The 48111-nt window shown below is 65.1% G+C and carries 57 protein-coding genes, 2 tRNA genes, 3 pseudogenes and 1 riboswitch (1 of these 63 cut by a window edge); of the genes and pseudogenes, 36 read left to right on the forward strand and 26 right to left on the reverse strand.

Translation table 11 applies throughout. The annotated features are described in order from the left end of the window. Positions 1-237 carry the 3' portion of a DNA polymerase IV gene (dinB, locus tag E3T47_RS15415; RefSeq protein ID WP_134556920.1) on the forward strand. Its footprint begins 972 nt before the window's first position, so 237 of the gene's 1209 nt are visible here — the last part of the coding sequence; its start codon lies off the left edge, out of view; the stop codon is at positions 235-237. Between the two features lie 18 nt (positions 238-255). After that, positions 256-582 carry a hypothetical protein gene (locus E3T47_RS15420; RefSeq protein WP_134556921.1) on the forward strand — a complete coding sequence of 109 codons (327 nt, stop codon included), beginning with the start codon at positions 256-258 and terminating at the stop codon, positions 580-582. 64 nt (positions 583-646) lie between these two features. Here the strand turns inward: E3T47_RS15420 and E3T47_RS15425 are convergent, their stop codons facing one another. Continuing rightward, positions 647-922, reverse strand: a complete 276-nt coding sequence (locus E3T47_RS15425; RefSeq protein ID WP_134556922.1) for a hypothetical protein — start codon at positions 920-922, stop codon at positions 647-649. A 7-nt stretch (positions 923-929) separates the two neighbouring features. Then, a riboswitch (TPP riboswitch) is annotated at positions 930-1039 on the forward strand. Positions 1040-1071: 32 nt separating this feature from the next. Between E3T47_RS15425 and E3T47_RS15430 the strand changes: the two genes are divergently transcribed. Genes E3T47_RS15430 through E3T47_RS15450 form a run of 5 tightly spaced genes read left to right on the forward strand, consistent with a single transcriptional unit; the run spans position 1072 to position 4897 of the window. Beyond that, positions 1072-1716, forward strand: coding sequence for an ECF transporter S component (locus E3T47_RS15430; RefSeq protein WP_134556923.1), 645 nt, complete (start codon positions 1072-1074; stop codon positions 1714-1716). A gap of 3 nt (positions 1717-1719) precedes the next feature. Then, positions 1720-3240 carry an ABC transporter ATP-binding protein gene (locus tag E3T47_RS15435; protein ID WP_422386507.1) on the forward strand — a complete coding sequence of 507 codons (1521 nt, stop codon included), beginning with the start codon at positions 1720-1722 and terminating at the stop codon, positions 3238-3240. Continuing rightward, complete coding sequence (locus E3T47_RS15440; protein ID WP_134556924.1) at positions 3237-4031, forward strand: energy-coupling factor transporter transmembrane component T family protein; 795 nt, start codon at positions 3237-3239, stop codon at positions 4029-4031. Before E3T47_RS15435 ends, E3T47_RS15440 begins: the two co-directional genes overlap by 4 nt. Then, positions 4024-4605 (forward strand): AAA family ATPase, encoded by a 582-nt coding sequence (locus tag E3T47_RS15445; protein ID WP_241982308.1) that lies wholly within the window; start codon positions 4024-4026, stop codon positions 4603-4605. The genes E3T47_RS15440 and E3T47_RS15445 overlap by 8 nt, the downstream gene beginning before the upstream one ends. A gap of 28 nt (positions 4606-4633) precedes the next feature. After that, the gene (locus E3T47_RS15450; protein ID WP_134556926.1) at positions 4634-4897 is read left to right on the forward strand and encodes a hypothetical protein; all 264 of its coding nucleotides are present in this window, start codon (positions 4634-4636) and stop codon (positions 4895-4897) included. A gap of 6 nt (positions 4898-4903) precedes the next feature. Here the strand turns inward: E3T47_RS15450 and E3T47_RS15455 are convergent, their stop codons facing one another. The 4 genes from E3T47_RS15455 to orn all read right to left on the reverse strand — a co-directional run bounded on the left by E3T47_RS15455 (position 4904) and on the right by orn (position 7420). Next, positions 4904-6193: a D-alanyl-D-alanine carboxypeptidase family protein gene (locus tag E3T47_RS15455; protein WP_134556927.1), complete on the reverse strand. Its 1290-nt coding sequence runs from the start codon at positions 6191-6193 to the stop codon at positions 4904-4906. A 24-nt stretch (positions 6194-6217) separates the two neighbouring features. After that, positions 6218-6568 carry a metallopeptidase family protein gene (locus E3T47_RS15460; RefSeq protein WP_134556928.1) on the reverse strand — a complete coding sequence of 117 codons (351 nt, stop codon included), beginning with the start codon at positions 6566-6568 and terminating at the stop codon, positions 6218-6220. 57 nt (positions 6569-6625) lie between these two features. Beyond that, a tRNA-His gene (locus E3T47_RS15465) sits at positions 6626-6701 on the reverse strand. A gap of 44 nt (positions 6702-6745) precedes the next feature. Next, a complete protein-coding gene (gene orn, locus E3T47_RS15470) occupies positions 6746-7420 on the reverse strand; it encodes an oligoribonuclease (protein WP_134556929.1) in 675 nt (224 codons plus the stop codon). Positions 7421-7502: 82 nt separating this feature from the next. Here orn and E3T47_RS15475 point away from each other — a divergent pair, with 82 nt between their 5' ends. Next, positions 7503-7763 carry a thioredoxin family protein gene (locus tag E3T47_RS15475; RefSeq protein WP_134556930.1) on the forward strand — a complete coding sequence of 87 codons (261 nt, stop codon included), beginning with the start codon at positions 7503-7505 and terminating at the stop codon, positions 7761-7763. A 7-nt stretch (positions 7764-7770) separates the two neighbouring features. On the opposite strand, the gene E3T47_RS15480 is transcribed toward E3T47_RS15475, so the two are convergent. Continuing rightward, on the reverse strand, positions 7771-8535 hold the full coding sequence (locus E3T47_RS15480) for a FadR/GntR family transcriptional regulator (RefSeq protein WP_134556931.1): 765 nt from the start codon (positions 8533-8535) through the stop codon (positions 7771-7773). Positions 8536-8764: 229 nt separating this feature from the next. Between E3T47_RS15480 and E3T47_RS15485 the strand changes: the two genes are divergently transcribed. The 5 genes from E3T47_RS15485 (at position 8765) to E3T47_RS15505 (ending at position 15442) form a co-directional block, all read left to right on the forward strand. Next, positions 8765-10252, forward strand: coding sequence for an ABC transporter substrate-binding protein (locus E3T47_RS15485; protein WP_241982309.1), 1488 nt, complete (start codon positions 8765-8767; stop codon positions 10250-10252). 112 nt (positions 10253-10364) lie between these two features. Further along, positions 10365-11312 (forward strand): ABC transporter permease, encoded by a 948-nt coding sequence (locus E3T47_RS15490; protein WP_134556932.1) that lies wholly within the window; start codon positions 10365-10367, stop codon positions 11310-11312. Continuing rightward, positions 11309-12199 (forward strand): ABC transporter permease, encoded by an 891-nt coding sequence (locus tag E3T47_RS15495; RefSeq protein ID WP_134556933.1) that lies wholly within the window; start codon positions 11309-11311, stop codon positions 12197-12199. The genes E3T47_RS15490 and E3T47_RS15495 overlap by 4 nt, the downstream gene beginning before the upstream one ends. Beyond that, complete coding sequence (locus E3T47_RS15500; protein ID WP_134556934.1) at positions 12196-13971, forward strand: dipeptide ABC transporter ATP-binding protein; 1776 nt, start codon at positions 12196-12198, stop codon at positions 13969-13971. The genes E3T47_RS15495 and E3T47_RS15500 overlap by 4 nt, the downstream gene beginning before the upstream one ends. Positions 13972-14008: 37 nt before the next feature. Then, entirely contained in the window at positions 14009-15442 is a 1434-nt protein-coding gene (locus tag E3T47_RS15505; protein ID WP_134556935.1) for an amidase, read from the forward strand. Between the two features lie 10 nt (positions 15443-15452). Here E3T47_RS15505 and E3T47_RS15510 read toward each other — a convergent pair whose 3' ends face one another. Together E3T47_RS15510 and E3T47_RS15515 are read right to left on the reverse strand one after the other, a co-directional pair. Then, positions 15453-16226: an SDR family NAD(P)-dependent oxidoreductase gene (locus E3T47_RS15510; protein ID WP_134556936.1), complete on the reverse strand. Its 774-nt coding sequence runs from the start codon at positions 16224-16226 to the stop codon at positions 15453-15455. 34 nt (positions 16227-16260) lie between these two features. Next, on the reverse strand, positions 16261-17709 hold the full coding sequence (locus tag E3T47_RS15515) for an aldehyde dehydrogenase family protein (RefSeq protein WP_241982310.1): 1449 nt from the start codon (positions 17707-17709) through the stop codon (positions 16261-16263). Between the two features lie 130 nt (positions 17710-17839). Between E3T47_RS15515 and E3T47_RS15520 the strand changes: the two genes are divergently transcribed. Further along, complete coding sequence (locus tag E3T47_RS15520; protein WP_134556937.1) at positions 17840-18970, forward strand: 3-isopropylmalate dehydrogenase; 1131 nt, start codon at positions 17840-17842, stop codon at positions 18968-18970. Positions 18971-19001: 31 nt separating this feature from the next. Here the strand turns inward: E3T47_RS15520 and E3T47_RS15525 are convergent, their stop codons facing one another. Continuing rightward, positions 19002-19376 carry a hypothetical protein gene (locus E3T47_RS15525; protein WP_134556938.1) on the reverse strand — a complete coding sequence of 125 codons (375 nt, stop codon included), beginning with the start codon at positions 19374-19376 and terminating at the stop codon, positions 19002-19004. Between the two features lie 69 nt (positions 19377-19445). Here E3T47_RS15525 and E3T47_RS15530 point away from each other — a divergent pair. The 3 genes from E3T47_RS15530 (at position 19446) to E3T47_RS16855 (ending at position 20800) form a co-directional block, all read left to right on the forward strand. Further along, positions 19446-19518 (forward strand) — tRNA-Arg (locus tag E3T47_RS15530). A gap of 172 nt (positions 19519-19690) precedes the next feature. Further along, positions 19691-19927, forward strand: coding sequence for a helix-turn-helix domain-containing protein (locus E3T47_RS15535; RefSeq protein WP_134556939.1), 237 nt, complete (start codon positions 19691-19693; stop codon positions 19925-19927). 654 nt (positions 19928-20581) lie between these two features. Next, complete coding sequence (locus E3T47_RS16855; RefSeq protein WP_422386508.1) at positions 20582-20800, forward strand: tyrosine-type recombinase/integrase; 219 nt, start codon at positions 20582-20584, stop codon at positions 20798-20800. Positions 20801-21035: 235 nt separating this feature from the next. Here the strand turns inward: E3T47_RS16855 and E3T47_RS15545 are convergent, their stop codons facing one another. Continuing rightward, a complete protein-coding gene (locus E3T47_RS15545; RefSeq protein ID WP_134556940.1) occupies positions 21036-21203 on the reverse strand; it encodes a GNAT family N-acetyltransferase in 168 nt (55 codons plus the stop codon). Between the two features lie 449 nt (positions 21204-21652). On the opposite strand from E3T47_RS15545, the gene E3T47_RS15550 reads away from it, so the two are divergent. Together E3T47_RS15550 and E3T47_RS16625 are read left to right on the forward strand one after the other, a co-directional pair. Next, positions 21653-22750, forward strand: a complete 1098-nt coding sequence (locus tag E3T47_RS15550; RefSeq protein WP_134556941.1) for a DUF2252 family protein — start codon at positions 21653-21655, stop codon at positions 22748-22750. Continuing rightward, positions 22669-22989 (forward strand): DUF2252 family protein, encoded by a 321-nt coding sequence (locus E3T47_RS16625; protein ID WP_277871859.1) that lies wholly within the window; start codon positions 22669-22671, stop codon positions 22987-22989. Before E3T47_RS15550 ends, E3T47_RS16625 begins: the two co-directional genes overlap by 82 nt. A 9-nt stretch (positions 22990-22998) precedes the next feature. Here the strand turns inward: E3T47_RS16625 and E3T47_RS16015 are convergent, their stop codons facing one another. From E3T47_RS16015 to E3T47_RS15585, 9 genes and pseudogenes are all read right to left on the reverse strand, one after another. After that, a complete protein-coding gene (locus tag E3T47_RS16015; RefSeq protein WP_166805736.1) occupies positions 22999-23157 on the reverse strand; it encodes a hypothetical protein in 159 nt (52 codons plus the stop codon). 788 nt (positions 23158-23945) lie between these two features. After that, positions 23946-24341: an RNA polymerase sigma factor gene (locus E3T47_RS16490; RefSeq protein ID WP_241982312.1), complete on the reverse strand. Its 396-nt coding sequence runs from the start codon at positions 24339-24341 to the stop codon at positions 23946-23948. Between the two features lie 18 nt (positions 24342-24359). Next, positions 24360-24443: pseudogene (locus tag E3T47_RS16860) on the reverse strand (DUF6596 domain-containing protein); the annotation flags it as partial. Between the two features lie 41 nt (positions 24444-24484). Beyond that, positions 24485-24628: pseudogene (locus tag E3T47_RS16865) on the reverse strand (sigma factor); the annotation flags it as partial. Between the two features lie 58 nt (positions 24629-24686). Then, positions 24687-25019 carry a YciI family protein gene (locus tag E3T47_RS15565; RefSeq protein WP_134556943.1) on the reverse strand — a complete coding sequence of 111 codons (333 nt, stop codon included), beginning with the start codon at positions 25017-25019 and terminating at the stop codon, positions 24687-24689. A 230-nt stretch (positions 25020-25249) separates the two neighbouring features. Beyond that, positions 25250-25513 carry a DUF4913 domain-containing protein gene (locus E3T47_RS16630; protein WP_277871857.1) on the reverse strand — a complete coding sequence of 88 codons (264 nt, stop codon included), beginning with the start codon at positions 25511-25513 and terminating at the stop codon, positions 25250-25252. A 508-nt stretch (positions 25514-26021) separates the two neighbouring features. Further along, positions 26022-26351, reverse strand: a complete 330-nt coding sequence (locus E3T47_RS15575) for an SRPBCC domain-containing protein (RefSeq protein WP_241982323.1) — start codon at positions 26349-26351, stop codon at positions 26022-26024. Positions 26352-26493: 142 nt separating this feature from the next. Then, complete coding sequence (locus E3T47_RS15580) at positions 26494-27141, reverse strand: dihydrofolate reductase family protein (protein ID WP_134556945.1); 648 nt, start codon at positions 27139-27141, stop codon at positions 26494-26496. Position 27142: 1 nt separating this feature from the next. Then, entirely contained in the window at positions 27143-27481 is a 339-nt protein-coding gene (locus E3T47_RS15585) for an ArsR/SmtB family transcription factor (protein WP_134556946.1), read from the reverse strand. Positions 27482-27777: 296 nt separating this feature from the next. Here E3T47_RS15585 and E3T47_RS15590 point away from each other — a divergent pair, with 296 nt between their 5' ends. The 3 genes from E3T47_RS15590 (at position 27778) to E3T47_RS15600 (ending at position 29918) form a co-directional block, all read left to right on the forward strand. Then, on the forward strand, positions 27778-28365 hold the full coding sequence (locus tag E3T47_RS15590; RefSeq protein ID WP_134556947.1) for a type IV toxin-antitoxin system AbiEi family antitoxin domain-containing protein: 588 nt from the start codon (positions 27778-27780) through the stop codon (positions 28363-28365). 59 nt (positions 28366-28424) lie between these two features. Then, positions 28425-29243 (forward strand): nucleotidyl transferase AbiEii/AbiGii toxin family protein, encoded by an 819-nt coding sequence (locus tag E3T47_RS15595; protein ID WP_134556948.1) that lies wholly within the window; start codon positions 28425-28427, stop codon positions 29241-29243. Between the two features lie 243 nt (positions 29244-29486). After that, positions 29487-29918 carry a hypothetical protein gene (locus E3T47_RS15600; RefSeq protein ID WP_134556949.1) on the forward strand — a complete coding sequence of 144 codons (432 nt, stop codon included), beginning with the start codon at positions 29487-29489 and terminating at the stop codon, positions 29916-29918. A 373-nt stretch (positions 29919-30291) separates the two neighbouring features. On the opposite strand, the gene E3T47_RS15605 is transcribed toward E3T47_RS15600, so the two are convergent. Then, positions 30292-30858 carry a hypothetical protein gene (locus E3T47_RS15605; RefSeq protein WP_134556950.1) on the reverse strand — a complete coding sequence of 189 codons (567 nt, stop codon included), beginning with the start codon at positions 30856-30858 and terminating at the stop codon, positions 30292-30294. 116 nt (positions 30859-30974) lie between these two features. Next, positions 30975-31480: pseudogene (locus E3T47_RS15610) on the reverse strand (TraG/TraD/VirD4 family protein); the annotation flags it as partial. 310 nt (positions 31481-31790) lie between these two features. Here E3T47_RS15610 and nadE point away from each other — a divergent pair. Continuing rightward, positions 31791-32612 carry an ammonia-dependent NAD(+) synthetase gene (nadE, locus tag E3T47_RS15615; RefSeq protein WP_134556951.1) on the forward strand — a complete coding sequence of 274 codons (822 nt, stop codon included), beginning with the start codon at positions 31791-31793 and terminating at the stop codon, positions 32610-32612. A gap of 78 nt (positions 32613-32690) precedes the next feature. On the opposite strand, the gene E3T47_RS15620 is transcribed toward nadE, so the two are convergent. Both E3T47_RS15620 and E3T47_RS15625 read right to left on the reverse strand, forming a co-directional pair. Further along, positions 32691-33470, reverse strand: coding sequence for a hypothetical protein (locus tag E3T47_RS15620; protein WP_134556952.1), 780 nt, complete (start codon positions 33468-33470; stop codon positions 32691-32693). A gap of 84 nt (positions 33471-33554) precedes the next feature. Then, a complete protein-coding gene (locus tag E3T47_RS15625; RefSeq protein ID WP_241982314.1) occupies positions 33555-33860 on the reverse strand; it encodes a hypothetical protein in 306 nt (101 codons plus the stop codon). 153 nt (positions 33861-34013) lie between these two features. On the opposite strand from E3T47_RS15625, the gene msrA reads away from it, so the two are divergent. The 5 genes from msrA (at position 34014) to E3T47_RS15650 (ending at position 38069) form a co-directional block, all read left to right on the forward strand. Then, positions 34014-34538: a peptide-methionine (S)-S-oxide reductase MsrA gene (gene msrA / locus E3T47_RS15630; RefSeq protein WP_134556953.1), complete on the forward strand. Its 525-nt coding sequence runs from the start codon at positions 34014-34016 to the stop codon at positions 34536-34538. 138 nt (positions 34539-34676) lie between these two features. After that, entirely contained in the window at positions 34677-35306 is a 630-nt protein-coding gene (locus tag E3T47_RS15635; protein ID WP_134556954.1) for a single-stranded DNA-binding protein, read from the forward strand. A gap of 41 nt (positions 35307-35347) precedes the next feature. After that, positions 35348-35890, forward strand: a complete 543-nt coding sequence (locus E3T47_RS15640; protein WP_241982315.1) for a DUF6993 domain-containing protein — start codon at positions 35348-35350, stop codon at positions 35888-35890. A 5-nt stretch (positions 35891-35895) separates the two neighbouring features. Then, entirely contained in the window at positions 35896-37578 is a 1683-nt protein-coding gene (gene ettA / locus E3T47_RS15645; protein WP_134556955.1) for an energy-dependent translational throttle protein EttA, read from the forward strand. Between the two features lie 20 nt (positions 37579-37598). Further along, positions 37599-38069 carry an acyl-CoA thioesterase gene (locus tag E3T47_RS15650; RefSeq protein ID WP_134556956.1) on the forward strand — a complete coding sequence of 157 codons (471 nt, stop codon included), beginning with the start codon at positions 37599-37601 and terminating at the stop codon, positions 38067-38069. A 12-nt stretch (positions 38070-38081) separates the two neighbouring features. Here the strand turns inward: E3T47_RS15650 and E3T47_RS15655 are convergent, their stop codons facing one another. Further along, positions 38082-38540, reverse strand: coding sequence for a QcrA and Rieske domain-containing protein (locus E3T47_RS15655; RefSeq protein ID WP_134556957.1), 459 nt, complete (start codon positions 38538-38540; stop codon positions 38082-38084). A gap of 141 nt (positions 38541-38681) precedes the next feature. Between E3T47_RS15655 and E3T47_RS15660 the strand changes: the two genes are divergently transcribed. After that, positions 38682-39191 carry a sigma-70 family RNA polymerase sigma factor gene (locus E3T47_RS15660; RefSeq protein ID WP_134556958.1) on the forward strand — a complete coding sequence of 170 codons (510 nt, stop codon included), beginning with the start codon at positions 38682-38684 and terminating at the stop codon, positions 39189-39191. Next, on the forward strand, positions 39188-39892 hold the full coding sequence (locus tag E3T47_RS15665) for an anti-sigma factor family protein (RefSeq protein WP_134556959.1): 705 nt from the start codon (positions 39188-39190) through the stop codon (positions 39890-39892). The genes E3T47_RS15660 and E3T47_RS15665 overlap by 4 nt, the downstream gene beginning before the upstream one ends. Positions 39893-39904: 12 nt before the next feature. Here E3T47_RS15665 and E3T47_RS15670 read toward each other — a convergent pair whose 3' ends face one another. After that, positions 39905-40780 carry an acyl-CoA thioesterase gene (locus E3T47_RS15670; protein ID WP_241982316.1) on the reverse strand — a complete coding sequence of 292 codons (876 nt, stop codon included), beginning with the start codon at positions 40778-40780 and terminating at the stop codon, positions 39905-39907. 68 nt (positions 40781-40848) lie between these two features. Between E3T47_RS15670 and E3T47_RS15675 the strand changes: the two genes are divergently transcribed. Next, positions 40849-41526 (forward strand): DUF8185 domain-containing protein, encoded by a 678-nt coding sequence (locus E3T47_RS15675; RefSeq protein WP_134556960.1) that lies wholly within the window; start codon positions 40849-40851, stop codon positions 41524-41526. On the opposite strand, the gene E3T47_RS15680 is transcribed toward E3T47_RS15675, so the two are convergent. Beyond that, positions 41516-43132, reverse strand: a complete 1617-nt coding sequence (locus tag E3T47_RS15680) for a PucR family transcriptional regulator (RefSeq protein ID WP_134556961.1) — start codon at positions 43130-43132, stop codon at positions 41516-41518. The two genes, E3T47_RS15675 and E3T47_RS15680, sit on opposite strands and share 11 nt — an antisense overlap. Positions 43133-43284: 152 nt before the next feature. Between E3T47_RS15680 and gabT the strand changes: the two genes are divergently transcribed. The 5 genes from gabT (at position 43285) to E3T47_RS15705 (ending at position 48035) form a co-directional block, all read left to right on the forward strand. Then, the gene (gene gabT / locus E3T47_RS15685; RefSeq protein WP_134556962.1) at positions 43285-44664 is read left to right on the forward strand and encodes a 4-aminobutyrate--2-oxoglutarate transaminase; all 1380 of its coding nucleotides are present in this window, start codon (positions 43285-43287) and stop codon (positions 44662-44664) included. A 125-nt stretch (positions 44665-44789) separates the two neighbouring features. Further along, on the forward strand, positions 44790-46217 hold the full coding sequence (locus tag E3T47_RS15690) for an NAD-dependent succinate-semialdehyde dehydrogenase (protein WP_422386509.1): 1428 nt from the start codon (positions 44790-44792) through the stop codon (positions 46215-46217). A 25-nt stretch (positions 46218-46242) separates the two neighbouring features. Beyond that, a complete protein-coding gene (locus E3T47_RS15695) occupies positions 46243-47610 on the forward strand; it encodes a flavin monoamine oxidase family protein (protein WP_134556963.1) in 1368 nt (455 codons plus the stop codon). Further along, complete coding sequence (locus E3T47_RS15700; RefSeq protein WP_134556964.1) at positions 47607-47795, forward strand: hypothetical protein; 189 nt, start codon at positions 47607-47609, stop codon at positions 47793-47795. Before E3T47_RS15695 ends, E3T47_RS15700 begins: the two co-directional genes overlap by 4 nt. Positions 47796-47816: 21 nt before the next feature. Further along, complete coding sequence (locus tag E3T47_RS15705) at positions 47817-48035, forward strand: universal stress protein (RefSeq protein ID WP_166805737.1); 219 nt, start codon at positions 47817-47819, stop codon at positions 48033-48035. Positions 48036-48111: the final 76 nt, after the last annotated feature.

Genomic DNA, 48111 nt, shown 5'->3' on the forward strand with positions numbered 1-48111 from the left:
AGCAATGTCGGCCGGCGCATCTACGAAGAGGCGGTGGCCGCGTTCGACCTGCTGGCCGCGTCGGGCATTCGCGTGCGCCTGATCGGGGTGCGCGCCGAGCAACTCGGCACGGCGTCGGGGGCGGTGGGACTGTGGGACCCGGACGAAGATTGGCGGGGCGCGGAGCTCGCCGTCGATTCCGTGACCGAACGTTTCGGGGCGGGAACCGTACGTCCAGCCTCGTTCTTCAAGCACTAGTCGCGCTACCCTGTTGGAATGACCAGCCTCCCGGAAAAACTCGCAGATACCTTCCGTTCCGCCGGCGTGAAGTCGGCCTACGGTGATCCCGTGCAAATCGACGGCGTCACCCTCGTGCCGGTGGCCCTGAGCTACTACGGCTTCGGTGGCGGCGACGCCGGCGAAGGTGGTGCCGGATCCGGCGGTGGCGGTGGCGGTGTATCGCTGCCGATCGGCGCGTACGTGAAGTCGGGTGGCACCGCCCGGTTCGAGCCCAACGTCATTGCGCTGCTCGCCGTCGGTGTGCCGTTCCTTATCGTCGCCGGGCGAGCCCTGGCCCGGGTGATCCGCGCCCTGAAGAAGTAGCCTGCTCGCTGCACGGGACCCGGGCCCCGTGCGCGGACCCAGTCTGAAAACTGGGCCCGCGCCCCTACGGTGGACCCGGACGCGTGCGACGCGGCCAGCGCGCAGAGCGGATGCGACGCGGCCAGCGCGGACGGCGCGCGAAGCGTCGCCGCACCCAGCGCGGCACCCGCGCACGGAGCCAGGCCGGAAAATGCCACGGGGCGCTCACCGGCAGTCCCTGCGCAATGCGGCGCCGCCGCAGAATGAAGCGGCGCAGCAGCACGAGGTACAGCGCCGCCAGCACGAGCAGGATGCCGATGCTCATGTCATTGTCCCCATGCCGCAAGTCTAGGCGGGGCACTACAATTGAGAGTGATCACGGGAGTCCGGTATGCCGGGCTGAGAGGAAGCTGACCAAGCTTCGACCGTCGAACCTGATCTGGATCATGCCAGCGCAGGGAGGCTTCTCAATCCCGTGCCCTGTATTCACCTACGGAAAGGGCACGAACAGTGCACGCTACACTCACATCCACGCGACCGGTCGCGGCGAAGAAACCACGCAACTTTCGCTGGCGCGTCGTCGACATCGTCGTCGCGAGCGTCATCGGCGTTGCGAGCGGGGTCATCTTCTGGGCCTGGGGCCTGGCCTGGTCCCCGCTCAGCGCGATACTCGCGTTCACGCCCGGCCTCGAAGGCCTCCTCGCCGGCGGCTGGTTGTTCGCCGGAGTGCTCGGCGGGCTCATCATTCGCAAGCCCGGCGCGGCCGTGTACACCGAGGTTGTCGCCGCCGTCGTGTCGATGCTGATCGGCACCCAGTGGGGATTCTCCACCCTCATCTGGGGCGTCGTCGAAGGTTTGGGTGCCGAGATCATCCTCGCACTCTTCCTGTATTCCAACTGGCGGCTTGGCGTAGCCCTGCTCGCGGGCGCGGGCGCCGGTGTGGCGGTGGGTCTTCTCGACACGTCCTTCACGAGCTATGCAGCACTGGATTTCGGCTACAAGGCCGTTTATTTTGTCTCCGCTGTCGTGTCGGGCACCGTGCTCGCCGGTTTGCTGTCCTGGCTCGCCGTGCGCGGCCTTGCCCGCACCGGTGCGCTGAGCCGTTTCGCTGCCGGTCGGGAAGGGTCGCGAGCGCCCGCCGTCGCGCCCAACTAGCGGATGCCGAAAACCATGCCCGCGCGCGGCCCGCAGATTCGAGCCGTGCAGATTCGAGCCCGCGACTGGGGCTGGCGCCACGCCGGGCGCCACAGTCAGGCGGTCTCCGGGCTGGACCTGCAGATCGAGCCCGGCGAGCGGGTATTGCTGCTTGGCGCCAGCGGTGCCGGCAAGAGCACCCTGGTGCACGCGCTGGCCGGGGTGCTCGGCGACGCTGAAGACGGAGACGAGACCGGCAGTCTGCTCATCGACGGCTGCCGCGCGGCCGAGGCTCGGGGACGGGTCGGACTCGTGCTGCAGGATCCGGACTCGCAGGTCGTGCTCGCTCGGGTCGGTGACGACGTCGCGTTCGGCTGCGAGAACCTCGCCGTTCCGCGCGCCGAGATCTGGCTGCGGGTGCGGCGTGCCCTGGCCGAGGTCCGCCTGGACCTGCCCCTCGACCACCCCACCTCGAGCCTGAGCGGCGGCCAGAAACAGCGACTCGCACTGGCCGGCGTGCTTGCCATGCAGCCCGGGCTGCTGCTGCTCGACGAACCGACCGCGAACCTTGACCCGAATGGCGTCATCGACGTTCGCGACGCCGTCGTGCGGTCCCTCGACCACTCGGGGGCTACGTTTGTCGTCATCGAACACCGGGTCGAGGTCTGGCAGGACGTCGTCGACCGCCTCATCGTGCTCGACCCGGCCGGCGGTGTGCTGGCCGACGGTCCCCCCCGCGAAATCCTGGCGAGCCAGGGCGAACAATTGGCGCAGGCTGGCGTCTGGGTTCCCGCCCTGCCACCCCGATTTCCGAAGCGCCATCCGATCGCTGCGGCGCAGACCCTGCTGCGGGCCGAGGGACTTGCGGTCGGTCGCGTTCCGTTTGGTCGGCGCGCAGCATCCGTTGTCGCCGATGGCATCACCCTCAACCTCTGCTCCGGCACCGCCACGGTTGTGACCGGCCCCAACGGCGCCGGAAAATCCACCCTCGCCCTCACACTGGCCGGATTACTGAAGCCGGCCGGGGGAACACTGCACGCGAGTGGCACTTTTGCGGCCGGTATCATTTCCGAGCCGCACCGCTGGCGTTCCCAGCAGTTGCTGTCCCGCATCGGAACCGTCTTTCAAGACCCGGAACACCAATTTCTGGCCGCGACGGTGTTGGGTGACCTATCGATCGGGCCACGCGCCCTCGGGCTCAGCCAGACGGAACTGACCAGCCGCGTCGATGAACTGATGCACCGGCTGCGACTCGACCACCTCGCCGACGCCAACCCATTCACCCTGTCGGGCGGCGAAAAGAGACGGATGTCCGTCGCCACCGTTCTCGCGACCCGCCCCCGCCTGCTCGTGCTCGATGAGCCGACCTTCGGGCAGGATTCCCGCACCTGGCAGGAACTTGTGACCCTGTTGGCCGAGCTGCTCGACGAGGGAACCGCCCTCGTGGCCGTCACGCATGACGCCCAGTTCGTCAGCGCCCTCGCTGACGAGGAATACCGCCTGGGCACCCCCGAACCGATCCGGCTCGGGTCGGGTGCGCTGTGAGCCTGTTGACCCCGACGATCCGTCCGAGTGTGGTCGCTCGCCTCAACCCCGTGGCCAAGCTCGCCGTGGCCCTCATTGTGAGCTGCGCCCTGCTGCTGTCGATCGACTGGGTTTCGGCGGGCGTGGCCCTGCTGCTTGAGTGCCTGCTCTTACTCTGGTGCGGATTGAGCGCCAGGCAATTCTGGCTGCGCACCGCGCCGGTGTGGATCGCGGCGCCCATGGCCTCGATCACGACGATCCTCTATGGCGAAGACTCCGGCGCGCTACTCTGGCAGTTCGGGTTCATCTCGGTGACCGAGGGTTCGGCCCAGCTCGGGCTGGCCATCGGGTTGCGTGTGCTCGCCATTGGCTTGCCCGGCATTGTGCTGCTCGCCACGACCGATCCGACCGACCTTGCCGACGGCCTCGCGCAGGTGTTGCGCTTGCCGGCTCGGTTCGTCCTTGGCGGGCTGGCCGGGCTGCGGCTCGTGGGCATGTTCATCGAAGACTGGCACTCGCTCACCCTCGCTAGGCGGGCCAGGGGGGTCGGGGATGGCGGCGGCGTACGAGGCGCCGCCCGCCGGTTCTTCGGTCCGGCGTTCTCCCTGCTGGTGATCTCGGTTCGTCGCGGGAGCAAACTGGCCACGGCCATGGAAGCGCGCGGTTTCGGCAGCGATGCGCCCCGCACCTGGGCCCGGCCGTCCAGGGTTCGTGCGCCCGATGCGATTCTCGTCGGCATCGGGCTGGGGATCGCCGGCATCGCCATCGGGGTCGCGGTTTGGGCCGAAACGTGGAGTTTCATTCTTGCCTGACGCCGTTTTCGAGCCGGCCGCCCGGGACTTCACCCCGTTGTTGGGCCCCCTGCAACAGGCCGTCGCCGCTGCCGGATCGAACCCGGTGATTCTCATCGACGGGCCGAGCGGTGCGGGCAAGAGCACCCTTGCCGATGCCCTCGTGGAACACTGGCCGGGCACGGTCCGCCCCCAGCTCGTGCGGATGGACGACATCTATCCCGGCTGGGACGGACTCGACGCGGCCGTCCGGCACCTGCAGCGCCACGTTCTGCAACCGCGACACGACGGGTTGCCCGCGGCCTGGCAGCGCTATGACTGGAGCGATAATGAGGCGGCGGAGTGGCATCCGCTTGACGCGGCCCGCCCGCTGATCGTGGAGGGCTGCGGAACCCTCGCGGCCGCCCACGAACCGCTCGGCCAGGTGCGGGTCTGGCTGGCAGCCGATGACGCGCTGCGCAAACGACGTGCGCTCGACCGCGACGGAGAAGCGTTTCGCGCCCATTGGGACCAGTGGCAGCAGGAATGGGCAAGCTATCTCGAGCGGGAAAGTCCTGAGGGTCGCGCAACCGTGCGGTTGCGGGCTGGCACCTAACTCGCAGCACAGGACTAGATTGTGTGCCATGAGTAATCCTGACAGCGAAACCCCGACCCTGTATATCGCCGAGTTCATCGACGGCCCGCTCGAGGGCCAGATTGATTCCCGGGCGCTCGTGCGGGGAAAACACGCGTCCCGCATCAGCATGGTCGCCGCCGTCGCCGGCCTCGAGTCGGTGTTCTGGTACGACGAGGTCGACGAACGAGACCTGAACGGGCAACGCCGCGTGCGCTACGCCTTCGACCAGAGCGAGAGCGACCCGGTCGACACCGAGGTAGAACCGCTCTAACCTGGCCTATTGGTCGAGCAGGGCCGTAATCATCACGATCGGGTGTAGCAGCCGCCAGCCAGGGCCCGGGTCGGCGATGCCCTCATCGAGTTTGAGGGCGGCCGAGAGTTTTTCTCCGGCCACGGTGAGCCGCACCTGACCGACGTTCGAACCGGTGCGGGCGGTGGCGAAGTCCTCGAGCGTGACCTTCGCAGCCTCCGGGGTGGCGGCCTGCCAGGCATAGCGGGTTCGCGAGACGCCGACCACGGCCGAGGCTTCATCACCCCACGCTGACCGAAACGTCGCGTAGGCGTCGCCGGCGGCCAGCACCGGAAGCGGGCCCACTCCGGCCCGCGCGCTCGCCATGAGGGCGGTCAGATCCGCCGTGAGCGCATCGTAGGTCGGTTCACCGATATAGGCACCCGAGAACGTGAAGCTCGACGCGCCGTCACTCACCCGGGCGGTGAACAGAAAACAGACCCCGGCGGCGTCGGTATAACTGCGCGATATGCCCGTGATGCCTTCCTCGGCCAGGTACGAGGTGGTGTTCTCCACACCGCGACGGTTCGCCAGAGCGGATGCGGGACTCGCCAGCATCGCAGACACCACCGGGTCGGTCGCGGCGAGTCCTGCCAGGTGGGCCAGGTCGGTGGCGGTACCGACGCTCGCATCGTGAAGCCCGGTGGCGTCGATAACGACGGAGCCGGTCATCCCGTTGTCGTCGAGCCAGGCGTTGGCAGCGACGACGTAGGCGTCGACCGAGCCGAACGCCCACCGGGCGACACTGTCGGCATGGTTGTTGCTCGACCCGAGCAGCAGCGCCTGCAATAGCTCGAGCTGGGTCCACTGCTCGTCGGCGAAGACCGCGACCGAGCGTGCGCCGGCCTTGTTGTAGTCGAGGTAGCTCTGAAAGTCGGCTGCGGTGAGCGTCACGATGGGGCCGGACTCTCCCGCCGCAATGGGTTTGGCGTCGAGAACGACGAGGGCGGTCACGACCTTGGCAATGGACGCCATCGGGAGTGCCTGGTCGAGGCCGGCCGTCGCGATCGGTTCTGACACCGTGGTGCCGTCTGCGCCGGTGGATGTCGTGCCGGAGGAATCGCTCGTCGTGGCGGCCAGCACGGCGATGGCGCTCGCGCCATTGGGGGAGAGCACGGGGGGAGTGGGCGTCGTGCTGGTGGCGGCGGGGGTGACCCTGATGGCCGTGACGGCCGGCAGGGGCCCGAGCAGCGTCGCTGGACCGTAAACGCCGAGGCCGAGAATCACGACGGTTCCGACCAGGATGCCAAGCAGACGGCCGGGACGGAAGGAACTCATGTCTTTAGGCTAGACCGCCGGAGCCTAGCCCCAGCCGAGTTCGTGCAGCCTGTCGTCGTCAATGCCGTAGAAATGGGCGATTTCATGAACCAGGGTGATGTGAATTTCATCGTGCAGATCGTCAAGGGTGTCGCAGATCGCCAGCAGCGGCTCCCGGTACAGCACGATTCGATCGGGCATCTCACCAAAGCCGTACTGGCCACGCTCGGTCAGTGCGACCCCGTCGTACAGCCCGAGGGTGTCCAGCGTGCCGTCTTCGGGTCGGTCTTCGACTACGAAGATCACGTTGTCGAGGCCGTCGACCATGTCGTCGGGCAGAAGGTCGAGCTCGTCAACGACCAGGCTCTCAAACTCGGACGCGTCAAGATTGAACATCGACAGCTGCTCTCAACAGCAAGAGGCCCCATGAGGGAGGAACGTGCTGAAATTCATTGGGGTGAGTAACGGGGATTGAACCCGCGACCTCCTGGACCACAACCAGGCGCTCTGCCAACTGAGCTATACCCACCATGCGTCCCCGTGTCTACGACTCAGGGCAACTCCGTTATCCTATTACACCTCGGAGGCGAATAAGTGCACAACCTCGGCCGCGTGCGACTTGGCTTCGTCGCTCGTCGGTCCGGGGTCGGCCACGAACACCGTCTGGCGGTAGTACGCGAGCTCGCGGATCGATTCGAGAATGTCGGCCAGAGCGCGGTGTCCGCCGTCCTTGGCTGGGGCGTTGAAATACACCCGCGGGTACCAGCGTCGGGCGAGTTCCTTGATCGACGACACGTCGACGTTGCGGTAGTGCAGCTGATTGTCGAGACGCGGCATGTACCGAGTGAGGAAGGCACGGTCGGTGCCGATGGAGTTACCGGCGAGCGGGGCCTTCTGCTCGGCCGGGATGAACTTCAACACGTATTCCAGAACCAGAAACTCGGCCTCGGCGGCGCTGACTCCGTTCGGGATCTCGGCAATGAGACCAGAGGACGTGTGCATGTTGCGCACGAAGTCACCCATGTTCTCGAGGGCCGAGTCGTTGGGCTTGATGATGATGTCGAGCCCGGGGTCCATCACATTGAGGTCGTAGTCGGTGATGACGACGGCAATCTCGACGAGCTCGTCGCGGTCCAGGTCGAGCCCGGTCATCTCGCAGTCGATCCAGACCAGGCGATCGGGACTCTTCGACGTCGGGGAGGTAGCGGGGGCAGTCGTCGGTGCTTCACCAGTCGTGCTGTTCGTCATCCCCCGAGTCTACCGGTGGCCTGCGACTTGGCCTGTAAACTGGAACGCTACCGACGTTCAACGCACGACCTGCGAGGCCCTGATGGAATTCACACTGTATTCGTCGTCATTCTGCGAACCGTGCATGCAGACGCGGGCGGTGCTCGCCGAAGCGAAGCGGCTGGTGCCCGGTGCGACGGTGCGCGAAATCGATGTTGCCGGCGCCCCCGAGCAAGCCGAGGCGCTGCGCATTCGCAACACACCCACGGTCATCATCAGCAACGGCGACGGCACCGAGGTCTTTCGCGCGGCCGGGGTTCCCACCCTCGCGCAGGTTCTCGTCGCGGCCGCGAAGGCGCTCTGAGCTGGTTTTAGGCGGGGACTTCATCAACGTTGCCGAGTGCCGCTCGGTTCTCCGGCGAGATGATGTCGCCGTAGTACTCGATGACGAAGGAACGGGCCAGTCGTCCGGCGGTCGATCCGTCGCCCGCCGAGATCGCGGCCAGAATTTCGCGATCGTGGGCCAGGGACAGTTCCATTCTGGCCTGGGAATCGGGTGCACGATCGAGTTCGCCGATGACCATGTCGATGAGGGCGCCGCGGGTCGCTTCCCCGCAGATCTGCATGAGTTGGTTGTGACTGGCCGCCCAGACGCTCTCGTGAAAGGCGACATCCGCTCGGCTGAATGCGACCGGTCCGTGTGCCACCTCCGCCTGCATCGCATCGACCGCCGTACGCATGGCCTGCAATTGCGGCTCGGTGCGGTGCTGGGCGGCCAGAGTGCAGGCCGCACCCTCGAGCATGATGCGAAACTCCACGAGTTCCGACAGGGCGATGGTTTCCAGCCGCACCAGGCGGTTGACGGTTTTCGTGAGGATGGCTGGCGACGCCTGGAGCACTTCGGGCCCGCGCGGGTCACCCGGGCGCGAGCGCACAAGTCCGGTACTCTCGAGTACGCGTAGGGCTTCACGAATCGTCGACCGGCTCACCTCGAAGGTCAGCATCAGTTCGCGCTCACTCGGCAGGCGATCGCCCGGGCGCAGCTCCCGCTTGCTGATAGCTGTTTCGATCTGCTCGACGACGCGCTCGTAGGCCTTGACGGTTTTGACGGCTGTGAATGCGACTTTGTGGGTCATCTGCACTTTCTCGAGGTTGCGACCCGGGGTCAATATCGGGGTCGATCTTGACGATCTGGGATCTACATGTAAAGCTGACTTTGGTACAGAGTGTACTGGTCTGACCATAGTTTTCACCGGTGTACACGGCATATTTCCACCGTATTTCCTGCAGCAATTCTGGCCGATCTTCGTCGGGCCAGCCGAACCAGAGGAGCACGTTCGAATGAGGGCACACACCCAGCGAAGCATGTTCGCCAGTATGGCCGCGGTCATGGTCGCGTTCGTGGCCCTGGTTGGTTGTTCCGACGGCTCGAGCACGAACGAGGCGGACGCTGACACATCGTTGACTGTGGGTCTGCTGGCCACTCCGGGCAACCTCGATTACACCACGACCGCCGGTGCGGCAATTCCGCAGGCGCTGCTCTACAACGTTTACGAGGGGCTGGTGAAACTGGACAACGATGGGGCCATCATCCCCCTGCTCGCCGAATCGTGGACGGTCAGCGACGACGGGCTGGTCTACGACTTCCTGCTGCACGAGGGTGTGACCTTCTCCGACGGGTCGCCCTTTACGGCGGAAAGTGTCAAGTTCAGTCTCGAGCGCGTCAAGGACAACTGGACTGCCAACGGACCCGCCTACCTCGACCCGATCGCCAGCATTGAGGCGGTCAGCGACACGGAAGCGCGCATCACACTGTCGAAGCCCAGCAACAGCTGGCTGTTCAACATGAGCGGTCCGGTCGGTACCATGTTCACCGAATCCGGTCTTGCCGACCTCGCTACGGCCCCGGTCGGTACCGGCCCGTACACGGTCAGTTCGTTTAAAACCGGCGACAGCCTCGTGCTCGCCGCCAACGCCGACTATTGGGGCGAGGCTCCGTACATGACCGACGTGACCCTGCGCTACTTCACCGACGCGACCGCGCAGACCAACGCGCTGCTGAGCGGCGATATCAACCTCGTGGCGGGGATCTCGCAGTTTCAACTGGTCGACCAGTTCAAGTCCAACACCGACTTCCAGGTGCTCGAAGGCGCCAGTACGGGTGAGGTGACGCTGTCGATGAACAACGTGAGCGACGCCTTCAGCGACGTTCGGGTTCGGCAGGCCGTCATGTATGCCATCGACCGCCAGGCCGTCATGGACACGGCGAACAGCGGCTACGGCCTGCTGATCGGCTCCATGGTTCCGCCGACCGACCCCTGGTACGACGAGAGCCTCGCCGATCTCTACCCGTACGATCCCGACCAGGCCACCGAGCTCCTGGCCGAGGCCGGCGTCAGCGACCTGACCGTCGCCTTCAAGATCCCCAACCTGCCCTACGCCGTGGCCGCCGCCCAGGTGGTCAAGGACCAGCTCGCCAAGGTCGGCATCACGGCCGACGTGACGGCCCTCGAATTTCCCGCTGTATGGCTCGACGAGGTGTTCTCCAACCACGACTACGACATGTCGCTCATCATGCACAGCGAGCCGCGCGATGTGACCGTCTTCGCCGCGCCCACCTACTATGCGGGCTACGACTCGCCCTCGGTGATGGCCAAATTCGCCGAAGCTGATGCCGCCGACCCGACCTCCTACATCGACATGATGAAGGAGGTCACGACGACCATGGCCGAGGAAGCCGCCGCCAACTGGCTCTACCTGCAGCCGGCCATCTCCCTCGCCGACGCCGACCTGATCGGTGTGCCGAAGAACACGCCGAGCCTCGCACTGGACCTGTCGACCATCGCACGGTAGGCACGCGTGGGCCAACGTCTGGGCCGGTACGCGTACGGTTATTGTTCCAGCGGTTGGCGCGGAGTTTTCTGAGCACGTGCCAACCGTGAATGAGTCAGAGGAGAGTCCCGTTATGGTTCTCGTGGTCCTGCGTCGCCTCGGTGTGTTCGCCACCACGGTCATCGTGGCCTCGGTCGTGACGTTCCTGATGCTGTCGATTTTGCCCGGCGACGCCGCCCGCATCGCCCTGGGCGTGCAGGCGACCGAAGCGGATGTCGCCGCACAGGCCACGGCCATGGGACTGGATCGCCCCGCGATCGTGCGCTACCTGGACTGGTTCGGGCACGTGCTCATCGGTGAATTCGGTACCTCCACCGTGAGCCGCCAGGCGATCGGCCCCGAGATAACGGATGCCCTCGGCATCACGGTGATCCTCGTGCTGACCAGCGTCGTGCTGGCCCTGCTCTTCGCGATCCCCTTCGGAATCCTGACCGCGGTGCGGCAGCGAAAGCCCGACGGTGCCATCCTGTCGGGCATCAGTCAGATCGGTGTCGCCGTACCGGGGTTCCTAGCCGGGATGCTGCTCGTCACGGTTTTCGCCGTGACGCTCCGCTGGCTGCCGGCGGGCGGCTGGGTCGACCCGGGCAACGATTTCGGGGGCTTCCTCGAGCACCTCATCCTGCCCGCGATCGCCCTCGGCAGCGTGCAGGGCGCCGTGCTGAGCCGCTACGTGCGCTCCTCGGTATTGGAAGTGATGCGGGAAGACTTCATTCGCACCGCCCGGGCCAAGGGCCTCGGCGCGGGGCGGGCTCTGTTTCGGCACGGGCTGCGCAACGCTGCCGTTCCGGTGATGACCGTGCTCGGCCTGCAGATCGCTACCCTCCTCGTCGGTGCCGTGGTGATCGAGCGGGTGTTCAGCATTCCCGGCCTCGGCAGCCTGCTGCTCGACAAGGTCGCCCTGCGCGACCTCCCCGCTGTGCAGGGCATCGTGCTCGTGCTCGTCGTTTTCGTGCTGCTGCTGAACTTTCTCGTTGACCTGGCCTTCACGCTGATCGACCCTCGGCTTCGGAGCGTCTCATGACCGCCAGCGAACCCCAAGCTGGCTCCGCAACCAAGCCGCGCCCCGCGCCGCGCCGCACACCGCCAGAACGAGCCGGAGGCGGGGCCACGCTCTGGGCCGGACTCGCTCTCATCGGCCTCGTGGTACTCGCCGCCGTCGTGTCAGCGTTCTGGACACCGTTCGACCCGGAGGGGGTCTTCCCGGATTCCATCCTGCTTTCGCCCGGCGCGGAACACCTGTTCGGCACCGACAGTTTCGGGCGCGATGTTTTCAGCTCCATCCTGCGCGGCGCACAAATCTCACTGCTCGTCGGCACGGTAGCGGTCGGCCTGGCCGCTGTGCTCGGCGTTCCCTTCGGCATCGTGGCCGGCATGAATCCGGGCCGACTCGACCAGTTCATGATGCGCGGCAACGACATTTCCCTCGCCTTCCCCGCCCTGCTGCTCGCGATCATCTTCGGTGCAATCTTCGGCGCCGGCACGGTCACCGCCATGGTCGCGCTCGGCATCGGCACGGCACCCGCCTTCGCCCTCATCGCCCGCAGTGGCACCATGCAGATCATGAGCCGTGAATACGTGCAGGCCGCCCGTGCCTCCGGCAAGAGCGGCCTGTTCATCGGGATGCGGCACGTGCTGCCCAACATCAGCGGCATGCTCATCGTGCAGGCATCCGTTTCATTCGGCATCGCTGTGCTCGCCGAGGCCGCCCTCTCCTACCTGGGGCTCGGCACGCCTCCACCCACGCCGTCCTGGGGGCGCATGCTGCAGGACGCGCAGGGCTACCTGTTCATCGAGCCGCTGCTCATCGTCTGGCCGGGAATCGCCATCGCCATCGCGGTGCTCGGCTTCAACCTACTCGGTGACGGCCTCCGCGATCGCTTCGACCCCAAGATGCAGGTGAAACGATGACCCCGAGCACACCCACCCTCAGCGTGAAGGACCTGCGGGTCGGTTCGCCCTTCAACGAACTGCTGCACGGCATCAGCTTCGAGATCGCAGCCGGCGAACGCGTCGGCCTGATCGGGGAGTCCGGTTCGGGAAAGTCGCTCACCGCGACATCCGTTATGGGGTTGCTGCCGGAAACCCTGATGGCTACCGGCACGATAAACCTGAACGGCATCGATGCCGACCTGCTCACCGCAAGCGAGCGTCGGCTCAACCGGTTGCGCGGCAACACCATGGCGATGGTGTTCCAGGAGCCGATGACCGCCCTGAACCCGCTCATGCGGGTCGGAGCCCAGGTGGCCGAGATCATGATGGTGCACCGCACCGAGCGCGGTCGGCGGCAGGCTCGTCAACGCGCGGTCGAACTGCTGGCCCGGGTCAAACTGCCGAACCCCGCTGAGGCGGCCCTCGCGTTTCCGCACCAGCTGTCTGGCGGGCAACGCCAGCGCGTCATGCTCGCGATGGCCCTGGCCAATGATCCGCAGCTCCTTTTGTGCGACGAACCGACCACGGCGCTCGACGTCACCGTGCAGGCCGAGGTGCTGAAACTCATCGGCGACCTCGTCACCGACCGGGGTACCGCGCTGCTGCTGATCACCCATGACATCGCGGTGGTCGCTGAGGTCTGCCAGCGGGTGCTCGTCATGTACCAGGGCGACATCGTCGAGGACGGACCGGTCGGGCGCGTGTTGACCGCGCCGCAGCATCCGTATACCCGAAAACTCATCGCGGCCTCCGATCTCTCCTCGGTCGACGACCGCGGCCGACTGCATACGATGTCCATGCCCGTCATCGCCACCCCGCCTGCGGCAGCATCCTCGCCTCGCCCGAGTCAAGCGGATGCCGCGGCAGCGCCGATCCTGCTACCGCACCGCGCCGCACACCAGCGCCTGGAACAGGGCGGTCCGCCGGTGATCTTCAACGAGGTCGCCGGTGCCGGAGCCATTCGGGTGCGCGGCCTCAGCCGGCAGTACCGGCGACGCGGCGGCGGCCTGTTCGCCCCGGCACCGATCGTGCACGGCCTGCGCGAGGTATCGTTCGACGTGGCGGAGGGCCAGCGGTTCGGCATCGTCGGTGAATCCGGTTCCGGAAAATCCACGCTCATGCGTATCCTCTGCGCCCTCGATCAGCCCACGTCCGGGGCAGTCGACGTGCTCGGGCAGTCGATCGGGGGAGCGTCGGAACGGCAACTGCGTGACTTTCGCAGCCAGGTACAGATCGTGTTTCAGGACCCGATGGGGTCGCTGGATCCGCGCATGAAGGTGCGCGACATCGTCGCCGAACCGTTGCACCACGTCGGCAGGGCCGAGGCTCAGGCCCGGGTGGAAGCCCAACTGGCCGCTGTCGGCCTCGACGCCGACGTGATGCACCGGCATCCGCACCAGTTCTCCGGGGGCCAACGGCAGCGTATCTCCATCGCGCGGGCGCTCATCACCCGGCCGCGCGTGCTGGTCGCAGACGAAGCGGTCAGCGCCCTCGACGTGTCGGTGCGGGCCCAGGTTCTCAACCTGCTTGCCGACCTGGTCGACGAATACCAGCTCACGCTCGTGTTCGTCTCCCACGACCTCGGTGTCATCCGACACCTCTGCGACACCGTGGCCGTCATCTCCGACGGCCGCATCGTCGAGTGCGGGCCCACCGCGAGCGTCTACGACCGCCCCCTGCACCCGTACACCCGGCAGCTGGTCAGCGCGACGCCGTCCATGGACGAACTGGCCAGACGCGTTATCGCCTGATTTTCACCCGCTCCACTGACCCATTGGAAGAGTCACCATGACCGAGACCGCGCCCATCGAATGCCTGCCGGCGACCGAACTCGTAGCGCGCTACCAGAGCGGCGACCTGTCCCCGGTCGAGGTGACAGCCGCGGTGCTCGACAAGGCCGAGCGGCTGCAGCCCGAGCTGAACTGTTTCTGGGGCCTCGACCGAGCCGGAGCGCTCGCCGCCGCTGCCGCCAGTGCACGACGCTGGGCCACCGGAACTCCGCTCGGAACGATCGACGGCGTGCCTGTCAGCATCAAGGAGAACGTCGCGGTACGCGGCTTCAGCCAGCCGTCCGGCACCGCCGCCAAGTTCGACGCACCGGTCGAGACCGTCGACGGGCCGAGCGCCGCGCGCATTCGGGAGGCCGGAGGTGTCATCTTCGGCGTCACGGTCATGCCCGACTACGGCATGCTGTCCTCCGGCGTGTCGAGCCTGCACGGAATCACCCACAGTCCGTGGAATCCGGCCTGGACGGTGGGCGGGTCGAGCGGCGGCGCCGGCGCTGCCGCTGCAGCCGGAATCGGCCCACTGCATGTCGGCTCCGACATTGGCGGGTCCCTGCGGCTGCCGGCCACCTGGCTCGGGCTTGTCACCCTCAAACCGAGTTTCGGCCGCGTCGCCATCGAGCCGCCCTACATGGGCCGGGTGGCTGGACCGCTCACTAGAACAGTGGATGACGCGGCCCTGTTCCTGGGAGTGCTCGCCCGCCCGGACCTGCGCGACTACACCGGTCTCGGCGAGCAGAAGCTGGACTGGACCGACGTGCACAGCCCCGAAACGGGCGTCGCCGGATTGACGGTGGCCTATCACCTCGCGGGCGGGGCGGGCCTCGCGACCGACCCCGAGGTAGCGGCATCCGTTCTGCAGGCGGTGGAACTCTTTGCGGCGGCCGGCGCGATCGTCGAGGAGATTGCGCCGCCGATGACCGAAAAATACCTTGCCGACCTGGATCTGTTCCTGCGGGTACGGTCCCTGGCCGATTATGAGGTGCTCGAACCGGCGCGGCAGGCGATGGTGCTGGACTTCATCCGCGACTGGGTGCTGGCCGGGTCGGGGGTGTCGGGCACCGAGGTTCTCCGGTGCTACCAGAGCATCCAGGATCTGCGCGCGGCGACCGTCGCGGTCACGGCTCCTTACGACGTGGTGCTGTCACCGGTATCGCCGGTCGCCGCTTTTGCCGCGGAGTGGCCCATGCCGACCAATGACGCGGCCACCTCGCTCGATCACATCGCGTTCACCGCGCCGTACAACTTCTCGGAGCAGCCGGCCAGCTCGGTGAACTGCGGGTTCACGACCGACGGACGCCCGATCGGGCTGCACATTGCCGGGCGTCGCTTCGAGGATCTCGCAGTGCTGCGGGCCACGCACTGGTACGAGCAGGCACGGCCATCGGCTGCCGAGCCCGTGTGGCCGTTTCACTCGGTGGGCCAGCTGGCGCGCTGACCGACCGGTGCTAGCCGTTCGGTGGGTCGAACCGGCCGTCGACGGCCGTCCAACCGCCGTCGACGGTGAGCACCGAACCGGTGACGAACCGCGACGCGTCCGAGGCGAGGTAGACCACGGCACCGGCCAGTTCGCCCGGTGTCGACCAGCGCCCGAGCGCGCTCTTGGCGGCGTAGGCGTTGTACCACTCGGGATCGTTCTTGATCTGGGCCGTCAGCGGTGTTTCCACGACGCCGGGGGAGATCGCGTTCACCCGAACCCCGGCCGGCCCATATTCGGCGGCGGCGGTGCGCAACAGCTGCACCAGACCGGCCTTGGTCGCGGCGTAGACCCCCTGGCCGGGCTCGACCGTGACGGCGCGAATCGACGAGAAGCCGATGATGCTGCCGCCGCCGTTGGTGGCCATGATCGGCGCGAAGGCCTGGATCAGCACGAAAGCGGCGCGCAGGTTGAGATTCACGACGCGATCGAACTCGTCGAGCGTGTAGTCGGCGATGCGCTTTCGCACGTTGGTGGCGGCGGTGAATACGAGGGCGGCGAGGTCGGTCAGCTCGTGGGCGACAGCCTGCACGGCGTCCTGGTCGAGCACGTCGAGTTGCAGCGAGCTGGCTCCGGCGCCGAGCTTCGCCGCGGTGGCTGCCACGCTTTGGGCATCACGGTCGGCGCAGATGACCGTGGCGCCGTGGGCGTGCAGGGCGAGGGCGCTCTCGCGGCCGATGCCGCTGCCGGCGCCGATCACGAGTACGCGGCGACCGGAAAATTGGAACAGTTGGGTGTAGTTCACTGGGTTCTTTCTCTGCTGCTGACCGGCGGCTGAATTACGGGCGGATCATGGCCATGCGGGTGACGGTGAACTCCTCGATGGCGAACCGTGGCCCTTCCCGGCCTGTGCCGGAATCCTTGACACCGCCGTAGGGCATTATGTCGGAGCGAAAGCCGGGAATCTCGTTGACCACGACGCCGCCGACTTCCAGCTCGTTGATGGTCCGAAAGGCGCGCTGCAGCGATCTGGTGAAGATGGCCGCTTGCAGGCCGTAGCGCGAGCGGTTGACCAGCTCGATGGCCGACCCCAGGTCGGAGATGCGCTGCAGCACCACGACCGGCCCGAAGATTTCCTCGCACCAGGCCAGGGCGTCGTGCGGAACATCCGTCAACACGGTCGGAGCGATGCTGCGCTCCACCGCGTGGCCGCCGGCCAGAACGCGGGCCCCGCTCGCCCGGGCAGCGCTGATCCAGGCCAGGATCCGCTCGGTTGAAGCCTCGTTGATGACCGGTGCCACCCGGGTGCTGTCGTCGCGGGGATCACCGACGCGCACCTCGGGGAGGCGAGCGAGGAGCATCCGCTCGAATTCGTCGGCGATCGTATCGTGCACCAGAATGCGCTGCACCGAGATGCAGGCCTGACCGTTGGCATAGAAGCCGCCGCGAATCACCGCGTCGACCGCTCGCTCCACATCGGCGTCGCTCGCCACGATGAGGGCGGTGTTGGCGCCGAGCTCGAGCACGACCTGGCGTGGCGCGGCGTCGCGGGCAATCTGGTGCCCGACGGCGGCCGAGCCGGTGAAGGAGATCACGGCCACACGCGGATCACGTACTAGGGCCTCGCCGACCGCGATACCACCCGTAACGAGCTGAACGGCCGCGGTCGAGACCCCCTGGTCGCGCAGTACCCCGCGAATGAGGTCGACCGCCCACAGCGTGGTCAGCGGAGTGTTCGGGGCCGGTTTGATGATGATCGGGCAGCCCGCCGCCAGTGCGGGAGCCAGCTTGTGGCTGGCCAGCAGAAGAGGGTAGTTGAAGCCGGTGATGCCAACGACGATTCCGGCCGGACGACGCGTCCAGTAGCCGATCATGCCCACACCGCTCGGCTGCAGGTCGAGCGGAACGGTCTCGCCGTGCAGGTGGGCGATCTCTTCGGCGCAAGCCGACCAGGTGGTGAGGGCACGGGCAACCTCGGTGCGGCAGTCCGCGAGCGGTTTGCCGGTCTCGAGTACGAGCAGCTGCTCGAATTCATCGGTTCGCTCGATGAGGGCGTCGTGAATGCCGATGAGCAGGGTACGACGGATGCCCGTGCTCAGCCCGGCCAGTTCCGCGCGTACCGAGGCGGCCGCATCCACTGCGAGCACGGCATGCTGAACGGAGCCGACCGGTGCCAGCGCGACGGAGGAGCCGTCGTAGGGAAACACGATCTCCTGCTGCTCGGAACAGTCCAGCCAGCTCTCGCCGATGGGAAGCCCGGCCGGGTAGGGAATCGGGAACGATGCCACGAAAGACCACTTTCTGTCAGAAGGTGCTGGTAAATCTACTGGTCTGACCAGTAACCTAACTAGAGTATCGAGTGGCGATCACCAGGTCAATGACCTGCCGCGTCACTCATTCATCCAGAAGGAGAACGCCATGGCCAGCACCGCGAAAGTCCACCGGCTCGCCGTGATCCGCGGGGACGGAATCGGTCCCGAGGTGATCGATGCCTCACTCGAGGTGCTTGCCGCCGCGCAGTCGGAGTTCGGATTTCGGGCCGAACTCACCGAGATTTCGGCCGGTGCCCGGCACTACCTGGCCACCGGCGAACTCTGGACTCCCGCCCTGCAGGACCAGCTGCGCGGTCAGGACGCCATTCTGTTCGGCGCCATGGGTGACCCGGCCGTCGCGCCGGGCATTCTGGAACGCGGCTTCATCCTCGAGATGCGACGCAGCTTTCAGCAGGCGGTGAACCTGAGACCGGTCAAGCTGTATCCGGGCGTCACCACGCCCATCGCCGGCCTCACCCCGGAACGCTGCGACCTCGTGATCGTGCGGGAGAACACTGAGGGTTCCTACGTTGGGCGTGGATCGACGGTGCATGCCGGCACCCCGCACGCCGTCGCCGTGCAGGAATCGGTCAACACCCGCATGGGCGTCGAGCGTGTGGTCGAGTTCGCGTTTCGCTTGGCAGAACGGCGGGGTGGCACGCTGACCCTGTGCCACAAGAAGAACATCCTGGTCGAGGCCGGCATCCTCTGGCAGTCGACGGTCGACGACGTCAGTGTGCGCTTTCCGACCGTTCCGGTGGACTATGTGCACGTCGACGCCCTGTGCTTCTACCTGCCGACGACTCCGGAACGCTTCAACGTTGTCGTGACCGACAACCTCTTCGGCGACATCATCACCGATCTCGGCGCGGCCGTCCAGGGCGGCCTCGGCGTCGCCGCGAGCGCAAATCTCAACCTCGATGGGTCCGGCCCGAGCATGTTCGAGGCCATTCACGGTTCAGCTCCCGACATTGCCGGGCGGGGCTGGGCCAACCCGATCGGGGCGGTGCTCTCGACCGCCATGTGCCTCGCTCACCTCGGCGAAGGCGCCGCGGCCCGAGCGGTCGAGGCGGCTGCCGTGCACATCCTGGCCCAGTTGCCGGCGACCGCCGGACCTGGCATGGGGTTGTCGACCGCGCAGCTGGGCCGGGAGATAGCGTCACTCGTGCAGAGCAACGCGCTCGTTCCCGCTGTTCCCGGCTATTCCGTCATGGACGACCTCGCAGCCCTACGCTGATGGGTCGGGTGCTCGGTGGTTGAGAGGTTCTTCAGCCGATCGACACGAATGCGACCGCGCCGCCGAGAACCGTCATAAGCACGGCCACGACCATGCCGATGATCGGAACCCAGAAAGCACGGCGCCGCTGAACCAGGCGAACGATCGAGATCACAATGCTGATGAGAACCACTGCCGCCGGACCGAATGTGGCGATGCCCGAGCCGATCGTCAACCCGCTACAGTCGGCCGCCGAGCAGTTCGTCACGGCCAGTAAGATTCCCATGATGCCGAGCACCCAGGCGAGTGCGACACTGAGCAGCAGGAGCGCACTGGTGACGAGAACCGACCCGAGCGTGCTCGATCCCGCTGTTTGTGTCTTCGCCGCTTTTTCGTCAATGGAATTGTGGCGAGCCTGATCGGTCATGGTGCTCCTCGTGCGGGTGCGGCGGCTGGTGTGGGATCAGCTTAGGGGTTGGTAACCTTGAGTGAACTCGCCCCCGTAGCTCAGTGGATAGAGCACCGGCCTTCTAATCCGATTGTCGTAGGTTCGATTCCTACCGGGGGCACCGAGAAAAAATCGTCTGACCAGGGTTTCTTGTCCTCGCCGAAGGGGCAAGACTTGATTCACTCAACGTTTATTCAACGTTTATTCCGCGGCGCCCCCCCTTGTGGGCGCTCGGAGAGAAGGTACGCGACCCAGTTCGATTCACCTGGTGTGACCTTGGGCACCTACGGGTTATGGATGCTACAAGTCTCTCGGGGCTCGGTTTGGAGCCCGTACTTACGACGAGCGAGCTCGCCAAGTATCTCGGTGTGCACGTGCAGGCGATCTACGACCTGCGTACCGATGGCCGCGGCCCATCCGGCATTCGAGTCGGACAGGAGATTCGCTACCGCGTCTCCGATGTTCTTCGGTGGCTGGACGGTCTTCACGAGCCCGTCCCGTTCATGGGCGGCCGCGGGGGCGAGCGCTGATGGCCGGCCGACCACGACTGCCGATTAGTACGTTCGGCGCGATAAAGACGACCGAGGTCGGTGCAGGGCGTTTCCGGGCGACGGCTCGTTTCCGCGACTGGGACGGTCAGTCGAGGCAAGTCACCGCGACCGGCTCGAGTCGCAACGCGGCGGAGACCGCGCTCAAGGTCGAGCTGGCCGCGCGTATGCGCGTCGGTAACGTCGGCGATTCAGCGAACGCGGGCTCGCCGTTCAGAATGCTGGCCGAGGCCTGGCTGGAGGACCTGATGCTCGACGTCGACCGCGCGAACGGTACAAAAACCGTCTACGAGAACGAGCTGCGCGGGCTCGTGCTTCCCTTTTTCGAGCACTTCACGGTTCGCGAGGTGACCGTCGGCCGCATTGAGCTTTTCCTGAAGGTGCAGCGCGCGATCTCGTACACGCGAGCCAAGCACTCCCGCACGATCCTCAGCATGGTGCTGGGGTTTGCGGTGCGGCGGGGAATCATCGCGCGCAATCCCGTGAAGGAAACATCGCGGATGAAGAAGCCCCAGCACACCCCGAAGGCGCTCACGCCGGATCAGGTAGCCGCAATCCGCCTCGCGGCCCGCGACTGGCGCACAGCGGAACGGCAAGCCACTCCCGCCGCACAACGTCCGGCGCACATTCCGCGAGATTCTCCGGAACGCTGGCCTCGAAACCATGGGGATCACCCCCCACGCCTTTCGCCGAACGGGGGCGACGCTGCTCGCCAGCGAACTGGGTATGCAGGTTGCGGCCGATGTACTCGGACACACGTCGATGTCGACGACAAAGGCGCACTACGCGGAGCCTGACCGCGCCGTAAAATCCGAGCCGGCGACGGTGCTGCAGCGACTGGCTTCGCCTTCGTAAAGAATACCTTGATCCTCTAAACGCCAACGTCGAACGTTTTGTCCTCCGGGAGATCGAAGCGACTCTCCTGTGGTGGGAGCCTGGCTGCGTTCACACGAAATCGGCGTGAATTTTTGGGCGGTCACAAGGGAACGTTGTGCGGGCGCGACGACAACCACCACGCCGGGTCCTGGGTGTGGCAAACAAGCCGCCCTCTCAGGCTCACCGCGCTGTCGAGGATCGTCCTTTTCATCTTTTAATTGGTCAGCGGCACGCCGCCCTTCACCGGGTGTTGTTCAGCTTCGACGGTGAATCCGTAGCGTTCGAAGAAGGGTCGGGCAGTGATGCTGACGTCGGTTGTCAGTTCTGACAGCTGCGCCTGACGCGCGTGGCTCTCCACGCGGCCGATCAATTGTCCTGCCACCCCTCACACTCGGCCAGCATTTGAAACCGCCCGCACGGGGCACCTCTACTGGGCGGCGACCCTCGACTTAGGCGCAAGTTCCTCGGTGGCGCCGCGTTCACGGACGGGCCACGTGACAAGTAGATAGGCTGCGATTGGCCCTAGTGTTCTGGACAGTGTTCACGCCATTGAAATCCTCACAAAGCAGGAGTCAATCAAACCGACAGCAGTCCTTTTGAACCTACGATGCCTTGAGCCCCGGTCAAGTGCGGTAGGAAGCTGCGCCACAGCCCGTGGGACAACTTGTATTTATCAGCCCGAAAACCGCGCCGCGGTGGAACACCAATCACCACGCTCGTACGACGCGACATCCAGCCGACGCTCGCGGCCCTAGAGTGATTTCAAACGAAAGGCACGCATGACAATCGCCGGCTGGAATCTCGAACAACGTGAGGGCCGCGCGTCCCAGAGTGACCTGCTGGCTGCTGGCTGCGGGCAAGGCCCTGCGAACGCGGGTGCCGCGCCAGTTGCACGCGAGCTACGTGCCGTCTGCGCAGAGAGACCCGCTGGGCATCCTGAACGAACAGAACGCCACCCGAGTGCAGGAACTGGTGCCCCTTCGAATGCAGCGGATGCTCGTCAGCCCTTTCACCTTCTACCGCGGTGCCGCCGCCATAATGGCCGCCGACCTCGCAGGCGGCCCCATCACGGGCGTTCGAGTGGTGGGCTGCGGCGACGCCCACATCAGCAACTTCGGTCTGTTCGCAAGCCCCCAGCGCACGATGGTGTTCGACCTGAACGACTTCGACGAGGCGGCCGAGGGTCCCTGGGAGTGGGACGTGAAGCGCCTCGTGGCCAGCGTGGTCATCGGCGCTCGCGAGTCGAACTTTTCGGCCGCAGAGATTCGCCGGGCGGCCACAGCGGCAGCAGCAGGCTGCCGCGAGGGCCTTCGCGACATGATGAAGCTCTCTGTGCTCGAGCGATTCTACTTTAGAGTCGACATCGAGGGTGAGAACAAGAACTTCGATTCCGCCTCCCGCAAGGTGCTGAAGAAGGCGACCAGCCAGGCGCGCCTGCGAACCTCTGAGGCGTTCATCGAGAAGATCTCCGAGCGCGGGCCCAACGGCCGGCTGCTGCTCAAAGAGAACCCTCCCGTGCTCGCTCACGTTCCGTACGCCGACGAAGAATCGATCATCAAGCTCTTCGAGAAGTATCGCCGAACGGTGCCGGCAGACATCGCCCAGTTACTTTCTCAGTTCACCATCACCGACATCGCACGCCGGGTCGTCGGCGTGGGCAGCGTCGGCACGCGGTGCTACATCATGATCCTCACCGGACCCCAGGGCGAGTCGCTGGTGCTGCAGATTAAAGAGGCCCAGGTCTCGGTGCTGCAGTCGTACGGCGGCGAGGCGGTCAACCCGCGCTTTCTGGGGCTCGAGACGGCGGATGCCCCGCAAGCCCTTCGCGTCGTGTCGAACAGCGCATCCTGCAGGCTGTCTCCGACCTCTTTCTCGGGTATGTTCGCTTCGACGAGAAGGACTTCTATGTTCGCCAGTTTCGCGACATGAAGGGATCGATCGACGTTTCAAAGCTCACGATTGAACCGTTCGTGACCTACGCGGTCGCGTGCGGCACACTGCTGGCGCGAGCGCACTCGCAGAGCGAGAATGCGGCGATGATCGCAGGGTATCTCGGTAGCTCGGGTGCGTTTGATCACGCCGTCGTCGGCTGGTCGCTGGCCTACGCCGACCAGTCGCAGGCCGACTTCGTGCTGCTGACGGCGGCGTACTCAGAGCTCTCCGCCTGAAAGCATCCGTCAGGCGGTCAGCGAAGCAGTTCCGGCGAAGACCTCGGTGATCGTCGGCGCGTCGGCCGGAACCTCGATGACCTCGATCGTGTTTCCGACAACGATCTCACCGGCCTTCACTGCGCGCAGGTGCGGTCCGGTGCGCCTGGCCGCAGCGAAGCGCTTCATCCAACCCCGTTCGTCCGGGCCGCCGGGGCAGCCGCAAACCTGCACTAAGGGAAGCGAGCGCTAGCGCTTGCACTCCTCACACACACGCATGTTCACCTTGACCGGCGAGCCCTCGAAGCCCCCGATCCTCGTAGTTGCCATCGCTGATAAAACATTTGGACCGGAGACCGGGCAAGGTCGAGAGACATGGCCACCGACTTGGCGGTGAAGCCCTGCTCGAATATCTCGACGGCCGACGCTGCCTCGGAGTTACTCGACGTGCTTTTCGAATACATCTAACTACTCCCTGGAGGTGGATCCCTAACTTAGGTGTCCAACTTTCGGGGACCACTCCAATCGCCAGGCGGCTCTGCTACTCAGACTTGCACTTGGCCTGGAACCATTGGTCGGTGGAGGCAGCAGTCGATCGTCCCTCGTGAAACGCCGAGGAACTGTGCGATTCGGGCTGTGGTCTCGCTGCGCTGCTGTCTGCGCAGGCGAGGGCGTGTGGCCCGCCCCCGCAAGCGCCCATGACGGCGATCTGGTCGATGCCCATCGCATTGATGAGCTGCTCGACGTCGGCTGCGGCGTTTGTGACGGTGCGACCGGGTTGAGCTGACGAGTCTCCGTAGCTTGGTCGTGCGTATGAGATCCAGCGGATGCCGAGCAGCGCCGCGGCTCGCAGGCGCGGTTCGAGGGCTGCTCCGGTTTGTCGCGAGCCGTGGTGCCAGACAACGGTTAGGGGGCGTGAACACCGTTGGTGCTGTCGTGAACGTGCAGTGTTCGCCCGTCGGTCAGGGTGATCTGCATCAGCGTCTCGTTTCTGCCAGGCGTTTGCCCAGGTAGCGTTTCTCGGCCTCTGATGGGGCTAGTTGAAGTGCTTTCTCGTATTCGGTTGCGGCTTCGGTCCCTCGACCCATCCTGCGCAGCAGGTCGGCGCGTGTCGCCGGGAGTAGGTAGTAGTCCTCCATACCCCGAGAGGTTACGAGCGCGTCGATAAGGCGTAGGCCGGCTTCTGGTCCTTGGGACATGGCCACTGCGACCGCGCGATTGCGTTCCACGACCGGTGTGGGATCGATGAAGGCGAGAGCGTCGTACAGTTCAGCGATGCGCGCGAAGTTAGTGCTTGCAGCATCGGAAGCCTCGAGGTGGCAGGCGGCAATGCGGGCCTGCAGTTCATACCTACCTGCTCGCGGTACCAGCAACCGAAAGATGGTGAGGGCCTCGATGATGGCATCCCGGTCCCACAGCGATCTGTCCTGCTCTTCGAGGGTGACGACATCTCCGACAGCGTCGGTGCGAGCTGCGCAACCCGCCGAAGCGCGCGGTCTTCGGCGCCAGCATGCCGAAGCAGGTCGATCGCCCGCCTCTTGGCCACCGTGGTCAGCCGGGCGCCAGGATTGTCCGGAATGCCAACTTTGCGCCAGTCAGAAAGCGCCCTCACAAACGCATCCTGTGCACAATCATCGGCAAGAGCGAAGCCGCCGGTCATCGGAATCACAGTGGAGATGATGCGTGCAGTTTCCTCGAGGAATGAACGATAGCATCCGCTATTCGATCGGCCACATCGGCCTAATCTCGATCTGACCGAACTGGGCCATTGGGTGCTTCGCCGCGATCTCAATAGCCGCGTCGAGGTCGCCGCACTCGATCACGTCGTATCCAGCGATCCACTCCGTCGTTTTAGCGAACGGCCCAGCAGTGACGCTGAGCCGTCCGCCACGCAGTTTTACCGTGGTCGCATCGTTCGCCGGGCGCAGACGGTCGCCGTGGCGTCTGGTGCCCCCATTAGTGGTTTCGACTACCCATTCTTCGATGGTGTGGACAGGCGGTTCGGTCGTCGGCGCCGTCGAGTCTGTGCAGATGAACAGCATGTATTCCATAAGTTGGTCCTTTGCTTGTCGTTGTGTGAATTCGACGTACGGGATGAGCACTTCAGGACAGCGCGTCAACACGCGGCGCCCTCATAGTCTTTCGCTATACGTCGCAGTAAGAAATACATCACTGAAGGAGTTCCTCTTGAAGTACATGATTTTGATCCACACGAGTGCAGCCAGCGACCTTGCGATCCGAAGCGAAGCCCTCGCTGAGTTCGAAGCCGCCCACGGTGCCGTTATCGGCGAGCTCTCCACCGCCGGCGGAGGTGATGGGCGGGCGGGAGCGGGTCACCGGCGCTCTTCCGGTTCCGGTAGGTCTCGAACGGTCCTTCCGGGGACATGAGCATCCGCATGTGGTGGTCTGCGTGGTCGCGCCACCGCACGCTCATGCCGAAGGTTGACTCCAGGCGTAGTGCTTTCCGCGCCTGCGAGAACGCGACATCCGAGATTGCAGGACTCCACGAAAGTGGGAACGGCCGGGAGTGCCAGCAGGCGGTCACCGCCTGTGGAGAGACCCTTCGGTTTCTCGTCTGGAAGTGGGAACTCTCCGTGTATAAAAGCAATCAAACAAGAGCTTTCATCAGGTCCCACGCGCGCTGTATCGGTCCTTGCGATCGGGGACAGCTCGTTAGGTCGTCGAATGAAATGTCATGAGGAACCTTGTCGATGAAACCAAGAGTGATGGGCACGGAACCCGGGAGACACGGAGAGCGCCGGCATGATGCCTCAGACAGTGCGTGTTCGCCACGGCTCGTGATCGTGCGCGAGCCAGACTAGCTCGGGGCCGAGCGCGCGCACCCGCGGCTGGCCTTCAGCGTGCGGCTCGTCGAGCTCCCGACGCTGGACGTAGATCGGTTTACCGGCGAAAAGGTGGTTGCCGCCGCGGTGGTGGTTGATTTGTGAGTCACTCGGACCTCTAGGGACTCCTCCATTTTGGTCAAGCGCCGACGGCTTTCCAAGGGGATCGTGTGCGCAGCCGGAACGCCGGGGCTGCGTGCGGGAGGTGCATCACGCGAGGTAGTTGCCCAGAGCCTCGAGCAGGCCCCGGGTGCCTTCCTTTCGGCCCGGCCCATCGGCCCAGAACTGGTCGAAGAAGACGCCGTGCTCGACGTGCGTGAACCGGGTGCCCGCGTCGAGCGGCTCGAACTCCAACGACGCCACCGACGTCGACATGTGGACCCCGTCGAGCCACATGTCGTAGGTCGTGACGATGCGGAAGTGCCCGACGATGTCGGTGTAAGTGGCCTCGTACCGCGAGACCGGACCGTCGTGAAATGTCCCCTCGTCGACGTCGCGTCCGCCGACGCGACAGTCGAACGCCCACTCACCGGGCTCAATGGTGTCGCCGGCGCCGTACCAGCCCCCGCTTCTGGTCCTCTTCGGCGAACGCGTCTCAGACGCGCTCGAGAGGAACGGGGTAGTCGCGGGTCAGGGTGAACCCGGCGCGGGAGAGTCGGCGTTTGATCGTCATGAGTGCGTCCTATCGTGCGAAGTTAACGTGGATCGTGCCACTCTCGGCCACTTCCGTTGTTACCTTGTGGGTGAGGTCGAGGCTGGGCAGGTCGTCCCACAGTCGAGTGCCCCGGCCGAGGAGGATCGGGGCGACCATGAGATGCAAGTGATCGACCACGCCGGCGCGCAGGAAGTCGCGCGCGGTGCCGACTCCACCGCCGACGCGCACGTCCAGGCTTCCGGCAGCCTCGGTCGCCTCCGCGAGCACGTCCTCGATTGCGGCGTTGCGGAAGTGGAACGTTGTTCCGCCCTCCATCGGGATCGACGGACGCGGTGCGGTGTGGGTGAGGACGTAGACCGGGGTGCCGAACGGCGGCTGGCCACCCCACCAGCCCTTCCAGTCCGGATCGTCGGGAAACGAGTGCAGGCCGAACATGGTCGCGCCCATGATCTCGGCGCCGACGCCCTCGAAGAACGCGGCGGCGTAGGAGTCGTCGATGCCGGTCGTGCCGTTGCCGCTGGTGTCGTCGAAGACGCGCTCGTGGAACGTGCGGGTCGCGGCGTAGGCCGCAGTGAGGCGCTCCCAGTCCTCACCCATCGGATTTTCGGGGGCGTGGTCGGTCGTCGAGGTATAGCCGTCCAGCGAGATGAACAGGTCGATGCGAACGCGGGTCACGTCAGGTTTCCTTCGGGGTGGTACGGGTCATGTGGATGCCGAGCCGGTCGGCTTGGTGTTCGGCGGGGGTTCGTTGCTCGCCGAGCCACAGGTGTAGGACGTCGAGGGCGCCCGGTCGCAGGCTCACGGTGCGGACGCGCCCATGCTTCTGTGACGTGACCAGTCCCGCGTTCTCGAGGACGCACAGGTGCTGCATGAGCGACGGCAACGCCATCGAGAACGGTGCCGCGAGTTCGGACACGACTGCTGGGGACTTCGCCAACCGTTCCACGATGGCCCGGCGCGTCGGAGCCGCGAGAGCGCGGAGCACGGCATCGAGCTCGTCGTAATACTTAGGCACATACCTGATTATTCTTGAAGGGCAGGGATTCGTCAATCGGCTCACGCCAGGAACGTGTCTGGCGTTTGAAGCTTCTCCGGAATTGATCGTTTAGCACCAGTGTCATTTTCCGTACTCGCCTGCACAAATCATCCACACCGACGTCGACCCTTAATGCCGTCCCGTATAGGGAACGGCGGACCTCTACGGGACATATGGTCAAATGTCCTGGCGTCGGGTTCTTGAACTCTTGGTGTACTGAAGTGTTTACAGGTAAAGTTACGTGTAGACATTTTGATACACGGGAAGGGAGGTCGATGATGGACAAGATCGATGCTCTGCCCGCCACGACCTTTAGCGCAACTATGGCAGCCGATGCAGGTATCGGGACACGGGAGTTGCGCCGCCTCAGTGAGAGCGGCACCATCGACCGAATCGGCAGGGGCCTGTATCGTCGAGCCGACCTTCCACCAACCAACCTGGATCTGATCGAGATCGTGGCCCGACGACAGGACGCAACCGTGTGCCTTTCGAGCGCTTTGGCACATCATGGCCTCGTGGATGCCATCCCCGCGCGAATCGACGTTGCGCTTCCTCGGGGTGCGCGAACCCCATCTACGGGCGCTCCCGTTGCCTGGCACCATTTCGACGCGGCGACGTTCAGGCTCGGACGCACTGAGCTGGCCATCGATGGATCCGACGCGACCATCGGCCTGTATTCGCCGGAGCGCTCCATCGTCGATGCTTACCGACTCCGTGGTTTGGAAGGGTATGAGATCGCTCCGGAAGCGTTGAAGAATTGGCTGCGCAGGAGCGGGTCGCACCCGGCCGTGCTGATGGATATCGCCCGGCAACTGCCCCGAGCAAGTGGTCCATTGCGTCACGCCCTGGAACTGCTCTCGTGAGCCACGCGTCACAGCTCTACGCCGCGCTCCACCGGCATGCCCGAGATTCGGGCCGGGCCGTGTCCGAGACGGTCATCCTCTACGCGATGGAGGCGTTCCTGAACCGGCTAGCTCAGACAATTTACAAAGATGACTTTGTGCTGAAGGGTGGCGTGCTCCGTGCGGCGTATCGGCTTCGGCGCCCGACGAGCGACATCGATATGGAAGCCGTCAACTTGCACGTGGATGCCGCCCATCTGCTCGCTGTCGTGGACGCCGTTGCTGCCGTGTCCGTCGACGATGCTCTGGCCATCGACCCCGCCCGCACGAATATCAGACTCATCCGTGAGGGTGACGACTACTCGGGGCTCCGAGTCAAGATATTTGCACACGTCTACACGAGTGCCGTGTCGTTTCATCTGGATATCAGCACCGGAGACCCGATCTGGCCAAACCCACGCACGGTGACCGTCCCGCAAATCCTCGGTGGAGAATTTGAAATGCTCGGCTATCCGCTGGTGATGGTCGTTGCTGAGAAGGCGGTCACGATGCTGACGCGTGGAACGACGAGCACACGGTGGCGCGACATCGTCGATCTTCGGAATTTCTCACTTTCCCACGACTTCAGCGCCAGTGAGGTGCGCGGTGCAGCACAGCGCGTCGCTGATTTCCGACGAGTCCCGCTGACCTCAATCGCAGTCGCCACAGCAGGGTGGCACGCGATCGCTCAACCGAAATGGGCAGCATGGCGGCGCAAGCTCTCCCTTACGGACATCTGCCTTGAATCCTTCGACGACCAGCTGACGCACGTGATCCAGTTCGCGGATCCGGTTTTTAGCGGCGCCGTGGGCCCCGCTGACGTTTGGGACTCGGCAACTCAGCGCTGGCACAAACGCTGAATTGAAACACCGTAAAGGGAACCCTCAACGGGCCTTCGGGGAAGTCGAGTTTTATTGCTCCAGGGTCGCGGGTCGCTATGGGGACTTTTGCGTTGGGAGTCGCACCGACTGCTCCGATAGCGTTTCCGGCAACTTGGAGATCGGATATCCACAGAGCCCGCTAAGTTGAAGCCAACACCGGAATGATCCGATCTCGTGCGCAACCGAGCCCGGCTCGACCGCCACATGCAGAAAGAGTAGGCGATGTCGAAACGCTCAATCGTAATCACGACAATCACGCTCGCTGCCGCCGTCATTGTGGCCGGTCTCTGGGTCACAGCTGGCGACCCGCTTCGTGGGATTCAGGAACTCGTCGCGCCACGATCGACTATGACGGTGGAAGACGTATTCAACGGCTTCGAAGGACAACCGGACCTTCCCGTCACCAATCCCCAGGACATCACAGCCGAGGCGTGTTCCGACGAGGTCAGATGCTCCCAAGCCGTCCGAGCGGACCAGATCACTGTCTACCAGTTCGAGGACCGAGACGATGCCGAAGGGTTCACAGCCGCTCTCGGCGATAACGGATACCAATCCGACTGGATCGTCCTCGAATATCAAGGTGCGAAGTACGACACCGACTCGGCGGAGAGTAGCTACGCCACAGTCGTCGACGCGACTTGGATAAGCGAGTAATGCTTTAGCCGGGAGAGATTCGACCCTGCAGACGACTTCACGCTAGGACAATGAGCGGAAAGACGAGGCACCCCGCGAATGATCAGTCGGTTCACTCGTCGGGTCGGATCTCACACCCTCGATGGTTGCATTAGCCGCCCGCAAGACGGACCTCCAACGAGCATTCTCGCGCCGTCACGGCCTTCGCCGCTTCAAACGATCCAGAGTGTCGCGTTTGCCCGGCCCGATGTAATGCCCGATGACCGGGGTCCAAACGCATCAACGACAGAAGCCGAACTGCGAGCACCAAGAGACGCGACCGGCCGTACATGTCTACGCGGTCCAGACTGCGGGTGGGCAAGAGCTGATCCAAGTCGCACGCCCAATCGGGAGATCAGGGAGAGACCGCACGCGCGTAAAAACTGGCCTCAGCCTCGCGGCGCTTGGAAACGTCGTCCACGACGAACTGCACGAAGTCCTCGTCACGGTTACCGATGACGACGTCTTCGATGGCGTCGGCGGCAGGTTCCCCCGACCACGAAGTCTGCCGTGTCGCACGGTCGCGCTTCAACCGCGTCCCCGACACTGCAACCCAGTCGCGAAGGCACTGGCGGGCATCCGCGAAGTCACGATGCCACCCGAACGGTGCTGAGCCGTGCTGGTCGGGGTCGTAGGTACCGAGCCAGTGCAGGTGTAGTGCAGAGAGTTCCCAGACCAGTTCGGGATGCCGATGCCAGAACGACGGCACAACGGATGCCGGCAGCCCATACGAGCGTCGCAGCCAGTTCACCCAGCGGTTGAGTTCAATCCATTCGGCCTCAGCGTCGTCGGCGCTGAGGAGGTTCCAGTTGATCGGATGTGGCGGCTCGGTGGTGAGCGGCCCGTCGAGGTCATCCAAGGAATTCTCTCGGAATGAGTCGTCGTGGTCGCCGGGCACCCACTCGACCAGGAACTCGGCCATTGCCGACCTCACATTCCCAGAACGGATGCACCGGCGCGGGCAGGCCCCGCCTCCTGCGACATCGCATTCTGCGCGGCCGGACTGTCGGGCTCGGCACTCACCGCTGAGTTGCGGGGTGGCGCCCGCATCAACCCTTCGATTTCGGCCCGGTTCGCGCGCAGCTCCTTGGCATCAGACCGGGCCGTCCACATTTGCAGGCTGGCGATGATCGGGGGCGCCGCGCGGAGCATGACCAGGCCGGTGCTGAAGGGCAGAGCGCGGATGGTGTCTGGCGGCATGATCGGGACGCGGCTAATGGAGCGCTGCGATGAACGTGAACCACGATCGCCGATCGCCGATCGCCGATGGTCGTCAAGTCGGTTGATTCGTCCCGGTCGCCGATCAGGGTGGAGAGGTGGTGGAGGTCCCGCGAGTTGGATCCTCCGCCGAGCACGATCTTGACTATCGATGAGTCCCAGATGGTGTCGGCGGCGTTGTCGCCCCACTTTGTGCGCGCCTGCGCGAGGGATTGCAGGACCGGCATGGTGGTGATGCCGGTGCCCCCGCCCTCTGCCGTGAGCGTGGGGAGCGAGGGGAGTGGCGCAAGGTTGCCGATCTCGTCGAGCGCGAGCAGCAGAGGGGGGGGCGAGTCGCGGCACCCGTTTCGTCGTTCGTGACTGTGGCGGCGCACCCGTCGGGTCCGGCCAGTAGAACACCGGCCACACCGATTGCCAGGGCAGAACGGCTGATGCCGCGATCCGTGTTGCATGTCGATCGCAGTGCGCGGGAATCCGCACGCGCACTGTCCCAATTATTAACAATCATTGTCGTGTCGCCCCGAGCGACGTTTGTCCTACCGGACGGAAAATTCTCGCGACTATTCGCCGGCACTCGGTGTGATTATTTCGCAGGTGGCGGCAGCGCGGATTCCCGAGGATTGCTACATTCGACGTATGCGAGAACTCCAGGCGCGAATCATCGCGGAACTCAACGTCTCACCCACCATCGAACCGGCCGCTGAGGTACGCCGACGGGTGAAATTTCTCAAGGACTACCTCAAGCGCACCGGCGCCCAGGGCTTCGTGCTCGGTATCAGCGGCGGTCAGGACTCCACCCTGGCCGGACGGCTGTGCGCGATGGCGGTCGACGAACTCGTCGATGAGGGGCATCCTGCGACCTTCGTTGCGGTGCGGCTGCCCTACGCGGTGCAGCGCGACGAAGCGGATGCCCAACTCGCGTTGGAATTCATCCGCCCGCCCTCGCAGGCCAACTTCAACATCGCACTCGCCGTCGACGGGTTCGAGAACGAATTCCTGACGAGCTTCGACGTGGCGATGACCGACTTCACCAAGGGCAACATCAAAGCGCGCTCCCGGATGATCGCCCAGTACGCGCTGGCCGGCCAGCTCGGACTGCTCGTGGTCGGCACCGACCATGCTGCCGAAGCAGTAACGGGCTTCTTCACCAAGTACGGCGACGGTGGCACCGACCTTCTGCCGTTGACCGGGCTGACCAAGCGCCAGGGTCGAGCCCTGCTGGTGGAATTGGGCGCGCCCGAACAGCTCTACCTGAAGGACCCCACGGCTGATTTACTCGACCACACTCCGGGCCAGACCGACGAGGAGAACCTTGGGATGCAGTACGAGCACATCGACGACTTTCTCGAGGGCCAGCCAGTCGAGGACGCGGTCGCCGACGCCATCGAGGAGCGCTACCTCAGCACCGAGCACAAGCGCCGGGTGCCGGCCTCACTCTTTGACGAGTGGTGGCAGTAGCTCTAGACGGAGTCAACGAATAACGAGCCGGTCAGCGCTGAAAAACGACGACCGGCTCGTTGGGGCTGATCCCGGCGTTTAGAGCGTCGGAGCCTGCGAGGACCGCGTGAGCGGGTCGGTGCCGCGCACCTCGAGCTTGTTCACGTCGTCGAGCAGGCGCTGCGTCTCGGTAGATGCACTCGCCGTGGATGCGTGCGCCGTTGACGCCGAGGCTGTTGACGCTGGTGCTCGGTTGACGGTCGCGGGCGTAAGCGGTGCGGAGCGCAGCGGTGCCGGTGCGGAGTCGCTCGCGTTGTACTGGTCGTGGTGCTGCTGGGCGACCCAGGCTTCCTGCTCCGCGAGCAGGCTCTTTTCAGTGGACGAGTTCTGCGACTTCCACCGGTCCAGGTCGCCCTGGAAGATCTTCCGCGCTCGGGCCGGCTTGTTCTGCCAATCAACCAGGCGGTCGCGAAACTCGACCAGGGCCGGTTCCAGCTGGTATCCGAATGTGGCAGAGGTACGCTTGAGTTCGTACAGCTCGTGGGCCGCCCAGTTCGCGGCGATTCCCGATCCGCGGATCGGCAGCAACCGCACCTGGATGTCGGCTTGGCCGACCGCGCGGTCGCTCATGACCTGTTCTTGTGGCGTCAGCGAATTCCAGACGGATGCCTCGGTGGCGGCATCGATGAGAGTCGCGATCGCGGCCACCTTGATCTCGCGATCCCGTTGGGTGATGAGCCGCTTGACGGCCCCGCGCGAGATCAACGCGGCCAGCACGCTGGCAATGACAATCGCGCCGATGAACACGACCACGGTGAAAACCATCGGTCGGGTACTGACGTCGGTAATCCAGGCTACGAAGCTATTCCACCATTCCATGTGCTGGATTTTATCCGCGCCGCACCATGTTTTCGGGGACCAGACACGGCGTGCCCCCACTCAAATGCAGTAATCAGGTGCCGGTTAGCGAAAGCAATCGACCGCGTCGTCGATGCGACAGAACGCTCCGAGGTCTCGGGTGCGGGTCGCGAAAACGACGCGCCGGGCGGTGTATCGGTCGCCGTCAACGCCGACGTGGTGTTCGATATAGCCGATGACAGCGCCGGTCGGGTCGACGATGCGCCAGAGCCCGTCGCGTACATGGATGAAACTGCGGTCGCGCACTGCCTTGGGAGACACGGTAACAGGAGGCACGGTGGCAGGACGCACGGTGGCGGGAAGTGCTGGGGAAATCACTGTGCGAAGAATCGGTGCGATGAGAGTGTTCATACGTGCTCCTCTGTAATAGTTCAGCGATAACAAGCCAGCCCCGGGCGTTTCTTGCAGCGTAGGGGCGACCACCGACATCCGCTTTGGGCGAACAGACGGTGTGAATGCGGGTTCGACCCGTGGCTGCAGCGAGCGACGAGTTAGGCTAAATAGGTGCAAACTTTTGTGGTCGCGGGCGGATGTTTCTGGTGTCTCGATGCTGTCTATCGAGTCTTACGCGGGGTAAGCGAGGTGGTGTCCGGGTATACCGGCGGCACGACCGCCACCCCGAATTATGAGGCGGTCTGCACCGGGCGTACCGGCCATGCCGAAGCTGTGGCCGTGACCTTTGACCCCGACATCATTCCGGCGAGCGTTATTCTTGACGTCTTCTTCACTCTTCACGATCCGACCCAGCTCAACCGTCAGGGCAATGACGTGGGTACCCAGTACCGGTCGGCGATGTTTTACACCGATGACGAGCAGAAGGGGCTGTTCGAAACAGCGCGCGATCGGGCGAGCGAGTGGTGGGGCTCCGGCATCACAACCACGATCGAACCGCTCGGCGACTATCACGAGGCCGAGGATTACCACCAGGATTTCTTTAACAAGAATCCCGGTCAGGGCTACTGCATGGCCGTCGCCGTGCCGAAGGTCAACAAGATTCGTAAGTCGTACTCCGAGTACCTCGTCAACTAGTTTCTCCTCCCCAGCTGTTCCCTGGCGGGATACTTCACCGATTCTGTCGACTGCCACCGAGACGTCGCTTCGGGCAGCACACTCGCAGTGTGCGACCTGGGAACGACGAAGATTGGCACGAGTTGTCGGTCCCGGGTCGTGTGCGCCGGCGGTTCGCTTGGCGCCGAGAGCTTGCGTATTCACGCGATCACCGTGCCGGGAGAAACCATGAGCGACCACATCACGATATCCGGAGTCATCGGCACCGTCCCCCGTTTGACCTTCGGCAAGAACGGCACCCCGATCACCTCCTTTCGGCTGGCTTCCCGCCAGAGCCACCATGACAAGATCACAGATGAATGGATCGTCGACGAGAGCTGCTGGTATTCCGTGACCACATATCGCCAGCTGGCCACGAATGCGGGGAAATCGCTGGGCAGGGGCGAACACGTTGTCGTCACCGGGCGGCTGGTCATTAGCCAATGGACCAATGCTGAAAAATCCGGAACCTCCGTTGAGATCATCGCTGAATCTGTCGGCCACGACCTCACCTGGTACACCACGACGCCGGTGCGCAGCGGGGCGGCAGCCCGTTTCAGTGCGGACCGAACTGGTGCCGAGCAGACCGGCTCGGATCTGACGGCGCCGGAACCGGTGGAATCCTTCGAATCCACCGACTCTTTCGCTGCATACGAGGCTGACCCCGACCCCATCGACCGTTCCGGAGACGGCTTTGTTCCGATAGACACCGACGCGGATCGGGATGCGTATGCGCGTTTAGACTCTTAGCAACGTCCACACGCGTGGACCGGGGGAGGCAGTTCGTGGGCGTGGCAGAACCAGCAGAACAGAAGATGATGAGTGGATCCGTGCGACGGCACGCCGGTCGCTCGCCGTATTCCCTTGGAGTGGTGGGCGCGGTGCTGCTCCTCGGAGTCAGTCTGACAGCGTGCACCGCCAGCCCGGCCGAGCCCGCTACCAGCGCTTCGGCGTCGTCAGGCTCCGCGACGCCAGAGCCGTCGGCGACACCCGACGCCGGCCCGACGCTGTTGCCCACCGGAACCGCCGCCGACAACCTCGTCTACTTCAACTTTCTGGCCGCCGCGGTCACCAAGGCCAACCCTGCCGCCGACGGGCGCGCCTACATCGACGCGCTCGTGGCTGGCGGGTTCGACCGAACCGCCATGGAAGTGACCTTCGATCGTACTCAGACCGACCTTGCAGCCGACGCGGTCCAGTTCTCCGTGCGGTTCACCGGCGAATGCCTGATTGGACAGATCGGCCCGGCCAGCGACGGCTTTCACAGCGTGGTGGCACCGATTCTGTCGACCGGTTTGTGTCTTGTCGGGTCCACCCGACAAATAGACTGGTAAACACTATGGCCGAATTTATTTACTCAATGGTCCGCGCTCGCAAGGCGATCGGTGAAAAGCTGATTCTTGACGACGTCACCATGTCCTTTTTTCCCGGCGCCAAGATCGGTGTCGTCGGCCCCAACGGCGCCGGAAAGTCCACCATTCTCAAGATCATGGCGGGCCTGGACACCCCCAGTAACGGCGAGGCGAGACTTTCCCCGGGCTACACCGTCGGCATCCTCATGCAGGAGCCGCAGCTCGATGAGAGCAAGACCGTGCTCGAGAACGTGCAGGAGGGCGTCGGGCCGATCAAGGCCAAGGTCGACCGCTTCAACGAAATCAGCCTCGCCCTCGGCGAACCCGACGCCGATTTCGATACCCTGCTCGCCGAAATGGGCGTACTGCAGGAAGCCATTGATGCAGCGGATGCCTGGGACCTCGACTCCCAGCTCGAACAGGCCATGGATGCCCTGCGCACCCCTCCGGGGGACTCCGAAGTATCGAACCTCTCGGGCGGTGAGAAGCGCCGTGTGGCGCTGACCAAACTTCTGCTGCAGAAGCCCGACCTGCTGCTGCTCGACGAGCCCACTAACCACCTCGACGCCGAGAGTGTGCTGTGGCTCGAACAGCACCTCGCCAAGTACCCGGGCGCCGTGCTCGCCGTGACCCACGACCGGTACTTCCTCGACCACGTAGCCGAGTGGATCGCCGAAATCGACCGCGGGCACCTGTACCCGTACGAGGGTAACTACTCGACCTACCTCGAGAAAAAGCAAGAACGTCTGCTCGTCCAGGGAAAGAAAGACGCGAAGCTGTCGCGTCGCCTCGCCGACGAACTCGAGTGGGTTCGATCCAACGCCAAGGGCCGTCAGGTGAAGTCGAAGGCTCGACTGGCCCGCTACGAAGAGATGGTCACCGCTGCCGAGAGCACCCGCAAGCTCGACTTTGAAGAAATCGTCATTCCGGTCGGCCCGCGCCTTGGCGCCCAGGTCATCGACGCGACCAAACTGGAGAAGGGCTTCGATGGGCGCATGCTCATCGAGAACCTCAGCTTCACCCTGCCGCGCAACGGCATCGTCGGCATCATCGGCCCGAACGGCGTAGGAAAGACCACTCTGTTCAAGACGATCGTCGGCAAGGAACCGCTTGATGGTGGCGAGCTGCGGATCGGTGAGACGGTCGATATTTCCTACGTCGACCAGGACCGAGGCGGCATCGACCCGAACAAGACGTTGTGGGAGGTCGTTTCCGACGGCCAGGACTACATCCAGGTCGGCAAAACCGAGATCCCGTCGCGCGCCTACGTGTCGACCTTCGGTTTCAAGGGTCCCGACCAGCAGAAGAAGGCTGGTGTGCTCTCCGGTGGTGAGCGTAACCGCCTGAACCTGGCGCTGACGCTCAAGCAGGGCGGCAACTTGCTGCTCCTTGACGAGCCCACCAACGACCTTGATGTCGAAACCCTCGGTTCGCTTGAGAACGCGTTGCTCGAGTTTCCGGGTTGCGCCGTGGTGATCACCCACGACCGGTGGTTCCTGGACCGGGTAGCCACGCACATCCTCTCCTATGAGGGTACCGACGACAACCCCGCCAACTGGTACTGGTTCGAGGGTAACTTCGAGTCGTACGAGCAGAACAAGATCGAGCGTCTCGGCCCGGACGCGGCCAAGCCGCACCGCTCCGCTTACCGCAAGCTCACCCGCGACTAGAGGCGAACCACGGAGAACCTGTGAAACTGCACGTACCGATTCGCCTGCGCTGGTCTGACCTCGACGCCTATGGTCACGTCAACAATTCTGAGATGCTACGCCTGCTCGAGGAAGCTCGCATCCTGGCGTTCTGGGTGACCGAAGACGACGGGGCGATCGGCGCGAGCACTGCCGTGCTCGACGGTCGCCCGGGAGCGGCGACCCTGACGTTGATCGCACGACAGGAGATCGAATACCTCGCGCCGGTGCCGTATCTGCGCCAGCCCCTCGATGTGCGGCTGTGGCTCGGTAAGCTCGGCGGCGCAAGCCTCGACGTCTGTTACGAGGTGTACAGCCCCGAAGGTGTCACTCCCGAGCAGCTGTATGCCAGGGCGAACACGACCATCGTGCTCGTCGACGCGGCGAGTGAGCGGCCACGGCGCATCAACGACACCGAACGCGCGGCGTGGACGCCTTACCTCGACGCTCCCATCGAGTTTTCGCGGCGCTGAGCAAACAGGTCGTCAACCGGCGAGGACCGTGTCGCCGTCGACGGTGACGGTCACTCTCTCGAGCGCCCGCGGCGCTGGACCGCCGAGCACCTCTCCGGTCGCGAGGTCATACCGCGACTGGTGACAGGGGCAATTAAACTCCGTCGCTGCTGGCTCCACCTTGCATCCCTGGTGGGTGCAAATGGCGCTGAAGGCTACGACCGTACCGGCTGTCGGTTGGGCGAGCAGAATTGGTTGGCCATCCAGGGACGCTGCGATGCCTCCTCCGACCGGAATGTCGGCGAGTTTCGCGATCTCGGTTGTTGCCGAGCCTGCATCCGCACCCGACCCGCCCGCATCGGTCGTTTCCGAACTGGTGGGAGGAGTGGCGGCATCCGTTGGGCTGCTGCACGCGGCCAATGCCACGGCGGCGGCAGCGCTTCCGCCGGTCAGGATCATGTTGCGACGGGAGAGGTTGAGTGCCGGTGTCATGATTCTCCTTGATGTGCGTGTTCGCGGGTAGGTTGGCTCTGCTCTAGCTAGTAACGAGGCAGGGAGCGATTCCGTTCAGTGTTTCAGGGCTTCGAGTGAACCACAAGAATGACATCATCGTGTTAAGCAGGGGAGGTGGTTATGGCCGATGAGCGTACCGAACTCCTGCAGGCCCTCCACGACGAACACGCGGCGCTCTTGTGGCGCTATGTCGTGCGCTTGACCCACGACCCCGCCCTCGCCGACGACGTCGTGCAGGAGACGCTCTTGCGCGCCTGGCGACGTCCCCGCCTGCTCGACCAGACCGAGGTCTCGGCCAGGGCCTGGCTGTTCACGGTGGCCCGCAACCTGGTGATCGACGATCGACGCTCAGCGAGGGCCCGCCACGAGATACTTACTGACCAGTTGCCGGAGATTCCATCCGATGACCAGACCGACGCGTTGCTGGACGCCTGGCTGGTTGCGGACGCCCTGCACGACCTCTCACCCGACCACCGGGCGGTCATCGTCTGCGCGTACTATCGGGGCCAGTCCGTGGCCGAGACCGCCCGGGACCTCGTCATTCCCGAAGGCACCGTGAAATCGCGGCTCCACTACGGACTGCGAGCCCTGCGGCTCGCGCTGCAGGAGCGAGGAGTGACGGAGCGATGAACACTCCTGGTGACCAATTTTCGGACTGGGACGGCGCCTACGTACTCGGCGCCCTGTCGCCGGGCGACCGGCGTGACTATGAACGGCACCTCAACGACTGCGTGGCCTGCAGCCAGGCGGTCGCCCACCTCGTGGGTCTGCCGGGGCTGCTCGCCCAGGTTCCGCTTGACCAGGCGCTGCAGTTCGGCCAGTCCGGTGTTTCGCGAACGGATGCCGCCCCATCCGCCACCCTCCTGCCCCGACTGGTGCAGGCGGCCAGAGCCCGCACCCGGCGGGCCCGGCTGCTCGTCGCCGGAACCGTGGTCGCGGCCGCTGTGATCGCGGCATCCGCTGCCCTCGTCGTGCCGGGCTGGCTCGACCGGCCCGGCACGAGTGCCGGCGAGCCGACCGTGGCCATGACAGCGGTGGTTCCGAGCCCGCTCACCGCCACGTTTCGCCTGACCGGTCAAGACTGGGGCACCCGCATCGACGCGAACTGCAGCTATGCAAAGAGCGGCAACGATTTCGGTCCGCAGCCCTACGCCCTGTTCGTGACCGACCGTTCCGGCCAGGAAAGCCTCGTTGCCAGCTGGATTTCCGGCCCCGGCACGACGATCAGCGCGGCCGGCACGACGAGCGTGGCGGAAAACGACATCGCGAGTGTGGATATTCGGTGGATGCCCGACGAGCGGGTGCTGCTGGAATCCAAACCGACCTGGTAGCGACCTGTTGAGCTATTCGAGAATGATGGGCACGCGCAGCATGCCCTCCTGCGCGACGGTGGCCAGGAGAACGCCGTCGCGACTGAAGATGCTGCCGGTGGCGAGGCCGCGGCCGCCCTGCGCGCTCGGGGAATCCTGCACATAGAGCAGCCACTCGTCGACGCGACCGAAACGGTGCCACCACATGGCGTGGTCGAGGCTCGCGACCTTGAGACCGGGGGAGGACCAGGCGACACCGTGTCTGCGCATGATCGGCTCCATGATGGAATAGTCGCTGGCATAGGCCAGGGCCGCGCGATGCAGGTCGGGGTCATCGGGCAGCGGGGAGAACGTCTTCATCCACACGGCCTGGCGGGAGGTGTGCTCGCCCTTGACCTTGAGGTAGATCGGCGATGGGACATGCCGCATGTCAAAGGGGCGCTCGCTCGCCCAGTAGCGGGCGACCGAATGGTCGATGTGAGCGAGCGAAGCGGATGCCGTCGGCAGGCTCTCCGGGTCGGGGATATCCTTCGGCATCTCGATGTGGTGTTCCAGTCCCTCGTCGGCGTCCTGGAACGAGGCGATCATCGACAGGATCGGCACGCCGTCCTGGTAGCACTGCGTGCGGCGGGTGGAGAATGATCGACCATCGTGAATGCGCTCGACCGAAAAGGTGATCGGCGCTTTGACGTCGCCGGGGCGCAGGAAATAGCCGTGCATCGAATGTACGTGGCGTTCGTCGGGCACGGTGCGCATTGCGGCGACGAGCGACTGGGCCAGTACTTGCCCGCCGAACACACGGCCGAGCGGCATCCACTGGGACGGACCGGTGAAGATGTCCTCACTCGTGCGGGCACCGGTATCGGTCAGATCGAGGACGGCCAGGAGGCCTTCCATCGGCTTGTGCATGCTGTCTCCTCGGGCAAGTTCGCGTATGCGGCATGCGGTCGTGGCGCATCTTGGTAGTTTAGGAGATGATGAGCCAGTCATTCACACTTACCGATTCCCAGTCCCTCAGCGACCTGATCGTGTTTCTGTCACGATCCGGGCGTGTTCTCGACGGTTCCGTGCGTCTCATGGCCGCGAAGGGGGTTCTGGCGGTCTACACCGCAATCTTCTATCCGCGCGGCCTGCTCGACGCAAGCCCGACCGTGCTCGGCCTGCGTACTTTCGCGCTGAAAGAGCCGGTCGACCTCGACAACGTCGTGCCGGTGCGCTCCCTGCTCGAACGCCTCAAGCACCTCGAGTCCACCGCTCGTGACCTGACCCTGCCGGTCATCGTAACCGTGCCCCTCGAGGTGAATACCGTGACCTGGGCCGGCATCTCCCCGCCGAAGGGCGGCTGGGAACCGCACGGGCAGACTCTGGCTGCCCACCTCGAAACGGCCGCTCGGGAGGGGATCGACGAGGTCGCTGCTACGGTCCCCGACGGCGCTGGGGAATTGATCGTCGAGCGCGTTCGGTCCGAGGTCTGGGGTCGTCAGGTCGACGGGCTCGAATTCGTGCCGACCGGTGCCGGTTTCGCCGCGTTCAGCCTGGGCTTCCTCGCTGATGACGAACCGGTGCAGCTCTTCGAGTCGGGGTTGTGGACCCGCCTCAGCACGAGCCGCGGCCACGTGTTGGTGCGGCGCAAGCCGTGGACCCTCAAGGCCTGATCACCCGGGGCCGGAGTGGCGACACGACGGCGGTGTCGGTCGCGAGCAGGGCTGCCCAGACATCTGCGCGCGCTGGAAACGAACCGAGGTCGCGGGCGAGCAGCTGTTCTGCCTGCTGGATACGGGTGCGCACCGTGTGGCGATGCACGCCGAGCTGCGCTGCGGCCTCGCCGAAGTGCCCGTTGCAGAGCAGCCAGGCGTGCAGGGTGCGCAGCAGCTCGGTGGCGTGCGCCCGATCGTATGCAAGCACCGGCGCGAGGGTCGCGAGGCCGACCGCGTGGGCATCCGTTCTCGCGAGGAGCGCCAGCACGCCCTGGCGGGCTACGTCGTTGAACGTGGTCACCCCCGCCGCACCTTCCCTCGCCCGGGTGACTGCCTGTTCGGCCTGATCGAGGGCGCGGGGCAATTGCCGATAGGTGCTCGGCTCCGACAGGCCGGCGTGCAGGTCGAACAGAGTGCACAGATTCGAGAGGATGCCGTCGGCCGAGCGTTCGAGACACAGCACGATGGTGTCGTCCTGGCGGGCGAAGAACAGCTGCCCGGGGGTGTCCTCAACGCGCAGCTCCAGGTATTCGGTGATGGCATCGCGGCGGAGCGACGGAACGTCGACGACGGCAACGAGCACGGGGGCAGCCGGGAGTGCGCCCCACATCTGCAAAGAGATTTGTTCCACCAGTTTGTGGTCACCACCAAGGAGGGTGTGCATCAGCCCGGTACGCAATAGGCCCTGGGCTCGATCGAGGGCGTTGTGCTGCTCCAGGGCGAGACCGGCCAGGGCGATCACACTCGTGACGACCTCGGTGCTGGCCTGGTCGAGGGCCCTGGGGCCGCCGAGGGCGAGCACGCCACGCAGGTGGTCGTGGCCGCCGAGGGTTTGCAAAGTGAGCGTCTCACCGCCGGCGTCAACGGTGCTGCTGGAGCGCTGGCCGCGGGCCAGCAGGCGCCGCGCCTCGTGTTGAACGGTGGCGAGGGCGTCGGGGGCCGCGGTGAAGGTGGCGCGGGGGAACACCCGGTTTAGGATGCCGCTCGCGTCGAACAGGGCCACCCAGTGGCCGAGCTGGGTGGATAGCTCGGCGAGGGTCGCGCTCAAACCGTCGGGGCGCAGCGCGGCGAGCGCGATGGCGCGTTGCGCTTTGAGGGCCCAGGTGGCGCGGGCATAGCGATCCTCGGCGACGAGGTCGCCGGCTGCCCGGGCCACGGCAATGAACGGGGTGCGATAGGGCACCTCGAATAGCGGCAGCTCGAGTGAGCGGCAGGCGGCGATCAGCCCGTCCGGCGTGCCGTCCCGAATGACCTCGGTGCCGAAACCGAGCGCGGTGATGCCCCGGTCATGCAGGCGTTGTACATAGGGGCGGAAGTCGGCATCCTTGGTCGGATCGCTGCCGAACTGGGTGCCGGTCGTGAGCAGCACCTGGTCTGCGGAGAGGAACGGGGTCGGATCGATCAGGTCGGAACTGTGCACCCATTCGACGGTTCGGTCGAGCATCGACGGGCTGGCCGGAGTAGCGCTAGCCGGGGTCGCGCCGGCAGCGGTCGGGCCGGTCGGGTCGAGCAGGGCGAGTCCGAGGTTCGGGTCAGCGAGCAGCAGGCGCAGGGTGGGGAGCATGGACGCCTTATACGATTAGGCCAATAGAAGTGCCCTCACTATACAACCTGGACAGAGCCTGTCTCTATATTTCTGCCTAGCATTGCCCCGTGCCACACCGGCACTGCGGCATCACGCCGCGTAAACGCCCGTCGCTTCGATCGGAAACCCGCATGACACTCGTAGACACTCCTCGCCCCACCAGCACACCGCTCGGTGGCCCTTCGCTGGCCCAGGAACGCAAACTGGTCACGAGCATCCCCGGGCCGAAGTCGCGGGCTCTCGGCGAACGCAAGGCCCAGGCCGTCTCGGCCGGTGTGGGCATCTCGCTGCCCGTCTACGTGGTGGCCGCCGGCGGAGGCGTTGTCGTCGACGTCGACGGTAACTCGCACATCGACCTCGGGTCAGGCATCGCCGTGACCGGGGTCGGCAACAGCGCCCCGCGCGTCGTTGAGGCCGTCGCCGCCCAGCTGGCCCAGTTCACCCACACCTGCTTCACCGTGGCACCCTACGACTCCTACATCGAGGTGGCCGAAGCCCTGAACCGCCTCACGCCCGGCGACCACGAGAAGCGCAGCGTGCTGTTCAACTCCGGGGCCGAATCGGTCGAGAACGCGGTCAAGATCGCCCGGCATTTCACCGGCAAGCAGGCGATCGTCGCCTTCGACCACGCGTACCACGGCCGTACCAACCTGACGATGAGCCTGACCGCCAAGAGTCAGCCCTACAAAAGTGGCTTCGGCCCCTTCGCCCCAGAGGTGTACCGCGCACCCATGTCGTACCCACTCCGCGACGGCGGCCTCGATGGCGTCATAGCGGCGAACCGCGCCATCTCGCAGATCGAGAAGCAGATCGGCGCGAGCAATCTCGCTGCGATCATTATCGAACCCATCCAGGGGGAGGGCGGCTTCATTGTTCCGGCACCGGGCTTTCTCGCCACCCTGCTGGCCTGGTGCCGCGCCAACGAGGTCATCTTCATCGCCGACGAAATCCAGACTGGCTTCGCCCGCACGGGCCACATGTTCGCCTGCGAGCACGAGGGTATCGTGCCCGACATGATCTGCACCGCCAAGGGCATCGCGGGCGGGCTGCCGTTGTCGGCCGTTACCGGGCGTGCTGACATCATGGACTCCCCGCAGGCCGGCGGACTCGGCGGCACCTACGGCGGCAATCCGCTCGCCTGCGCCGCTGCGCTCGCCACCATCGACACCTATGAGAGTGACAACCTGGTCGAACGCGCTGCTGATATCGGACGGATCATGGGCCAGCGCCTGGAAGCGCTCGCCGCAGCCGATCCGCGCATCGTTGAAGTTCGCGGCCGCGGTGCCATGATGGCCATCGAACTCGTCGACCCCGCCACGGGCGAGCCGAATGCCGCCCTGACCGGTCGGGTGATCGCCGCCGCGCACGCCCAGGGCGTGATTCTGCTCGGCTGCGGAACCTATGGCAACGTCATCCGCTTTCTGCCACCGCTGAGCATTCCCGACGCCCTGCTGCTCGAGGGCCTGCAGGTTCTGGCCGAGGCACTGGCCGCCGATTCGGCCGCAGCGTGAGCGCCGTGAGCGCCGTGATCCATGGGGCCGAGCGATCCCCGGCAGTTCGTTCCACGGGTGTTCGTTCCACGGGTCCTCGTTCCAAGGGTGCTCGTTCCACGGGCGAGGTCGCACTGCTCGCCCGCGTGCCCGACCAGCTGTACATCAACGGCCAGTGGGTCAACGGCACCGGGGAACTGATCCCAGTGACCGACCCGGCGACCGGGCTGATTCTTAAACAGATCCAAAACGCCTCCGTCGACGACGGCGCCCGCGCGCTCGATGCAGCCGTCGCCGCAACGGACTCCTGGGCGGCCACCCCCGCGCGGGTGCGCGCCGAGATTCTCCGCCGCGCCTTCGACCTGCTGCAGGAGCGCCGCGACGACTTCGCCACCCTCATGACGCTCGAGATGGGCAAACCGATCGCCGAAGCCAACTCGGAGGTTACCTACGGCGGCGAGTTTCTGCGCTGGTTCAGTGAGGAGGCCGTGCGCATCAGCGGCCGGTACGGTGCCACCCCGGAGGGCACCGGCACGATGGTCGTCACGCAGCGACCGGTGGGACCGTGCTTTCTGATCACCCCGTGGAACTTTCCGCTCGCGATGGCCACCCGCAAGATCGCGCCGGCCCTCGCCGCGGGGTGCACGGTCGTCGTCAAACCTGCCGAGCTGACCCCGCTGACCACCCTGCTGTTCGTACAGTTGCTGGCGGACGCCGGTGTGCCGGCCGGCGTCGTCAACGTCATCACCACGACCCGGTCGCAGGCAGTGTCCGCCCCGATCATCGCCGACCCCCGGCTGCGTAAGCTCAGCTTCACCGGATCGACCGCCGTCGGGCGCGCCCTCATCGCCCAGGCGGCCCAGAACGTGCTGCGCACCTCGATGGAACTCGGCGGCAATGCCCCCTTCATCGTCTTCGCCGACGCCGATCTCGGGCAGGCTGTCAACGGCGCCATGCTCGCGAAGTTTCGCAACACCGGCCAGGCCTGCACGGCGGCCAACCGGTTCATCGTGCACGCGTCGATTGCCGAAGAATTCGGCCGCCGGCTGACCGAGCGGGTGGACGCCCTCGTGATCGGCCCGGGCATCGACCCGGCGGTGGATTTCGGACCGCTCGTGAACGACGCGGCCGTCGACAACATCGACACCCTCGTGCAGGATGCCCTGTCGCGCGGCGCCACCCTGCTCACCGGCGGCACGCGCCGCGAGGGGCCCGGCTCGTTCTTCGCGCCGACCGTGTTGGTCAACGTGAGCGCTGACAGCCGCATTGTGCGAGAAGAGATCTTCGGACCGATCGTCGGTATCAGAACTTTTGAAACAGACGAAGAGGCCATTGAAATGGCAAATGGCACCGAATATGGACTGATCGGCTACGTTTTTACCACCGATATCGCACGTGGTCACCGTATGATCGACAGTATCGAAACGGGAATGATGGGCCTGAATACCGGCCTCGTCTCCAATGCAGCTGCACCGTTTGGCGGTGTCAAGCAGTCCGGGCTGGGTCGCGAGGGTGGCCTTGAAGGCATCCACGAATACCTCTCGACCAAGTACACCCTCATCCCCGCGATCTAACCCACCAGTCATTACAGGAGCAACCATGAGCACGATTGATCGTGATGTCGTTATTATCGGTGCCGGGGCGTCCGGTCTCACCGCCGCCACCGCACTGCAGAAGGCCGGCCTCACGGTGGCCGTGCTCGAGGCTCGCGACCGCGTCGGCGGGCGCCTGTTGACCGACGAGATCGAGGGCGCCATGCTCGAGATCGGCGGCCAGTGGGTCTCGCCCGACCAGCATGCCCTCAAAGACACGCTCGCCGAGCTGGGCTTGGAAACGTATCCGCGCTATCGCTCCGGCCGCAACGTCTACATCAACGGTGCCGGCGTGGTCAGCCGCTTCGACGGCGAGATCTTTCCGGTGCCGGCGGGAACCGAGGCGCAGATCGTGGGCTTGATCGACAAACTCGACGCCCTCGTGGCTGAGATCGACCCGGATCGCCCGTGGGAGCATCCGCTCGCCAAGGAACTCGACGAGGTATCGTTCAGACGCTGGCTGGAGACGCAGACCGACGACCAGGAAGCCCGCGACAACATTGGCATGTTCATTGCCGGGGCCATGCTCACCAAGCCGGCGCACGCGTTCTCGGCGTTGCAGGCGCTGCTGATGGCGGCGAGCGCCGGGTCGTTCAGCAACCTCGTCGACTCCGATTTCATTCTCGACGAACGCGTGGTTGGCGGGCTGCAGCAGGTGCCGCTACTGCTGGCCGAGAAACTTGGCAGCGACGTCTACCTCGGGCAGCCGGTGCGCAGTCTGGCCTGGAATGAGGCCGGTGTAACGGTAGTCGCCGACGGTATGACGGTGACCGCCCGACACACCATCGTGGCCGTTCCGCCGCCGCTGATCAGCCGGATCAGCTTCGACCCGCCCCTGCCGCGTCGGCAGCAGCAGCTGCACCAGCACCTCTCGATGGGCTTCGTGATCAAGGTGCACGCCGTCTACGACACGCCGTTCTGGCGTGCTGACGACCTCTCCGGCACCGCCTTCAGCCCCTATGAGCTTGTGCACGAGGCCTACGACAACACCAACTTCGAGGACCCGCGCGGCACCCTGGTCGGTTTCGTCTCCGATGAAGAAGCGGACGGCGTTTTCGCACTCACGGCCGACGAGCGCAAGAAGCGCATCCTCGAGTCAATGTCGCACTACTATGGCGAGCAGGCGCTGCACCCGGTCGTGTACTACGAGAGTGACTGGGGCTCCGAGGAATGGACCCGCGGCGCCTACGCGGCGAGCTTCGACATCGGCGGTCTGGCCCGATACGGCGCCGAGCTGCGCACCCCCGTCGGCCCGATATCCTTCTCCTGCAGTGACATGGCTGGCAAGGGCTACCAGCACGTCGACGGTGCCATTCGCGTCGGGCAGGACACGGCTGCGGCGATCATCGCGACGCGTGTTTCGGCCACCGCGTGAGGTTTCTGGTCGGCTACACCGCCACCCCGGCGGGAGCGGATGCCCTCGCTCTTGGCGTGCGTCTGGCCCGCGCGCCCGGCGCTGAACTCGACGTGGTGCTCGTGCTCAATGGGGGCGAGCGCGCAACGCTGACTCCCACCGATCCCGGCTATGACCGACTTCTGCTCGACACGGCCGAGGGCTAGCTGGAAGAAGCGCGCGCCCTGGTGCCCGCGGGTATCTCCGTGCACACCCATCTCGAACATGCCGACTCCTTCACCCACGGGCTGCTCGCCGCTGCCGCGCGGCTGCAGGCGAATCTGATCGTGATTGGCGCGGCCACCCACGGTCTTCTCGGCCGTTTCGCGATCGGTAGCGTCGCTGGCGGTCTGCTGCACTCCTCCCCCGTTACCTTGTTCGTAACCTCGGATGGTGTGAGTATCTGAGGGAGTTGGCCTGTCGGGTCCGGCATGATTGTTGCCCCCAGTCATTAATGATCCGGGGGGTGTTGTCACCGGACTC

It is taken from the genome of Cryobacterium ruanii (assembly GCF_004404055.1).
Lineage (GTDB): Bacteria > Actinomycetota > Actinomycetes > Actinomycetales > Microbacteriaceae > Cryobacterium > Cryobacterium ruanii.

Bases quoted from the DNA above. Each gene is read 5' to 3' on its own strand.
- E3T47_RS15435 (WP_422386507.1), top strand. From the start codon at position 1,720: ATGCCGAAAACCATGCCCGCGCGCGGCCCGCAGATTCGAGCCGTGCAG.
- E3T47_RS15535 (WP_134556939.1), top strand. From the start codon at position 19,691: ATGGATGCTACAAGTCTCTCGGGGCTCGGTTTGGAGCCCGTACTTACG.
- E3T47_RS15460 (WP_134556928.1), bottom strand. From the start codon at position 6,568: ATGTTCAATCTTGACGCGTCCGAGTTTGAGAGCCTGGTCGTTGACGAG.
- E3T47_RS15485 (WP_241982309.1), top strand. From the start codon at position 8,765: ATGTTCGCCAGTATGGCCGCGGTCATGGTCGCGTTCGTGGCCCTGGTT.
- E3T47_RS15480 (WP_134556931.1), bottom strand. From the start codon at position 8,535: ATGACCCACAAAGTCGCATTCACAGCCGTCAAAACCGTCAAGGCCTAC.
- E3T47_RS15520 (WP_134556937.1), top strand. From the start codon at position 17,840: ATGGCCAGCACCGCGAAAGTCCACCGGCTCGCCGTGATCCGCGGGGAC.
- E3T47_RS15490 (WP_134556932.1), top strand. From the start codon at position 10,365: ATGGTTCTCGTGGTCCTGCGTCGCCTCGGTGTGTTCGCCACCACGGTC.
- E3T47_RS15605 (WP_134556950.1), bottom strand. From the start codon at position 30,858: ATGGCCGAGTTCCTGGTCGAGTGGGTGCCCGGCGACCACGACGACTCA.
- gabT (WP_134556962.1), top strand. From the start codon at position 43,285: ATGACACTCGTAGACACTCCTCGCCCCACCAGCACACCGCTCGGTGGC.
- E3T47_RS15675 (WP_134556960.1), top strand. From the start codon at position 40,849: ATGAGCCAGTCATTCACACTTACCGATTCCCAGTCCCTCAGCGACCTG.
- ettA (WP_134556955.1), top strand. From the start codon at position 35,896: ATGGCCGAATTTATTTACTCAATGGTCCGCGCTCGCAAGGCGATCGGT.
- E3T47_RS15600 (WP_134556949.1), top strand. From the start codon at position 29,487: ATGTCGAAACGCTCAATCGTAATCACGACAATCACGCTCGCTGCCGCC.
- E3T47_RS15420 (WP_134556921.1), top strand. From the start codon at position 256: ATGACCAGCCTCCCGGAAAAACTCGCAGATACCTTCCGTTCCGCCGGC.
- orn (WP_134556929.1), bottom strand. From the start codon at position 7,420: ATGACGAACAGCACGACTGGTGAAGCACCGACGACTGCCCCCGCTACC.
- E3T47_RS15695 (WP_134556963.1), top strand. From the start codon at position 46,243: ATGAGCACGATTGATCGTGATGTCGTTATTATCGGTGCCGGGGCGTCC.
- E3T47_RS15450 (WP_134556926.1), top strand. From the start codon at position 4,634: ATGAGTAATCCTGACAGCGAAACCCCGACCCTGTATATCGCCGAGTTC.
- E3T47_RS15590 (WP_134556947.1), top strand. From the start codon at position 27,778: ATGATGGACAAGATCGATGCTCTGCCCGCCACGACCTTTAGCGCAACT.
- E3T47_RS15475 (WP_134556930.1), top strand. From the start codon at position 7,503: ATGGAATTCACACTGTATTCGTCGTCATTCTGCGAACCGTGCATGCAG.
- nadE (WP_134556951.1), top strand. From the start codon at position 31,791: ATGCGAGAACTCCAGGCGCGAATCATCGCGGAACTCAACGTCTCACCC.
- E3T47_RS15455 (WP_134556927.1), bottom strand. From the start codon at position 6,193: ATGAGTTCCTTCCGTCCCGGCCGTCTGCTTGGCATCCTGGTCGGAACC.
- E3T47_RS15565 (WP_134556943.1), bottom strand. From the start codon at position 25,019: ATGGAATACATGCTGTTCATCTGCACAGACTCGACGGCGCCGACGACC.
- E3T47_RS15655 (WP_134556957.1), bottom strand. From the start codon at position 38,540: ATGACACCGGCACTCAACCTCTCCCGTCGCAACATGATCCTGACCGGC.
- E3T47_RS15620 (WP_134556952.1), bottom strand. From the start codon at position 33,470: ATGGAATGGTGGAATAGCTTCGTAGCCTGGATTACCGACGTCAGTACC.
- E3T47_RS15660 (WP_134556958.1), top strand. From the start codon at position 38,682: ATGGCCGATGAGCGTACCGAACTCCTGCAGGCCCTCCACGACGAACAC.
- E3T47_RS16015 (WP_166805736.1), bottom strand. From the start codon at position 23,157: ATGAAGCGCTTCGCTGCGGCCAGGCGCACCGGACCGCACCTGCGCGCA.
- E3T47_RS15665 (WP_134556959.1), top strand. From the start codon at position 39,188: ATGAACACTCCTGGTGACCAATTTTCGGACTGGGACGGCGCCTACGTA.
- E3T47_RS15525 (WP_134556938.1), bottom strand. From the start codon at position 19,376: ATGACCGATCAGGCTCGCCACAATTCCATTGACGAAAAAGCGGCGAAG.
- E3T47_RS15680 (WP_134556961.1), bottom strand. From the start codon at position 43,132: ATGCTCCCCACCCTGCGCCTGCTGCTCGCTGACCCGAACCTCGGACTC.
- E3T47_RS15505 (WP_134556935.1), top strand. From the start codon at position 14,009: ATGACCGAGACCGCGCCCATCGAATGCCTGCCGGCGACCGAACTCGTA.
- E3T47_RS15625 (WP_241982314.1), bottom strand. From the start codon at position 33,860: ATGAACACTCTCATCGCACCGATTCTTCGCACAGTGATTTCCCCAGCA.
- E3T47_RS15500 (WP_134556934.1), top strand. From the start codon at position 12,196: ATGACCCCGAGCACACCCACCCTCAGCGTGAAGGACCTGCGGGTCGGT.
- E3T47_RS15495 (WP_134556933.1), top strand. From the start codon at position 11,309: ATGACCGCCAGCGAACCCCAAGCTGGCTCCGCAACCAAGCCGCGCCCC.
- E3T47_RS15670 (WP_241982316.1), bottom strand. From the start codon at position 40,780: ATGCACAAGCCGATGGAAGGCCTCCTGGCCGTCCTCGATCTGACCGAT.